Annotated in this window: 43 protein-coding genes and 1 tRNA gene (1 of these 44 running past the window's edge); 21 read left to right on the top strand and 23 right to left on the bottom strand. The window is 60.4% G+C overall.

Annotated elements, in window-relative coordinates; genetic code table 11:
• Positions 1-2,947: the 3' portion of an error-prone DNA polymerase gene (locus ACR0K9_RS17395; RefSeq protein WP_480825094.1), read on the top strand. 401 nt of this gene lie to the left of the window's left edge; the window shows 2,947 of its 3,348 coding nt (coding positions 402-3,348); its start codon lies beyond the left edge, outside the window; the stop codon is at positions 2,945-2,947.
• A gap of 5 nt (positions 2,948-2,952) precedes the next feature.
• Here ACR0K9_RS17395 and ACR0K9_RS17390 read toward each other — a convergent pair whose 3' ends face one another.
• The 3 genes from ACR0K9_RS17390 to ACR0K9_RS17380 are packed head-to-tail and all read right to left on the bottom strand — an operon-like array spanning position 2,953 to position 5,315.
• Complete coding sequence (locus tag ACR0K9_RS17390; protein ID WP_480470619.1) at positions 2,953-3,330, bottom strand: carboxymuconolactone decarboxylase family protein; 378 nt, start codon at positions 3,328-3,330, stop codon at positions 2,953-2,955.
• A 12-nt stretch (positions 3,331-3,342) separates the two neighbouring features.
• Positions 3,343-4,431, bottom strand: a complete 1,089-nt coding sequence (locus ACR0K9_RS17385; protein WP_480825092.1) for an aromatic ring-hydroxylating oxygenase subunit alpha — start codon at positions 4,429-4,431, stop codon at positions 3,343-3,345.
• Positions 4,428-5,315, bottom strand: a complete 888-nt coding sequence (locus tag ACR0K9_RS17380) for a MurR/RpiR family transcriptional regulator (protein ID WP_480825090.1) — start codon at positions 5,313-5,315, stop codon at positions 4,428-4,430. The genes ACR0K9_RS17385 and ACR0K9_RS17380 overlap by 4 nt, the downstream gene beginning before the upstream one ends.
• A gap of 65 nt (positions 5,316-5,380) precedes the next feature.
• Between ACR0K9_RS17380 and ACR0K9_RS17375 the strand changes: the two genes are divergently transcribed.
• The 7 genes from ACR0K9_RS17375 to ACR0K9_RS17345 all read left to right on the top strand — a co-directional run bounded on the left by ACR0K9_RS17375 (position 5,381) and on the right by ACR0K9_RS17345 (position 14,197).
• Positions 5,381-7,834 carry an FAD-dependent oxidoreductase gene (locus ACR0K9_RS17375; RefSeq protein ID WP_480825088.1) on the top strand — a complete coding sequence of 818 codons (2,454 nt, stop codon included), beginning with the start codon at positions 5,381-5,383 and terminating at the stop codon, positions 7,832-7,834.
• Positions 7,831-8,913 (top strand): alcohol dehydrogenase family protein, encoded by a 1,083-nt coding sequence (locus ACR0K9_RS17370; RefSeq protein ID WP_480825086.1) that lies wholly within the window; start codon positions 7,831-7,833, stop codon positions 8,911-8,913. Before ACR0K9_RS17375 ends, ACR0K9_RS17370 begins: the two co-directional genes overlap by 4 nt.
• On the top strand, positions 8,910-9,488 hold the full coding sequence (locus tag ACR0K9_RS17365) for a dimethylsulfonioproprionate lyase family protein (RefSeq protein ID WP_480825084.1): 579 nt from the start codon (positions 8,910-8,912) through the stop codon (positions 9,486-9,488). The genes ACR0K9_RS17370 and ACR0K9_RS17365 overlap by 4 nt, the downstream gene beginning before the upstream one ends.
• Positions 9,485-10,591: a mandelate racemase/muconate lactonizing enzyme family protein gene (locus tag ACR0K9_RS17360; RefSeq protein ID WP_480825082.1), complete on the top strand. Its 1,107-nt coding sequence runs from the start codon at positions 9,485-9,487 to the stop codon at positions 10,589-10,591. The genes ACR0K9_RS17365 and ACR0K9_RS17360 overlap by 4 nt, the downstream gene beginning before the upstream one ends.
• A complete protein-coding gene (locus tag ACR0K9_RS17355) occupies positions 10,588-11,703 on the top strand; it encodes a mandelate racemase/muconate lactonizing enzyme family protein (protein WP_480825080.1) in 1,116 nt (371 codons plus the stop codon). The genes ACR0K9_RS17360 and ACR0K9_RS17355 overlap by 4 nt, the downstream gene beginning before the upstream one ends.
• A gap of 109 nt (positions 11,704-11,812) precedes the next feature.
• Complete coding sequence (locus tag ACR0K9_RS17350) at positions 11,813-12,916, top strand: mandelate racemase/muconate lactonizing enzyme family protein (RefSeq protein WP_480825078.1); 1,104 nt, start codon at positions 11,813-11,815, stop codon at positions 12,914-12,916.
• 3 nt (positions 12,917-12,919) lie between these two features.
• Entirely contained in the window at positions 12,920-14,197 is a 1,278-nt protein-coding gene (locus tag ACR0K9_RS17345; RefSeq protein ID WP_480825076.1) for an aspartate aminotransferase family protein, read from the top strand.
• Here the strand turns inward: ACR0K9_RS17345 and ACR0K9_RS17340 are convergent.
• The 5 genes from ACR0K9_RS17340 to ACR0K9_RS17320 all read right to left on the bottom strand — a co-directional run bounded on the left by ACR0K9_RS17340 (position 14,194) and on the right by ACR0K9_RS17320 (position 20,443).
• Positions 14,194-15,276, bottom strand: coding sequence for an ABC transporter ATP-binding protein (locus ACR0K9_RS17340; protein ID WP_480825074.1), 1,083 nt, complete (start codon positions 15,274-15,276; stop codon positions 14,194-14,196). The genes ACR0K9_RS17345 and ACR0K9_RS17340 overlap by 4 nt on opposite strands.
• A 3-nt stretch (positions 15,277-15,279) precedes the next feature.
• Positions 15,280-16,935: an alpha-glucosidase gene (locus ACR0K9_RS17335; RefSeq protein WP_480825072.1), complete on the bottom strand. Its 1,656-nt coding sequence runs from the start codon at positions 16,933-16,935 to the stop codon at positions 15,280-15,282.
• A 9-nt stretch (positions 16,936-16,944) separates the two neighbouring features.
• Complete coding sequence (locus ACR0K9_RS17330; RefSeq protein ID WP_480825070.1) at positions 16,945-18,093, bottom strand: carbohydrate ABC transporter permease; 1,149 nt, start codon at positions 18,091-18,093, stop codon at positions 16,945-16,947.
• A 9-nt stretch (positions 18,094-18,102) separates the two neighbouring features.
• Positions 18,103-19,110 (bottom strand): carbohydrate ABC transporter permease, encoded by a 1,008-nt coding sequence (locus tag ACR0K9_RS17325; RefSeq protein ID WP_480825068.1) that lies wholly within the window; start codon positions 19,108-19,110, stop codon positions 18,103-18,105.
• A 64-nt stretch (positions 19,111-19,174) separates the two neighbouring features.
• Complete coding sequence (locus ACR0K9_RS17320) at positions 19,175-20,443, bottom strand: ABC transporter substrate-binding protein (RefSeq protein ID WP_480825066.1); 1,269 nt, start codon at positions 20,441-20,443, stop codon at positions 19,175-19,177.
• A 216-nt stretch (positions 20,444-20,659) separates the two neighbouring features.
• On the opposite strand from ACR0K9_RS17320, the gene ACR0K9_RS17315 reads away from it, so the two are divergent.
• Together ACR0K9_RS17315 and ACR0K9_RS17310 are read left to right on the top strand one after the other, a co-directional pair.
• A complete protein-coding gene (locus tag ACR0K9_RS17315) occupies positions 20,660-21,691 on the top strand; it encodes a LacI family DNA-binding transcriptional regulator (RefSeq protein WP_480825064.1) in 1,032 nt (343 codons plus the stop codon).
• Position 21,692: 1 nt separating this feature from the next.
• A complete protein-coding gene (locus ACR0K9_RS17310; RefSeq protein ID WP_480825062.1) occupies positions 21,693-23,003 on the top strand; it encodes a GH1 family beta-glucosidase in 1,311 nt (436 codons plus the stop codon).
• Between the two features lie 35 nt (positions 23,004-23,038).
• On the opposite strand, the gene ACR0K9_RS17305 is transcribed toward ACR0K9_RS17310, so the two are convergent.
• The 5 genes from ACR0K9_RS17305 to ACR0K9_RS17285 form a co-directional block, all read right to left on the bottom strand.
• The gene (locus ACR0K9_RS17305; RefSeq protein ID WP_480825060.1) at positions 23,039-24,409 is read right to left on the bottom strand and encodes an HlyD family type I secretion periplasmic adaptor subunit; all 1,371 of its coding nucleotides are present in this window, start codon (positions 24,407-24,409) and stop codon (positions 23,039-23,041) included.
• The gene (locus ACR0K9_RS17300) at positions 24,406-26,154 is read right to left on the bottom strand and encodes a type I secretion system permease/ATPase (RefSeq protein WP_480825058.1); all 1,749 of its coding nucleotides are present in this window, start codon (positions 26,152-26,154) and stop codon (positions 24,406-24,408) included. Before ACR0K9_RS17300 ends, ACR0K9_RS17305 begins: the two co-directional genes overlap by 4 nt.
• A 64-nt stretch (positions 26,155-26,218) precedes the next feature.
• Positions 26,219-29,854: a CHRD domain-containing protein gene (locus ACR0K9_RS17295; protein ID WP_480825056.1), complete on the bottom strand. Its 3,636-nt coding sequence runs from the start codon at positions 29,852-29,854 to the stop codon at positions 26,219-26,221.
• 316 nt (positions 29,855-30,170) lie between these two features.
• Entirely contained in the window at positions 30,171-31,145 is a 975-nt protein-coding gene (locus ACR0K9_RS17290) for a LysR family transcriptional regulator (protein ID WP_480825054.1), read from the bottom strand.
• A gap of 166 nt (positions 31,146-31,311) precedes the next feature.
• Positions 31,312-32,109 carry a ZrgA family zinc uptake protein gene (locus ACR0K9_RS17285; RefSeq protein ID WP_480825052.1) on the bottom strand — a complete coding sequence of 266 codons (798 nt, stop codon included), beginning with the start codon at positions 32,107-32,109 and terminating at the stop codon, positions 31,312-31,314.
• Here ACR0K9_RS17285 and ACR0K9_RS17280 point away from each other — a divergent pair.
• The 9 genes from ACR0K9_RS17280 (at position 32,066) to speB (ending at position 42,533) form a co-directional block, all read left to right on the top strand.
• On the top strand, positions 32,066-33,334 hold the full coding sequence (locus ACR0K9_RS17280) for an imelysin family protein (protein ID WP_480825050.1): 1,269 nt from the start codon (positions 32,066-32,068) through the stop codon (positions 33,332-33,334). The two genes, ACR0K9_RS17285 and ACR0K9_RS17280, sit on opposite strands and share 44 nt — an antisense overlap.
• Entirely contained in the window at positions 33,325-33,591 is a 267-nt protein-coding gene (locus ACR0K9_RS17275) for a ferritin-like domain-containing protein (RefSeq protein WP_480825151.1), read from the top strand. The genes ACR0K9_RS17280 and ACR0K9_RS17275 overlap by 10 nt, the downstream gene beginning before the upstream one ends.
• On the top strand, positions 33,551-35,113 hold the full coding sequence (locus ACR0K9_RS17270) for a di-heme oxidoreductase family protein (RefSeq protein WP_480825048.1): 1,563 nt from the start codon (positions 33,551-33,553) through the stop codon (positions 35,111-35,113). The genes ACR0K9_RS17275 and ACR0K9_RS17270 overlap by 41 nt, the downstream gene beginning before the upstream one ends.
• A 1-nt stretch (position 35,114) precedes the next feature.
• Positions 35,115-36,125 (top strand): imelysin family protein, encoded by a 1,011-nt coding sequence (locus tag ACR0K9_RS17265; protein ID WP_480825046.1) that lies wholly within the window; start codon positions 35,115-35,117, stop codon positions 36,123-36,125.
• A gap of 3 nt (positions 36,126-36,128) precedes the next feature.
• Entirely contained in the window at positions 36,129-37,214 is a 1,086-nt protein-coding gene (locus ACR0K9_RS17260; protein WP_480825044.1) for a DUF1513 domain-containing protein, read from the top strand.
• Between the two features lie 101 nt (positions 37,215-37,315).
• On the top strand, positions 37,316-39,205 hold the full coding sequence (speA, locus tag ACR0K9_RS17255; RefSeq protein ID WP_480825042.1) for a biosynthetic arginine decarboxylase: 1,890 nt from the start codon (positions 37,316-37,318) through the stop codon (positions 39,203-39,205).
• Positions 39,206-39,227: 22 nt separating this feature from the next.
• Entirely contained in the window at positions 39,228-40,439 is a 1,212-nt protein-coding gene (locus ACR0K9_RS17250; RefSeq protein ID WP_480825040.1) for a saccharopine dehydrogenase family protein, read from the top strand.
• Between the two features lie 85 nt (positions 40,440-40,524).
• Positions 40,525-41,694 (top strand): carboxynorspermidine decarboxylase, encoded by a 1,170-nt coding sequence (nspC, locus tag ACR0K9_RS17245; RefSeq protein ID WP_480825038.1) that lies wholly within the window; start codon positions 40,525-40,527, stop codon positions 41,692-41,694.
• Complete coding sequence (speB, locus tag ACR0K9_RS17240; protein WP_480825036.1) at positions 41,691-42,533, top strand: agmatinase; 843 nt, start codon at positions 41,691-41,693, stop codon at positions 42,531-42,533. Before nspC ends, speB begins: the two co-directional genes overlap by 4 nt.
• A 2-nt stretch (positions 42,534-42,535) precedes the next feature.
• Here the strand turns inward: speB and lptF are convergent, their stop codons facing one another.
• The 8 genes from lptF to ACR0K9_RS17200 form a co-directional block, all read right to left on the bottom strand.
• Positions 42,536-43,672 (bottom strand): LPS export ABC transporter permease LptF, encoded by a 1,137-nt coding sequence (gene lptF, locus ACR0K9_RS17235; RefSeq protein WP_480825034.1) that lies wholly within the window; start codon positions 43,670-43,672, stop codon positions 42,536-42,538.
• A gap of 72 nt (positions 43,673-43,744) precedes the next feature.
• Positions 43,745-45,160, bottom strand: a complete 1,416-nt coding sequence (qhpG, locus tag ACR0K9_RS17230) for a flavin-dependent monooxygenase QhpG (protein ID WP_480825032.1) — start codon at positions 45,158-45,160, stop codon at positions 43,745-43,747.
• A gap of 3 nt (positions 45,161-45,163) precedes the next feature.
• A complete protein-coding gene (locus tag ACR0K9_RS17225; RefSeq protein ID WP_480825030.1) occupies positions 45,164-46,474 on the bottom strand; it encodes a radical SAM protein in 1,311 nt (436 codons plus the stop codon).
• On the bottom strand, positions 46,471-48,231 hold the full coding sequence (locus ACR0K9_RS17220) for a ferritin-like domain-containing protein (RefSeq protein ID WP_480825028.1): 1,761 nt from the start codon (positions 48,229-48,231) through the stop codon (positions 46,471-46,473). Before ACR0K9_RS17220 ends, ACR0K9_RS17225 begins: the two co-directional genes overlap by 4 nt.
• Positions 48,224-49,897, bottom strand: a complete 1,674-nt coding sequence (locus ACR0K9_RS17215; protein ID WP_480825026.1) for a hypothetical protein — start codon at positions 49,895-49,897, stop codon at positions 48,224-48,226. Before ACR0K9_RS17215 ends, ACR0K9_RS17220 begins: the two co-directional genes overlap by 8 nt.
• Before the next feature lie 39 nt (positions 49,898-49,936).
• Positions 49,937-51,502: an FAD-binding oxidoreductase gene (locus tag ACR0K9_RS17210; protein ID WP_480825024.1), complete on the bottom strand. Its 1,566-nt coding sequence runs from the start codon at positions 51,500-51,502 to the stop codon at positions 49,937-49,939.
• 121 nt (positions 51,503-51,623) lie between these two features.
• Positions 51,624-54,929, bottom strand: coding sequence for an adenylate/guanylate cyclase domain-containing protein (locus ACR0K9_RS17205; RefSeq protein WP_480825022.1), 3,306 nt, complete (start codon positions 54,927-54,929; stop codon positions 51,624-51,626).
• 546 nt (positions 54,930-55,475) lie between these two features.
• Positions 55,476-55,551, bottom strand: a tRNA-Trp gene (locus tag ACR0K9_RS17200).
• 144 nt (positions 55,552-55,695) lie between these two features.
• Between ACR0K9_RS17200 and ACR0K9_RS17195 the strand changes: the two genes are divergently transcribed.
• Complete coding sequence (locus ACR0K9_RS17195; RefSeq protein WP_480535541.1) at positions 55,696-56,400, top strand: lysophospholipid acyltransferase family protein; 705 nt, start codon at positions 55,696-55,698, stop codon at positions 56,398-56,400.
• A 12-nt stretch (positions 56,401-56,412) separates the two neighbouring features.
• On the opposite strand, the gene ACR0K9_RS17190 is transcribed toward ACR0K9_RS17195, so the two are convergent.
• Complete coding sequence (locus tag ACR0K9_RS17190) at positions 56,413-56,673, bottom strand: hypothetical protein (protein WP_480825020.1); 261 nt, start codon at positions 56,671-56,673, stop codon at positions 56,413-56,415.
• Between the two features lie 333 nt (positions 56,674-57,006).
• On the opposite strand from ACR0K9_RS17190, the gene ACR0K9_RS17185 reads away from it, so the two are divergent.
• Positions 57,007-57,348 carry a RidA family protein gene (locus ACR0K9_RS17185; RefSeq protein ID WP_480825018.1) on the top strand — a complete coding sequence of 114 codons (342 nt, stop codon included), beginning with the start codon at positions 57,007-57,009 and terminating at the stop codon, positions 57,346-57,348.
• Positions 57,349-57,447: 99 nt separating this feature from the next.
• Here the strand turns inward: ACR0K9_RS17185 and ACR0K9_RS17180 are convergent.
• Positions 57,448-57,671: EF-Tu C-terminal domain-related protein (locus tag ACR0K9_RS17180; protein ID WP_480825016.1), on the bottom strand; the 224-nt coding region annotated here is incomplete at its 5' end.

The raw sequence follows: 57,671 nt of genomic DNA, 5'->3' as shown, positions 1-57,671 counted from the left end.
CGCCTACCAGCGGCTGACCCGCCTGCTGACGCTGGGCAAGCGGCGGGCCGAGAAAGGGGAGTGCCATCTGGATCTGCAGGATATGCTGGCGGCCTGTCAGGGGATGATCCTGATCGCGCTGCCGCAGGCGGGGTTGAAGCAGGCCATCCCCGACATTCAGACCGTCCGGCGGCAGTTCCCCAATGCGGTCTTTCTGGGTGCCGCACCGCGCTATGACGGCAGTGACCGGGCCTATCTGGCGGCCTGCGCGCAGGCGTCACAGCAGACCTCGGCCCCTATGGCGGCGGTGGGGGATGTGCTGATGCACCGTGGCAGCCGCCGCCAACTGGCCGATGTGCTGACCTGCATGCGCGAGCACGTCACCATTGACCAGATCGGCACAAGCGCCCTGCCCAATGCCGAACGGCGGCTGAAAGGTTATGCAGATATGGCCCGGCTGTTTCAGGACCACCCCGGCGCGCTGCGCCGCACACTGGAAATCGCCGACCGCTGCAGCTTTGACCTGAGTGAGCTGTCCTACGAATACCCAGACGAGATCGCCAGCACCGAGACCCCGCAGGCGCGGCTGGAACGTCTGGCGCGCGAGGGGCTGAAACGGCGCTATCCGGGTGGCCCGCCCGAACGTGCGCTGCAATTGATGCAGAAAGAGCTGGCCTTGGTCGCGGATCTGGATTTCCCGGCCTATTTCCTGACCGTGCATGACATTGTGCAATTCGCGCGTTCACAGGGCATTCTGTGTCAGGGGCGCGGATCAGCCGCCAATTCGATCCTGTGTTACCTGCTGGGCATCACCGATGTCAGCCCCGACATGATCGCCATGGTGTTCGAACGTTTCGTCTCGAAACACCGGGGCGAGCCGCCAGATATCGACGTGGATTTCGAACATGAACGGCGCGAAGAGGTGATCCAGTGGATTTACGAGAAATACGGCCGCCACCGCGCCGGCCTCTGTGCCACGGTCATCCATTTCCGATCCCGCGCGGCGATCCGCGAGGTGGGCAAGGTGATGGGGCTGTCTCAGGACGTCACCGCGGGTCTGTCCGGCCAGATCTGGGGGATGAGCAATGGCGGCGTTGACGCGGAAAGGCTGCAGGAACTGGGCCTCGACCTCAAGGACCGGCGCCTGATGCAGACCGTCCGCCTGATCGGCGAGATCATCGGCTTCCCGCGCCACCTGTCGCAGCATGTGGGCGGGTTCGTCATCACCAAAGGGCGGCTGGATGAGCTGTGCCCAATCGAAAACGCCGCGATGGAAGACCGCACCGTGATCGGGTGGGACAAGGACGACATCGACGCGCTTGGCATTCTGAAGGTGGATATATTGGGGTTGGGGATGCTCAGCTGCATCCGCAAGGCGTTTGACCTGATGCAGCAGCACAACGGCGAAACCCTCAGCATCGCGACCGTCCCGCAAGAGGACACGGCAACCTACGACATGCTCTGCGCCGCTGATGCGGTGGGCGTGTTTCAGGTCGAAAGCCGGGCACAGATGAATTTCCTGCCCCGGATGAGGCCGCGCGAGTTCTATGATCTGGTGATCGAGGTCGCCATCGTCCGCCCCGGCCCTATTCAGGGCGATATGGTGCAGCCCTATATCCGGCGGCGCAACGGGCTGGAGAAATCCGAACCCTTCGGCCCTGCCTTGGAAGAGGTGACCCGGCGCACGCTGGGCGTGCCGCTGTTTCAGGAACAGGCCCTGCAAATCGCCGTGGTCGGGGCAGGGTTTTCGGCGGAAGAGGCCGATCACCTGCGCCGTTCGCTGGCTTCGTTCCGGCGGATGGGGACGATTGGCACCTATCGCGACAAGTTCATCGCGGGGATGCTGAACAATGGTTATTCGCCCGAGGTCGCCGACCGCTGCTTTGGCCAGATCGAAGGCTTTGCCGATTACGGCTTTCCCGAAAGCCATGCGGCGGCTTTTGCGATGCTGGCCTATGTCTCGGCCTGGATGAAATGCCACCACCCGGCGATCTTCTCCTGCGCGCTGTTGAATTCGCAGCCCATGGGGTTTTATGCCCCCGCCCAGATCGTGCGGGACGCGCGCGAGCATGGGGTCGAGATCCGCCCGGTCTGCGTCAACGCCTCGACCTGGGACAATCTGCTGGAACGCCGCGCAGACGGGGCGTTGGCCCTGCGGCTAGGTTTTCGCCAGATCAAGGGGTTCAAGCAGGAAGACGCGGATTGGATCGTGGCCGCGCGGGGCAATGGCTATCCGGACCCCGAAACGCTGTGGCTGCGGGCCGGATTGCGCCCGGATGTGCTGACCCGTCTGGCCGAGGCGGATGCGTTCTCCGGCATGGACCTGACCCGGCGCGACGCCCTGTGGCATGTCAAAGCCATCCGCAGCCGGACCGCCCTGCCGCTGTTCAATGACCCGATCGATGGCGAGAGCATCAACGAGCCACGCGTTGACCTGCCGGTCATGCATCTGGGCGAAGAAGTGGTCGAGGATTACGTCTCGACCCGCCTGACCCTGCGCGCGCACCCGATGGAGCTGTTACGCCCGTCCCTGCCCGGCCTTGTGCCCCATGCCACGCTGCAGGACATCCCGCTGGGCCGCTACAGCGTCTGCGGGCTGGTAATCACGCGCCAGCGGCCGGGAACCGCCTCGGGCGTGATCTTTCTGACGCTCGAGGATGAAACCGGCGTCAGCAACGTGGTTGTCTGGCCCAAGGTCTATGAACGCTTTCGCCGGATCGTGATGGGCGGGCGGCTGTTGCAGGTCCGCGGGTATCTGCAGCGCGAGGGGATCGTCGTGCATCTGATCGCGCAGGAGATCACCGACATGTCGCACAAACTGTCCGAGCTTGGGCATCCTCTGGACGAGGCCATCGGCATCACCCAACCGCAAGCGGATGACACCCCACGCCCCCGGCAGAACGGCCCGAGCGCCCGTCATCCCCGTGAACAGGCCAAACGGCTGTTCCCAAGCCGGGATTTTCACTAAGGCGCTTAGCCCTCGATCACCTTACGGGCCACGCGGAAGCATTCCAGCGCCTGTGGCACGCCGCAATAGATGCCGATAACATGGATGATGGCGCGGATTTCCTCGGTCGTGACACCGTTGTTGATCGCGCCCCGGCAATGGATTTCCCATTCATGCATTTTGCCCAGCGCGCCAATCATCGACAGGTTCATCATGGACCGCGTCTTGGCATCGATCACATCGTCACCCCAGCCGAACCCCCAGCACCAGGCGGTCATCGCCTCCTGAAACGGGCGGGTGAAATCGTCGGCCGCGGCCAGGTTCTTTTCGACATATTCCGCGCCCAGCGTCGCCTTGCGCTGTTCCAGACCTTTCAGAAACAGGTCTTCGTCAAATGTGCTCATCACTTGGTCCTTTTACTGAGGCTGCCCGTCAACCGCTTCGCGCATCCATTTCTGAAGGTGCATGACGGGATGCTCTGAATTCACCCCGCCCTTAGGGTCAATCACCAGAGGGCCCGGACGATATCCGCGCGAATGCAGACCGCGCTGCACGGATTCGACCAGCCGGATATCTTCTTCCACCGTGGTGGCCCGATCCTGCGCTGCCAGTTGCCGTATCTTAGGGTCATCCACGCCGCCCACCGAATACCAGCCCCGCCAGACCACCACGTGATCGGCATCCACGGCGCGCCAGTGATAGGTGTTCAGCACATTCCCCGGATAAACCTGAAACGAGAACATCGGCCAGAGGAACCAACTGGAATACTCATCGAAATGCCTAAAGCCCGACTGAATGTCGTAAGTCATGTTCTCAAGGCTCTGGCATTCCGTCGTATGACGCAGGCACATACCCTGAGGTTGGATGTCGTAGGTTTCCGGCCTGACCACACCGTTCGCAAAGGTCGGATGGTTGAGCGAGCAGTGGTAGCATTCCGAGTAGTTCTCGACCGAGACCTTCCAGTTGCACAGTTCCGGTATCTCGACCCATTCCAGCGGTTTCAGGTCACTCCAGTTTGGCACCCATTCTTCAAGCTCGGCGCGGGCATTCGGGAACCATTCGTCCATTGGTGCCGCGTCTGGGTCGAGGTTGACGAAGACAAAGCCCAGAAACTCTTCGCTGCGCACTTCGTTCAGGCAGACGGAGGATTTGTCGAACCCTTCAACCGCCTTGAGATTTGGCCCGGCCCGCAACTCTCCGGTCAGTTCGTAGGTCCAGGCGTGGTAGGGGCAGACGACGACACGCGTGGTGCCCGTACCCTCGACCAGTTGGTGCGCGCGGTGCTGGCAGACGTTGTAGAACACGCGGATCTTGTCATCACGACCCCGGATGGCGAACAGGTCCTGTCCGGCGACATCAAACGCGACATATGCGCCCGGCTCTGCCAGTTCAGAGGCGTGGCAGCCAAACTGCCATGTACGCGCCAGCAACCCTTCGGTTTCCAACCGAAATATGGCGGGGTCGGTATAGTACCGGGCTGCAAGGGATTGGATGGGGGCTGTCACGAGTCCTCCGCGTGGTAAAGGCCAAGCTGATGGCGGCGTTTGTGAAAGGTCTCGACCCGTTCGACGATCTCGTCGCTGGCAACGGCGATCACGAAGGACAGCAGCGTTTCCAGCAAGGCAACCGTACTGACCGAGGACGGGAAGAATTGCGGCGTATCTGCCGAGATGACAAAGCCATGGTCAGCGGTGCGCAGGATCGGACTGGCCGGGCTGTCAGACAGACCCACGACTGTCAGCCCCTGCTCGCGCGCGACCTGTACCGCCTCGACCACCTCATTGCGGTAAGGTTTGCAGGTCATGGCGATCAGCACATCGCGTTTGTCCGCCCAGGCCAGATCGTCGATCGGGTTTGACCCAGCGCGCGGGATGGCATGGAACTGCACCATCCCGGTCGATGCCAGATAGACAAAGTTTCGCGCGTTCGAGTTGTTCACCCCAACACCCAAAACGAACACATTGCGCGAATTCCAGATATCCTCGGCCGCGGCCTTCAACTGCTCGGAGGAGATATTGGCGAAGGTTTCTTCCAGATTGCGCAGGGCGTCCTGAACCATGTCGGCGTAAAGCCCGCCCATGTTGCCGGATTTGCGAATATCCTGCAGCCAGCGGGCACGGTCGGGGAAATCGGCCTGCCCACGCCGGATCGCCTCGCGGAAGGGCACACGGAAGTCCTCATACCCTTCAAACCCCACCTGCCGCGCCATGCGGACGATGGTGTTGGGTTTCACATTCGCGGCCTCGGCGATTTCGCGCACAGTCGAAACCCCCACGTCGCGCGGATTTTCCAGCACATAAGTTGCGGCTTTGCGCGCCTCGGGTGTCAGCTCGGACAGTTCATCCGCCAATCGTTCGAGAATCGCATTTGATACATTTGTCCCATTCATGATTGACGATGGTACTTTTGTTTGCTTACGGTGTCGAGACAAAATCGACTCAGAGGATTGATCCGATGGCATCTGATTTCCCGACCCACGCACGCGTGGTTATTGTGGGTGGCGGAGTGATGGGCGTGGGCCTTGCCTACCACCTTGGGCACGAGGGCTGGGGTGCAGATACCGTGCTGCTGGAAAAGGCCGAACTGACCAGCGGTAGCACCTGGCATGCGGCGGGGCAGATCACCCATTCGACCTCTAGCTTTGGCCTGGGCAAATGCGTCGATTACAATATTGGTCTGTATTCCGGTGCTTTAGAAGCCGAGACCGGGCAGGCCGTGACATGGCATGGCTGCGGCTCATTCCGGCTGGCCTATACTAAGGATGAGATGGACTGGCTGCGCCATACCCTGTCCGTGGGTCGCTCGCTGGGCTTCAATATCGAGCTTGTCGGCCCGGATCGCGTGGCCGAGTTGCATCCGTTCTATAATCTGGATGGTGTGTTGGGCGCGTTGCACACGCCTGATGATGGTCATGTGGACCCAACCAATGTGACCATGGCGATGGCTGCAGGCGCGCGTCAAAAAGGTGTCCGGATCATCCGGCAGTGTCAGGCGACAAACATCACGCAGTCCGAGACCGGCGAATGGGTGGTCGAGACGCCGAAAGGCACGATCACCTGCGAGCATGTGGTCAACGCGGGCGGCACCTATGCCCGGCAGATGGGCGAATGGTCGGGCCTGCAACTGCCGATGACGTCGATGACGCACCATTACTTCGTCACCGAACCAGTGCCGGAATTCGAGGCTCTGGACAAAGAACTGCCTGTGATCCGCGACGACAAAAAGGTGTCGGGCTATATCCGAATGGAGCAAAAGCGTGGCCTGATGGGGATTTACGAGAAAGAAAACCCCAATTCCGTCTGGCACGATCATTGCCCGTGGGATTACGAGAACTGGCTGTTCGATGCGGATTATGATCGGGTGATGCCGTGGCTTGAGGAAAGCCTGAACCGTATGCCGATCTTTGCGGAGCTGGGCATTCAGCGAGAGGTACATGGCGCTATCAGCCATCCGCCCGATGGCAACCCGCTGATCGGACCTGCGCCGGGCGCGCGGAATTACTGGTGCTGCTGCGGCACGCAGATCGGGATCGGCTGGGGGCCGGGCCTGACGCGCGAGCTGGCCCGCTGGATGGTGCACGGGGCCGCCGATATCTCGATGCGTGACTATGACCCGCGCCGGTTTGGCAGCTATGCCACGAAGGACTGGCAAGTCATCAAGGCCGAGGAAGACTATTGTCTGCGCCACGAAATCCCCTTCCCGCATTTCAACCGGCTGGCGGGTCGCCCGATCAAACCGTCGCCTCTGTATGAAGTACTGAAATCAAAGGGCGCGGTGCATGAAGAGGTCTATGGTTTTGAACGCCCGCGCTGGTTCGCACGCGATGGGGTGACGCAGCAGGATCACTATTCCTTCCGCCGGACTGCTGAGGACGACATGGTCGCGGCTGAGGTCAAAGCCGTGCGCGACCGGGTCGGCATCATGGATGTCACCGCCTTCACCAAGGTCGAGGTTTCGGGCCCGGGCGCCTATGCCCTGCTGGATCGGCTGACCGCGAACCGGATGCCGCAGAAAGATGGTTCGATCACTCTGACACATATGCTCAACCGCCGGGGCCGGATTGAACTGGAAACAACCATCGTCCGCATGGCGCAGGACCGTTACTATCTTGTTTGTGCAGCGTTTTTCGAACAACGCCTGCTGGATCATCTGGCGCAACAGCGCGACGGTGAAAATGTCACGATCACCGCGCTTTCGGCTGATTGGTCGGCGCTGTCCCTGAACGGACCAAGGTCGCGCGATGTACTGAGCGCTTGCACAGATGCTGACCTCAGCAATGCCGGTTTTCGCTGGCTGTCGGCGCAGCAGATTGGAATCGCAGGCCATGAGGTCTGGGCTTTCCGGATGTCCTATGCCGGTGAGCTTGGCTGGGAACTGCACATGCCCAACGCCGCCTGTCTGGACGTTTACAACGCGCTCTGGGCCACCGGTGAGCCACACGGCATCGCCGACTACGGCAGCTTCGCGATGAATGTCATGCGGATGGAGAAAGCTTTCAAAGGGGCCGGAGAACTGACCAACGAGGTTACGCTGGCCGAAGCTGATGTGCTGCGCTTTTCCCGCACCGACAAGGACTACTTAGGTAAGGAAAAGACCCTGAACACCGATTTGCCGTGGATCTGCGCCTATCTTGAGATCGAACCGGATGGCGAGGTCGACGGGCATGGTGGAGAGGCCGTGTTGCTGGACGGGCGCGTTGTCGGTTCGACCGCATCCGTGGCCTATGGGCATACGGTGGGTAAGATTCTGGCCTTTGCCTATATCAAACCCGAAGCCGCTGTTGCGGGCACCGAACTGCAGGTCATCATCCATGGCGCGCCCCGTGCCGCACGCGTCCTGTCCGAACCTGCTTACGATCCACAAAGCCTGCTGCCCCGCACAGATGCCGCGCTGGAGCCCGCCCAATGACCCCGCCCACAACAATGCAGGCGATGGTAACCATGGGGCATGGCGATCTGGATCAGATGGTCTGGCACGAAGACTGGCCCTGCCCTTCGCCCATCTCAGGCGAAGTGCTGATCCGGGTCGGAGCCTGCGGGTTGAACAACACGGACGTGAACACACGCTCGGGCTGGTATTCAAAAACCGTAAGCGATGCCACGACTGGCGGCGCTTACGATGAGGTCGGCGCCGAGGACCCGACATGGGGTGGTGCGCCTTTGGTTTTCCCACGCATTCAGGGCGCCGATGTGTGCGGCGAGATCGTCGCTGTGGGCGAAGGTGTAGACCCGCGTCGGATCGGCGAAAGGGTGATCACCGATTGCTGGCTGCGCGATCCGGCGGAACCCTTGAACAAGAACAAGACCGGCTATTTCGGCTCGGAACGGGATGGCGGATTTGCGCAATACACGACAATCCCCGCGCGAAACGCCATCGCGATCCAATCCCCTCTGTCGGATGCAGAGTTGGCGACATTCTCCTGCTCTTACTCAACCGCCGAAGGGATGCTGACCCGTGCAAATGTCTCGGAAAATGACACCGTTCTGGTGCCCGGCGCATCGGGGGGCGTCGGCGGCGCTCTGCTACAACTGGCCAAACGACGCGGTGCGCGGGTGATCGCCATGGCGTACGAGGCCAAGCACGCCGACGTCGCAATTCTCGGTCCCGACCGCATCCTGCCCCGCGCCCCGGACGACCTGCGCGCCGCGTTGGGCGACGAAAAAATCGCCGTCGTTGCCGATGTGGTGGGCGGGCCATATTGGTCCACGCTCATCGACATTCTGGAACGTGGCGGGCGCTATACCTGCGCGGGCGCTATTGCGGGTCCGATTGTCGAGTTTGACCTGCGCACTTTCTATTTGCGCGACCTGACCTTTACCGGTTCGACCGTGATCCCCCCGGAAGTGATGCAAAACCTCGTGCGCTATATTGAGGCAAGCGAGGTGAAACCTGCACTTGCCGCGACGTATCCCCTAAGCGAGTTGCACGCGGCGCAGTCTGCTTTCATCGCCAAGAAACACACCGGCAATATCGTGGTGATCCCATGACACTGGACGATGTATTGGACGCCGCCCGTCAACTGCATCAGGCACATCCTGATCTGGCCGGGTTCGCCGACTGGCCCACCGATCTGGTATCAACGGACACGTCACCTTCGCCGGTCCCGGCGGCCCGGCTGGTGCGCGATTTCGATCTTCCCGGATCCGACGCCACACATCGCTTGGTCAAAACCATCACGGCCACTGCTGAACTGGCGAACTGGAAACTGACCTATACCGAGGAAGAGGTCGGCGCGGATTTCCTCGCGCGTTATGGGTATTACGAGTTGTTCGGGCCTACCGGACATTTCCGCTCGACTCAATTGCGCGGGTATGTCGCCTACTGGGGCAAGGGTCTGAACTATGACTGGCATAGCCATCAGGCCGAGGAACTCTATGTGACCCTCGCAGGTGGCGCGCAATTCCGGATCGAAGGTAACGAGGCTTATGTCGGTCCCGGTCAGACCCGGCTGCACCAAAGCTGGCAAAGTCATGCGATGACAACGATCGATCAACCCATCCTGACCTTTGTACTATGGCGCGGCGCAGGTCTGAACGCCCTGCCGCAGATGGATTCTCCATGAAGATCAACCGCGTCCGCATCTACCAGATCGGGTTGCCCTATGTAGGCGGCGCTTATGCCTGGGGGGCGGGCAATGCGATCGAAACGGCCATCGCCTCGGTCGTGGTCATCGACACCGATGCGGGTCTGCAAGGCTGTGGCGAATTCACGCCCTGCGGCGAGAATTATATGGTCGCCCATTCCGAGGGCGTTCCCGCACTGGCCAGGCTGGTCGCACCCGGGTTGCTGGGCGAAGACCCGCGGCAGGTCGCACGGATCGAACAATTGATTGATCATCTTGTGCAGGGCCACGGCTATGCCAAGGCTCCGTTTGATGCGGCCTGCTGGGACATTTTGGGTCAAGCCTGCGATCAGCCGGTGTGGATGCTGTTGGGGGGTAAATTGACCGATGGCGCGCCGATGTACCGGGTCGCGCCACAGAAAGCGACGGGCCAGACCATCGCCGAAATGAACGCCTATCGGAATCAGGGGTTTCGCCAGTTCCAAATCAAGGTCGGTGGCGATTGGGCCACAGATATCGACCGGATACGGGCCACCGTGCCATTGCTGAACGCCGGAGAAAAGGCGATGGCCGACGCCAATCAGGGCTGGCGGGTCGACAATGCGATCCGGGTGGCCCGCGCGACCAGGGACCTGGATTTCATCCTCGAACAACCCTGCCGAACCTATGAGGAATGTCAGCAGGTGCGCCGCGTCGCGGAACAGCCGATGAAACTGGATGAATGCCTGACCGGTATGCACATGGCCCAACGGATCGTTGCGGATCGCGGGGCCGAAATCTGCTGCCTGAAAATCTCTAATCTTGGCGGGATCAGCAAGGCGCGGCGGGTGCGCGATTATCTGATCGAAAACCGCATCCCGGTGGTCAGCGAGGATACATGGGGCGGTGAGATTGCAACCGCCGTCGTGGCTCATTTCGCAGCGTCGACGCCGCCCGAGTACCTGCAAAACACCACGGACTTGATGAATTACAACACACGTTCGACAGGGATTGGCGGGGCCGTCGCGCGGAACGGTAAATTGTTTGCGCCAGATACTCCCGGCATGGGTGTCGTTCCTGACTTTGAAAGCCTCGGCGAACCGGTGGCAGAGTACAGCTTATGAAGATCACATCCATCACCGTGTATCAGATCGACCTGCCGCTGGCGCGTCCATATTGGCTGTCTGCGGGGCGGCTGAAATTCGAAACGCTGGATGCAACGCTGGTGAAACTCGAAACCGATGCCGGGTTGACCGGATGGGGCGAAGGCACGCCCTGGGGGCACACCTATGTCCCGGCCCACGGTCCCGGCATTCGGGCCGGGATCGAGACCATGGCGCCGTTTGTACTGGGCCTCGATCCGCGCCGGGTGCTGGATGTGGAACGGGTGATGGATCTGGCCCTGCCCGGACATCTCTATGCCAAAAGCCCGATTGACATGGCCTGCTGGGACATTGCCGGTCAGGCGGCTGGACTGCCGATTGCCGACCTGATGGGTGGCGGTTCCCGTACCCCGCGCCGTATCGCCTCATCTGTGGGGGCAAAAACGGTCGAAGACACCCGCGCCGAGATCGACCGTTATCGCCAACGCGGCTACATCGCCCATTCTGTCAAGATCGGTGGCGATGTGGCACGTGATATTGCTCGCATCCGAGACGTCGAAAGCCTGCGCACCCCCGATGACATCATTCTTTATGACGTCAATCGCGGCTGGACCCGGCAGCAGGCGCTGCGGGTGATGAGCGCGGTCGAAGACCTCAACGTGATGATCGAACAACCCTGCGAAACGCTGGACGATATCGCAGCGATTTCCGGCAAACACGCCTCGCCCGTCTCGGTAGACGAAAGCCTCGTCACCCTGCAGGACGCCACCCGCATTGCCCACGAAGGCATCGCCGAGATCTTCGGCATCAAACTCAACCGCGTCGGTGGACTGACCAAAGCCGCCCGAGTGCGGGACGTCGCATTAGCGCATGGGATCGACATGTTCATCATGGCCACAGGTGGCACGGTGCTGGCCGATGCCGAGGCCCTGCATCTGGCCGCAACATTACCGGATGCCAATTGCCTTGCGGTCTGGACCTGTCAGGACATGATCACCGTAGACATCGCTGGCGGGCGCGGCCCCCGCAACACAAACGGCCACCTGCACCTGCCGGAAACACCCGGCCTCGGCGTCCACCCCGACGAGGACACCCTCGGCCCACCAATCGCAACCTACAAGGCCCCGCGATGATCCGCCCCTTCATCTGGCCAAAAATATCCCGGAGAGTGAATTGGCCGCAGGCTAAGAGAGGGGCTGGCCCCTCTCACCACACCACACTCAAACCCAAAGGACGGGTTGCATGAAGATCACCAAGATATCCCTCTGGTCCATCGACCTGACCAGCCACGAGACCTATTACATGGCCGATGGCAAAACCTGCGCGACAGTCGAAACCCATGTGCTGTGCATTGAAACGGATACCGGCCTGAAAGGCTGGGGCGAGGTCTGCCCGATCCCGCACTACCTGCCGGCCTTTGCCAAAGGCGTGCCAAGCGCAGTGGCCGAGATGGGTCCCGAGGTTCTCGGTATGTCGCCATTTGGGGTGGATGCCCCGATGCGCAAACTGGATGGGTTCCTTCAGGGGCACGCCCATGCCAAGTCGATTGTCGATATCGCCCTGTGGGACCTGTTTGGCAAGGCGACGGGTCAGCCGGTTCATGCCCTTCTGGGCGGGCGGACGCGCAAGGACATGCCGCTTTATCACTCGATCACCTGTGTCGCGCCAGACGAGATGGTGCGGATCGCCCAAGCCGCCTATCAGACCGGCATCCGGCAGTTTCAGGTCAAGCTGGGGGTCGAAGGTGACTGGCAGGCCGACGCGGAGCGGCTGATCAAGGTACGCGAGGCGGTAGGCCCAGGCCCGCTGGTCTATGGCGATTGGAACTGTGGCGCATCCCGCCTGCAGGCCACCCGCACCGGACGTGCCGTCGCGCATCTGGATGTCATGCTGGAACAGCCCTGCAAGACGCTGGAGGATTGCGCCGCCGTCCGTCAGGCCACCGGCTTGCCAATGAAAATCGACGAAAACGCACATGATCTGGCCTCGTTGATGCGTGCGTCGGAACTGGGCTGTATGGATGCCGTGGCGCTGAAACTGTCCAAGTTCGGCGGCCTGTCGGCGATGCGCCGCGCCCGTGATCTGACAGTTCATCTGGGGGCCGAGATTTGCGCCGAATGCACCTGGGGTTCCGATATTGTGACCGCCGCCTCATTGCATTTTGCCGCCTCCACGCCGCATGGTTCGCTGATGAACACCTGCGATCTGTCCTCTTACGTCTCTCCACGCCTCTGCCCGGATGCACCGATACGTGCGGACGGTCGGATCGCGCCACCCGATGGTCCGGGGTTGGGCGTGACGCCTGACCTGGACCTCCTTGGAACTCCGATTTTGGAAATGGCCTGACACATGTTGAAGACGCACACTCAATCTGAATGGATCGCCCGCGCGCAAGAGGTTCTGCCTGCCGGGGGGTTTGGCAATTTCGATCCCGGCATCCTCATTGCTCGCGGTGAAGGCAGTCGGGTCTGGGACGAGGACGGCAAGGAATATGTCGACTATCTGATCGGCTCCGGCCCAATGCTGCTGGGCCACGGCCACCCCGAGGTGATGGACGCTGTGCTGGAGCAATTGCCTAAGGGCATGACCTTTTTTGCCAACAATAGCAAAGGCGTGGAACTGGCCGAAGCCATCGTGAACGCGGTGCCCTGCTGCGAACAGGTGCGCTTTGTCGCTTCGGGCGGCGAGGCGGATATGTACGCGATCCGTCTGGCGCGCGCCTATACCGGCAAGGACAAAATCCTGAAATTCGAGGGCGGCTATCACGGCATGAGCGCCGAGGCACAGATGAGCCTTGCGCCCGCCAAACGCGTCAATTTCCCCCAAGCCGTGCCCGACAGCGCCGGTATCCCGCAGGGCGTTGCCGATCAAATGCTGATCGCGCCATTCAACGACCTCGAAGCGGTGGCGGCACTGCTGGGTGAACATGACGACGTGGCCGCGATCATCGCGGAGCCGTTGCAGCGGATCGTCCCGCCCGCGCCCGGCTATCTGCAAGGGCTGCGCGATCTCTGCGACAAGCACAATGTCCTGCTGATCTTTGACGAGATCGTCACCGGGTTCCGGCTGGCCTATGGCGGTGCGCAGGAACGTTACGGCGTGACGCCGGATATCTGCACGCTGGGCAAGATCATCGGCGGCGGCTTTCCTCTGGCTGCATTGGGCGCCAGCGCCGAGATCATGCAGCATTTCGACAAGGACAAAGTCGGTGCCGACAATTGGCTGATGCAACTGGGCACGCTGTCCGGCAATCCCGTCGCCTCAGCCGCAGGTCTGAAAACGATGGAGATTCTGGCCCGCGACGGCGCTTATGACCGGCTGCGCGACACCGGGCGCAAGCTGCAGGCGATGCAGTCCGACGCTTTGACCAAAGCCGGAGTCCCGCATCGGATCTGCGGCGACGAAACGCTGTTCGATATCTATTTCACGGATCAGGCCTGCCGCGACTATCGCAGCGCCGCGCATGACGATCCCGGTCGAAATGCGCGCTACAATGCGGTTCTGCGTGACAGGGGCGTGTTCAAGGCACCCGGGAAGCTCTATCCCTCGCTCGCGGTGACGCAGGCGGATCTGGACCTGACCGAGGAAGCGGTGCACGCGGCTGTTGCGGCGATCACCTCGGGCTAACGACGCATCGACTGTCCATCGTGGAACAGATGCACCTTCTCGGGGGCGGCCGTGACCGAAACGCTTTGCCCGCGCAGATTGCGCTGCACCCCCGGCAGCTTGGCAATCACGGCCTCCCGACCTTCGGGGGCCGCGAAATAGAGCAATGTGACCTCGCCCAGGGCCTCAGTGAAATCCACCACACCTGAATAGATGGCGCTGCCCTCTGTCATCACCAGATCCTCGGGCCGCACACCGATATTGACCTTTTTGCCTTCATCCGCAGCCTCCGTCGGGATCGAGGAAACCGCGACACCGCCGTCATCCAGCGCAACAGTCGTGGATTCTCCGGTCGCGGTGATCGTGCCCGGCAGCAGGTTCATTGCGGGTGAGCCGATGAATTGCGCAACGAATTCATTGTCGGGCGTCTCGTAAAGCTCCAGCGGCGTTCCGACCTGCGCGATTCCCTTGTTGGCCAAAACCACGATACGACTGGCCAGTGTCATCGCTTCGACCTGATCATGGGTGACGTAGATCATCGTGCTGTCTGGCATCGCTTCTTTCAGACGGGCAATCTCGATCCGCGTCGCCACGCGCAGGGCGGCGTCAAGGTTCGAGAGCGGCTCGTCGAACAGGTACACTTTCGGGTCGCGAACGATGGCCCGGCCAATGGCTACCCGCTGGCGCTGCCCGCCGGACAGTGCCTTGGGCAGACGATCCAGCAGCGGTTCAAGCTGCAGAATCTGCGCGGCACGCTCTACGGCGGCATCAACCTCGGCGCCGGGCATCTTGGCGATCTTGAGCGCGAAGGCCATGTTTTCGCGCACCGTCATATGCGGATAAAGCGCATAGGACTGGAATACCATCGCGATGCCCCGCTGCGCTGGTGGAACATCGTTCACCACCTGCCCTTCGATCTCGAGCGTGCCACCGGTGATCTTTTCAAGGCCGGCGATCATCCGCAACAATGTGGATTTGCCGCAGCCCGACGGGCCGACAAAGACGATCAGTTCGCCCTGCTCGATATCAAGATCGATATGTTTCAGGACATCAATCGTGCCATAGGATTTGGCCACATCCGTGAGCTTGAGTTCCGACATGGTTTACCTCTTTTCCCGAGCCAACAGACAGAATTGCGCGGCGTTCAGCGTAACCGTGCCTGCGCCTTGAACGCTGCCCACCTCTTCCCCAATCAGATGCCAATCACCTTTGGGCAAGGGCACTTCGGCAGGTTCCGGCCCCAGATTGAAGGCACAGAATACCTGCTCGGTCTCATCCTCGCGAATGAAAGTCAGAGCCGATCCGATCTGTGACATTCCGATCTGCGCACCTGACATCAGCGCCGAATGCGCGTGACGCAGCGCGATTGCGTGGCGGTAATAGTGCAGCATCGACTGCGGGTCCTGCTCCATCCGGTCGACGGCGCGTTCGGCTTGGGCAGAGCTGACCGGCAGCCAGGGGCGGCTTGTGCTGAACCCGGATTGTTCGTCCTGCGCCGCCCAGACCATGGGGGTCCGACACCCGTCCCGGCCCTTGAATTCCGGCCAGAATTCAATGCCATAAGGGTCCTGCAAATCCTCGAACGCGACATCGGCCTCGGGCAGGCCCAACTCTTCGCCCTGATACAGACAGGCAGACCCGCGCAGGCACATCAACAGAACGGCGTGCTGACGGATGGCAGAGTCATTCAGTCCCCAACGCGAGGTGTGACGCTGCACGTCATGGTTCGAGAACGCCCAGCAAGGCCACGCATCACCGGCCCTGTCCGCCAGTTGGTCAAAGACCTGTTTTGTATATGTCGCCGTCAACGTCCGTTTTTCTAGGAAATCAAAGGCATAGCACATATGCATCCGCTTATCGCCGCTGGTGTATGCGCCCATGATCTCGAGCCCGCGCTGCGCATCGCCGACCTCACCCAGACAGGCGCGGCCTTCGTATTCATCGGTCAGCGCGCGCAGACGTTCGAGGAAGGCGATATTTTCGGGCTGGCTTTTGGAATAGAGGTGATCCTGATGGTTATAGGGGTTCACCATCGGCGCGATGGTGGCGTTGCGCTGATCCAACGGAAGGCCCGGATTGTCGCGCAATTGTGCGTCGTGGAAATAGAAGTTGATCGTGTCCAGACGGAACCCGTCGACCCCCATGTCCAGCCAGAAGCGGGCCACATCCAGCACCGCATCCTGAACGTCCGGGTTATGGAAGTTCAAATCCGGCTGCGAGGTCAGAAAGTTGTGCAGGTAATACTGCAACCGCCGCGCATCCCACTGCCAGGCCGAACCGCCAAAGATCGCCAGCCAGTTATTCGGCGACGTGCCGTCCGGTTTCGGATCGGCCCAGACATACCAGTCGGATTTCGGATTATCCCGGCTGGTGCGGCTTTCCTTGAACCACGCATGCTGGTCCGAGGTATGAGACAGCACGAGGTCGATCATAACCCTCAGCCCAAGGCCGTGCGCCTGATCCAGCAGCTCTTTGAAATCGGCCATGGTGCCGAACATCGGATCGACATCGCGGTAATCGCTGACATCATACCCGAAATCCTTCATCGGAGACTTGAAGAACGGCGAAACCCAGACTGCATCAACGCCAAGCGAGGCGATGTATTCCAGCCGCCGGGTAATCCCCTTCAGGTCTCCGATCCCATCGCCGTTGCTGTCCTGAAAGCTGCGCGGATAGACCTGATAGATCACGCCGCCCCGCCACCAATCCGGCGTCGCTTTGGTTGCTTTGGAAAGTGTCGCGTTGTTCTGCACGTTCATCACACGCCCTTATTTGACAGACCCGGCCAGCAAACCGCGGACCAGATATTTTTGCATTGCAAAGAAGACCACCAGCGGGACCGCAATCGATACGAACGCCGCCGTGGCCAGAATTTCCCAGTTGCCGCCGCGCGTGCCCAACAACTCGACGATGCGGTTGGTCATCACCGTGGTCTGGCCGGTCGCATCGATCAGGAACACCTTGGCGACCAGCAGATCGTTCCATGTCCACAGGAACTGGAAGATTGCGAACGAGGCCAAGGCCGGAAAGCTGAGCGGCAGGATTAGTTTGGTGAAAATCTGGAACTCTGTCGCTCCATCGACCCGCGCATTCTCGATCAGGTCGCGGGGCAGCCCGGCCATGTAGTTGCGCAGCAGATAGATCGCCAGCGGCATCCCAAATCCGGTATGCGCAAGCCACACGCCCAGATATCCCTTGGGGATGCCGATGCTCAGGTGAAGTTTCAGCAGCGGGATCAGCGCCAGTTGCAACGGCACAACCAACAGGCCAACCACCGCTGCGATTAACAGGGCACGACCCGGGAAATCCATCCAGGCCAGCGCATAGGCCGCAAAGGCGGCGACAAGGATCGGGATGATCGTTGCCGGGATCGTCACCGTGAGTGTGTTGAAAAAAGCCTTGCCCATGCTGTCGGTGCTGTCTTCGGCCAGCAGCACCTTATGATAGTTCTGCAATGTGAATTCAGGCGGCAACTCGGCGGTCACAAAGACGCGCACGCCGCGACTGCCCGAAAATTCCTCGGTGTTCTCCATCCGGTAATTGCCATCGGCATCAACCGTGATCGTCCCACCCTTGCGCAACTCGGCCACCTCACCCGGCTTGAACGCGTCGATGGCACGAGAACTGACGCCCCAATTCGAGATTTTGGCCGTCACGTCGGCATCAAACAGATTGCCCTCAATCACATAGAGCCCGTTTTCAAGCACCTGCGTCTCGGGCGGGGCGCTGCGCAGGGTCAGGTTCTGCTCGGACGGAAACAGCGAGCGCCACCAGCCGCTGGTCGCAATCTGATCCGCCGTTCGGAAGGACGAGATCAGCAGACCCAGCGTCGGAAACACCCACAGCACCACCAGAAGCACGACCGAGGCATGGACCACCCATCTGAGGGCCGGTTTGGTTCCTGCAATATCGTTCATGCCAGCCCCCTACTTCATCTCTTGGCGCGCATTGCGCACGTTCCAGATCAGGATCGGTGTCACCAGCAACATGATCACCATGGCCGAGGCCGACCCGACACCCCAGTCATTGGCGCGGAACAGCTTGTCGAACATGTAGTTGGCCAGCACCTGCGTTTCCCATTGCCCGTTGGTCATGGCAAAGACGATGTCGAAGACTTTGAGAACGGTGATCGTGATCGTCGTCCACACCACGAGGATTGTGGTCTTGATCTGCGGCACCTTGATCTTGAAGAAAATCTGGAACGGGTTGGCGCCGTCCAGAATGGCGGCCTCGATGGTTTCCTCGGGGATACCGCGCAAGGCAGCAGAGAGGATGACCATGGCAAACCCGGTCTGAATCCAGACCAGCACGATCATCAGGAAAAAGCTGTTCCAGAACGGGATCGTCAGCCAGGTCTGCGGCTCGGTGCCGCCGAAGAAAATATAAAGCGCGTTCAGAATGCCGATCTGGTCCTGCTCGGCAGGCCTTGTGTCATAGACCAGTTTCCAGATCACCGAGGCCCCGACAAACGAGATCGCCATCGGCATGAAGATCAGCGCCTTGGCCACGTTGCCCCAACGGATACGGTCGGTCAGTTGCGCCACCAGCAGCCCGAACGCGGTCGACATCGCCGGAACCACGATCAGCCAGAGCATGTTGTTGCGCATGGCCTCCCAGAATTTCGGCTCGGCCGCCATCTGGCGATAATTCTCAAGACCGACCCATTCGTAGCCGCCCCCGGGAATGCGATCGGTCAGCGACAGGCGCAGCGTTTCAAACACCGGATAAGCTAGATACAGGCCCAGCGCGAGCATCGCGGGAAACAGGAACAGCCAGGGCCGGATCATGTTGGCGCGGTTGATATTGCGCCCCGCATTCGGGCCGCGCGCCGGGAACAGAACCTTGTCCAGAAACTGGTTCGACAGATAGAAATAGCCCACACAGCCCGACACGCCGATGGCGATGGTCAGCAGGCCTTGAAGTGCCGGATGCATGACGCTCTCCGTTGTGAAGGGGAATGGACGGCCCGGCGTACGGGCCGTCCGGTCTCAGACGCGCTTAGTCCAGCGCATCCCAGGAGGATTGGATTTCGTCGGCCACGTCCTGAGCGGACTTGCCGCCGGTGTAATCAACCATGCCGGTCCAGAAGGTCCCGGCCCCTACGCCACCCGGCATCAGGTCGGACCCGTCAAACCGGAAGGTGGTCGCGCCCAGAAGGATGTCGTTCATCTTCTTCAGCGTCGGGTCCGAGAACAATGAGGTATCGACGCCTTTGTGGGGTGTCAGGAAACCGGTCAGCTGCATCCAGATTTCGTGCGCCTCGGGGGTTTGCAGGTATGCAATCAAATCATGCGCGGCAGGGCTGTCGTTGGTAATCGCCCACAGCGTGCCGGCCCCCAGTACCGGGCTGCCCAGATCCTTGCCTTCATAAGCTGGGAAGTAGAAGAAATCGGCGTCCTCACCCACAATAGTGCCTTCGGGGAAGAAGGCGGGGATGAATGATGCCTGACGGTGCAGGTAACATTGCGGCGGTGAACTGAACATGCCCTTGGGGCTGTCGCGGAAATCAGTGGTCGCTACCGCACCTGCGCCACCTGCAACATAGTCGTCATTGCGCGCGAAGGCTCCGAACTCTTCGATGGCTTCGACCACCTTGGGATCATTGAACTTCATCTCGTTCGCGACCCAGGCGTCGTAATCTTCGGGCGATTGGGTGCGCAGCATCATATCTTCGACCCAATCCGTCGCGGGCCAGCCGGTCGCGCCGCCGGAGCCCAGACCGATACACCAGGGCGTCTCTCCGTCCGCGACGATCTGATCGGTCAGCGCTTTGAGCTCCTCCATCGTGGTCGGCACTTCATAGCCCGCATCCTCGAAATTCTCGGGCACGTACCAGACCAGCGACTTCACATCGACCTTGTAGAAGAAGCCATACAGATGGTCCTGACCGTCTGCGCCCGGATAGGTTCCCAGATCGACCCAGGACTGACCGGCGGCATAGTTGTCACGAATCCAATCGCCGGTGCCGTCGCTCAACGGGGTCAGAAAACCCGACTTAGCCATGTCCGCCGCAAGGCCCGGCTGTGGGAAGACCGCCACATTCGGCGCTGAACCGGCCTCGGCATCGATTCTGATCTGCTGTTCGAAACTGTCCGATCCGACATAGGCATATTCATGCCCGGTCGCGGCGGCAAAGCCATCCAGTACCGCCTCGACGTTTTCCTGGTCCGGCCCCAGCCATGGCCCAAACACGGTGACCTTGTCGGCCTGTGCCGCGCCCGCCATCAGGGCGAACGTGGCCGCGCCTGCGTAAAGCGAGTGTTTCATCAATTCTCCTCCCAAATCTCCCAGCGCCACTTTGGACTCATTTTTCAAAGCGCTTTGAATGACGATGTTTATGCGCTAACATTCAAATTGAGTCAACATCCTGCAACCCGAACCCCAATAATATAATATTCTTTCGGATATTCTCAAAACAACTTGACGGAGGCAGAAAATCGAAACATTAAAAAACTGTCCAAATTTGAAGGCGCTTTGAAAAGCATGAACCTTAAGAAACTCTCGGAAATACTTGGTCTTTCTCAAACAACCGTCAGCCGGGCGCTGAACGGGTATCCGGAGGTGAACGAGAGCACGCGCATCCGGGTTCAGGCCGCCGCAGATGAGCATGGATATCGCCCCAACAGCCGCGCCAAGGGGCTGGCGACGGGACGCTCCATGGTGATCGGTCATGTGATTCCCACCTCATCGCGGCACGAGATGGTGAATCCGATCTTCGGGGATTTTGTTGCCGGTGCAGCCCGAAAATACGCCGAGAACAATTATGACATGATGTTCACCCACGCGACCGACACTTCGATCGAGGCGTCCTATCGCAGCCTGTTCAACCGCGGCGCCGTGGACGGCGTCGTGCTGCAGGGTCCCAAGGTGCATGAGCCACGGATTTCCGTGCTGTCCCGGATGGGGGTGCCGTTCATCGTGCATGGCCGTTCGACCGGGGCCGACATGCCGTATGATTGGATCGACGTGAACAACCAACGCTCTTTCGAGCGTGCAACGCGGTTTCTGATCGATCTGGGCCATCACCGGATCGCGCTGATCAATGGTCTTGAGGAGATGGACTTTGCCCAGCGCCGTCGAAACGGCTATTTGGCAGCGCTTGCCGGGGCCGGGGTCACCCCCGATCCGGCCTTGCTGCGCAGCGCCGAAATGACCGAGATTTACGGCCACCAAACCGCCTGTGAAATGCTGCAACTTGCCGACCCGCCCACCGCCATTCTGGCCTCTTCCATCATCTCGGCAGTCGGTGTCCGGCGCGCATTGGAAGACAACGGGTTGAAGATGGGCCGCGATATCTCGGTCATCGCGCATGACGACGAACTGTCCTACATGCGCAACGGGCAGGACGTGCCGATTTTCACCGCAACACGCTCATCCGTCAGACATGCCGGAGAGCTGGCTGCTGAAATGCTGATCGAACGGATCAACGCACCCAATGATCCACCAAAAACACGCTTGTTAGAGGCTGAGCTGGTTGTCGGCAACTCGACCGGGCCGGCACCGCGAAGGTCTTGATATGAAACATAAACGCTCAGATTTCCCGCAAGATTTCATGTTTGGCGTAGCAACGTCGTCCTATCAGATCGAGGGGCACGCACAGGGGGGAGCCGGGGCGACCCACTGGGACAGTTTTGCCGCCACGCCAGGCAATGTGGCAAACGCGGAGAACGGGGATCTGGCCTGCGATCACTACAACCGGTTCGAGCAGGATTTCGACCTGATCCGGGAGGCCGGATTTGATTGCTACCGGTTTTCCACCAGTTGGGCGCGGGTTCTGCCCGAAGGGCGCGGTCCGGTGAACCAAGAGGGGCTGGATTTTTACGACCGCCTCGCCGATGCGCTGTTGGAACGCGGCATCAAGCCCTGCGCCACGCTCTATCACTGGGAACTGCCCTCGCCGCTGGCCGATCTGGGCGGCTGGCGCAATCGCGATATCGCGGGTTGGTTCGCCGATTTCACGCAGGTCCTCATGGGGCGCATTGGCGACCGGATGCACAGTGTCGCGCCCATAAACGAGCCGTGGTGCGTCAGCTGGCTCAGCCATTTCGAGGGGCACCATGCCCCCGGTCTGCGCGATATCCGCGCCACCGCTCGTGCAATGCATCACGTGTTGTTGGCGCATGGCCATGCGATCCAGACCATGCGCGGCCTCGGCATGTCCAATCTGGGCGCCGTGTTCAATCTGGAATGGGCCGATCCCGCCGACAACAGCACCGGGGCACAGGCCGCCGCGACGCTTTATGACGGGATCTACAACCGCTTCTTTCTGGGCGGCGTTTTCAACAAAGCCTACCCCAAGGAAGTTCTGGAAGGCCTCGAACGCCATCTGCCCGAAGGCTGGCAGGACGATTTCGAAACAATTGGCACGCCCGTCGATTGGTGCGGCCTGAACTATTACACCCGCAAGCTGATCGCGCCCGCCGACAGCCCATGGCCTTCGTTGCAAGAGGTGCCCGGCCCGCTGCCCAAAACGCAGATGGGGTGGGAGATCGACCCTGCCGCCCTCTCGCGCTTTCTGATCCGAACCGCAAAGGACCATACCGGCGACCTGCCGATCTATGTCACCGAAAACGGCATGGCGAGTGCAGAGCGGCAACAGGATCAGGACCGGATCAACTATCTTGACCTGCATCTGGCCGAGGTTCGAAAGACGCAGGACCACGGGGTTCCGGTCAAAGGATATTTCGTCTGGTCGCTGCTCGACAATTACGAATGGTCATTTGGGTATGACAAGCGTTTCGGGCTGGTTGATGTGGATTTCGAAACGCTGGAGCGAAAACCCAAAGACTCGTACTACGCCCTGCAAAAGGCGTTAGTACGCGGTTAAGAAGGCCGCCGGCAGGGTTGTCGGCGGCTTTGGGATTATTCGATGAAGGTTCGCGCCAGACGTTCCCGCAGCGGTTGCGCCAGATAGCTGAGCGCGGTGCGTTCGCCGGTGTTCACAAACAGGTCCGCAGGCATCCCCGGAACAAGTTCCAGCGACGCCACCTGTTCGGGCTGCGCCGCATCCAGCTTGATCTGCGCCAGATAATAGGGCTGCCCGGTGCGATCATCCTCGAGACTGTCAGCCGAGATATCGGTGATCCTGCCGGTCGCCTCGGGCACTTCGCCCTGATCAAAGGCCGACAGGCGCACGCGGGTTGACTGACCGACAAACAGCTTCTCAATATCGGCGGTGTTCACCCGCGCCTCGACGATCAGGGGCTGATCGGCCGGGACGATGTCCAGAATGGGCTCGCCGGGGCGGACAACGCCGCCCGAGGTAAAGACCGTCAGGCCCACCACCCGCCCGCTGACCGGAGCCGTGACCGCAACGCGCTTGCGGCGCTCTGTGGCCCCTACATATTGAGGTACAAGCGTGGCCAACTGCGCTTCGACCTGTGCCAATTCGGTCGAGACCGCCTCGGCGCGCTGGGTTTGTTGGCCGATGCTGGTCAGTTGCAGCTCGCTGATCTGGTTGCGCGCCTGCGCCTCTTGCGTGGTGAGCGAGGCTTCGACTCCGATCAAGCGTTCAACCTCAACCCGGCGGCTGTTGACGCGGTTGGCCGCGACCAACCCTTTGTCCTGCAAGGTCTCCAGATTGCCAAGTTCTTCGCGGGTGATGTCCATTTGGCGGTCATTGGCCTGACGCTGAGCCTGCAGCCCCACGATCTGATCGCGCAGATTGGCGATCTGCTGATCCAGCAGATTCCGCTCGGCAGTGCGGGTGCGGATTTCGGCATCGAACAGCAGTTTCTGGGTCAGGAAGGCGTCATCCCAGTCGCGGCTGTCCATAGCGACGCGCATCATATCGGCGACGTCTGCACGCTCAAACCGGCCCGCAGCACGGATTTGCGCGATCAGACGGGCGCGGCGCACGCTCAGTTCACCCAACTGGCTTTTGATCACGTCCAGATTGACGTCCAGATCGGTGCTGTCGAGCTCAACCAGCATCTGCCCTGCTTGGACCACATCGCCATCGGTGACCAGAATCCGACGCACGATGCCGCCGTCCAGATGTTCAACCGTCTTGCGATTGCCTTCGACCACAAAAGAGGCCGGGGCGACCACCGCACCGTCGAGTTTCGAGGCAGCGGCCCAATAAACCGAGCCCCCGACAAAACCGGCCACGATCAGCAGGCCGAGGATCACGAAGCCCCTGATACCCGCACCGGGAAGCCTTTGCTCGGCGCGGTTATAGTCTTCCAGCCGCAAAAGGCCTTGCTCGGGTGCGTAGTAAATTGCGGGAGTCATTGGGTTGCTCCTTGCTGAATGGCTGGCTGCGCCTGACGCGCGACGATCTGAGGGTGATCCTGCGACGGCAGGCCGGTTTGCTGGCGTGGGCGCAGAATATCGTCCTTGTCGCCAAAGCCGGTCTGCGATCCCTTGCTCAGCGTCAGGACCTTGTTCACCGCCTGCAAGGTGCTGGGACGGTGGGTCATGACGAATGTGATGGCGCCCCGTGCGCTGGCGGCGCTGATGGCGTTGCGCAGGGCAAGCTCGCCTTGCGCGTCCAGATCCGAGTTTGGCTCATCCAGCACCAGAAGGAACGGATCGCCATACAGTGCGCGCGCCAGGGCAATGCGCTGACGCTGACCGCCGGACAGGTGGAACCCGTTGCCCAGTTGCGTGTCATAGCCATCGGGCAGATTGCCGATCAGGCCATGCACGTCGGCGGCCACGGCGGCCTCGAACACCTTGGCATCGTCGACCGAGGTCGAAAACCGCGCAATGTTTTCGCGGATCGTGCCGTCGAACAGCTGCACATCCTGCGGCATGTACCCGATCATCTGACCCAGTTCCTGCGGGTCCCACTTTGCCATCGGCGTCCCGTCCAGCCGGATCGCGCCGCGCTGAGGGGTCCAGATGCCCGCCAACATCCGCGCCAATGTGCTCTTGCCCGAGCCACTGTGGCCGATCACGGCCATCACGTCCCCCGCCGATAGGGCGAACTCGATACCCCCGATGGTGGCGTTGCGGGCCAATGGCGGCCCGGCCTGAGAAATCATAGCATTCACCGAGAGTTGCGGGCGCGGCAATGCCAGCCGTTTGGGCTTTGCGGGAAAGGCTTCGTCAAGGGTTCGCAGGTTCTTGTAGGAACCACGTGCCGCCAGAAGGCCGCGCCACTGGCCGATCAGCTGATCGATAGGGGCCAGGGCACGCGCCAGAACGATGGTCGCGGCGATCATCACACCCGCCGTGGCCTGTCCGGTGATGGCCAGCGCCGCACCCAGCCCCAACATGCCCGACTGCAGCGCCATGCGGATTGTTTTGGACAAAACAGAAAAGCTGGCGATCCGGTCAGATACGCGGGTCTTCAACCCGTGCGCCTCGTGTTGCAGAGCTGTCCAGCGACGGGCGAGATCACCATTCATCCCCATCGCATGGACAAGCTCTGCATTTTGCTCACTTGTGGTGAACAAAGCGTCGGACCTGCCGCGCGCGCGGGATGCGTCCTGCATGACGCCAGCGGCGCGCGCGTTGTTGATCAGGGCCAGAATTGTAAGGATCAGCGCCCCGGCAAGGCCCAGCGCGCCCAGGTAGGGGTGCAACATGTAAAGCACCGCCAGATAGATCGGAATCCACGGTGCATCGAAAAACGCGATCAACGTGGCCCCCGAGATGAAATCGCGCAGTCCGGCGATATCCGCGGCCGGGTTGTCTGCGGCCGTGGAATTGCCCTGCAGACGGCGGCGGATCGAGGCCTGCAGCAGCGGCGCACCGATCTTCAGTTCGAACCGGGCCCCCAGCCGGTTCAGGATGCGCATCCGCATCAGATCCAACAGGCCAGTGACGATGAATACACCGCCCAGCAGCAGGGTCAGGGCGATCAGGGTATCCATGTTCTGGCTGGTCAGCACACGGTCATAGACCTGCAGCATGTAAAGCGGACCGGCGAGCATGAGAAGATTGAGGACAAGGCTGAAAAAGCCGATGGCGATAAAGCCGCCCCGCAGCGAGGCCCAGGCTGTTTTGATGGAAGATTTTTTCTGAAACATGACGGTGATCTCTTTTCAGGATGGAAGGGTGGCGACTTGCGGCGCCACCCCATTGGGTCAGTGATCAGACAACAAAGTCGTCGTCAGTCAGATCCGAGGCATTGATGCCGACCAGACGCACCGAGTTGTCGGACGAGAAGGACAGCAGCGCGTCGTTTCCGTCTTGTTCGATGGTCAGGTTGTCGCGGAAATCCGGTCCGAAATCGGTAAAATCCAGTCGGTCGATGCCGGTCTCGTATTCCTCGACCACGTCGTTGCCGAACTCACCTTCGAAGATCAGGATGTCTTCTCCGGCGCCACCAATCAGGATATCATTGCCGCCCTCACCATTCAGGATGTCATCCCCGGCCTGACCGCGCAGAACGTTGTCGCCCGAGTTACCCGACAGGATGTCGTTACCGCCATTCGGGCTGTTCACATTGTTCGAGCCGCTGATGTTTTCGAACCCGTACACCTGATCCAGCGTGGCCCCGTCCGGCGCGTTGATACTGGCGACACCGTTGCCGTCTTCGTCGAGGTCCAGAACAACGCCCGGCCCCGCCGAGAACAGCGCGGTGTCGTTGCCCGCGCCACCGATGATGATATCCGCCCCGCCGAACGAGTGGATGACATCGTTGCCGCCAGCGCCGTCGAGCACGTTGAACTCGTTGTTGCCGAGGATCAGGTCATCGCCTTCGGAACCGACCACGTTTTCGAAGTCATCGACCTCGGCCAGGATTTCGCCGAACTGGATGATGGCACCGTCCTGCGGACCTACGTCGCCGCCTACCAGAGGGCTGGGTACCGGACCACTGAGGTCCAGATCGATCGCCACACCGTCAAAACCCGACAGGTCAATCGTGTCGCTATCACCCGAACCGACAACCCGCTCGATCGAGCTGAGGATGTCCGTCTCGATCTGGTTGTCGATGACGTCTTCACCGATGACACCGGTTCCGCCCGTGGCGTCCACATCCAGCGTCGCGCCTGCATCGACCAGCGTGTCCTGAACAACCGGGCCGTTCTGACCAGCCGGTGCATTATGTAGGTGGATGGCTGAAACAACACCCGGGATCGGGGTTTGCAGATCGGCTTCGTTCAGGCCGGTGACGCTCAGGTCGCTGGAATAGGTGACCTCGCCGGTATGCAGGTTCTGGACCACGACCGCCGTGGCGAAGCCGGTAGCATTGCTGTCCGACAGCGGCCCGGGCTCTTGCGCCGCATCCAGCGGACCGCTGAGCGTCAGGGTGCGGATACCGTCCACGGTTTCGTCGCTTTGAACCAGCAACTGGCCACGGATCTCTCCAGCCGGGAAGTCGGTCGTGTGGATGTTGTAATACAGGTTGTTTGCAGCAGCCTGCTCCACAAAGGCAGCGCCATCCGCAATGGCCGACCCGAACTGGCCGGGTGCGGTCACGGTCTGGTTGACGACACTGACGTTGAAGCCGGTGTCACGCACGGCGGTTCCGTTGCCATTGGCATCGAGGCTGACTTTGACCGACACATCCAGATCCGAGAAATCTGCGGTGTCAAAACCTTCGCCACCTTCGATGAAGTCGTTTCCAAGGCCACCGACGATCACGTTGTCACCCTGACCGGCGATCAGAACGTCATCCCCCGCGCCGCCGTCGACGACACCGTTGATCCGACCGAAGTCCACAACGATGTCGTCTCCGGCACTCAGCAACACATTACCATTTACCACACCTTCGTCATCGTTGACGAATGTCACTGAGCCCGCCTCGGTCGCGTCAATCGCATTGACCCGACCCGAGATTTCACCTTCGTTGACGATGGCACCCAGAAGGTTCAAACCACCGTCGATACGGATACCCGCCGCTGCGTCACTGTCCTGGGAGCCCGCGATCAGCCCGTCATTCTGCACTAGACCGGCAAAGCTGGCGTCTTCGACATTGCTGAACAGGCGCAGACCGTCGCCGACCTGGTTGCCTTCGATGGCATCACCGCGCCCCTGGAAGGTGCCTTCATTGAAGATCGCAGCCGAGACCACGTCGCCATCCACGTCACCGGTTTGCAGCGACACGGCCGAGCCGTTGTTGCCAAGGCCCGCATCTACCAGACCGGTATTGGAGAAGGTATAATTGTCGGCGGTACCGTCGGCGTAGACGGTGCCATTGCGCTGGTTGCCGGTGCCCAGAATGTCGCCTTCGTTGCGCACATCCAGACCGAACCCGTCAATGTTCAGCGCGCGACTGTCCGAGAACACTGTGCCGGTGTTCAGGAACTGACCACCTGAGTGATCACCGGTTCCGAAATACACACCGTTCTGAATACCCGCGATCAGGCCTGCGTTGCTCAGCGTGCCTTTGAAGTTCACGCCATTGACGACGCGCAGACCGGCAACGGTGCCGTTGGCCCCTTCCGACAGGATCGTGCCGGTGTTGGTGATAGTGGCGTCGGTCGTGCCGGAATTGCCGACATTGCCGATCCGCACGCCGTCGCCTGCCAAACCAACATTGGCGGCGGCATTGCCTCGGCCGATGATGATGCCGTCATTGTCCAGCTCAAACGTGTTGGCGCCATCCTCGGCCCCGCCAATCTCGACCCCAAAGCCCGAGCCCTGATTGTGCTCGCCCGCGTCGATCACACCATTGGCCAGATTGCGGACCGAGAAATCATCCGCCGTGCCATCGGCATAAACCGTACCATTGCGCTGCTCGTCGGTGCCCAGAATGACGCCACCGTTGATCAGATCCACGCCGGTTCCGTCGATATTCACCGCGCGGCTGCCCGACTGGATGGTGCCGAAGTTCAGAACATCCAGATCATGTTCGGCATTGCCGATGTACAGGCCATTGCGCGCGCCTTCGATCACACCGGTCGAGGTGTTCACGATGCGGCCTTCCGAATTGGCGCCATCGGCGATGCGGATACCGCCTGCGGTGCCCTGATTGCTGTCGGACGAAATCAGACCGCTGTTGTTGATGTCGATCTCGGCAATGGTGCCCTCGGCCCCGTTGTTGATACGGATACCATCACCTGCGCCCGGCGTGTTCGACGCTTCCTGACCACGACCCTGAATGGTCGCGCCAAAACCGTTGAAAATGGCGTTCGACACCCGGTCGCCCGCCTCATCACCCACCTGCAGCGAGATACCGGCACCGAAGTTGCCCGCGCCTGCGTCGATGGTACCGCCCGAGAAGTTGCTGATGCTGACATCCTCGGCGGTCGAGTTGGTATAGATCGTGCCGTTGCGCTGATTTCCGGTGCCGATAATGTCACCAAAGTTGCGAACGCTGACGCCTTCGCCCTGAATGTCCACTGCGCGACTGTCGGATGAGATCACTCCGCCACGGAAGTTGTCTAGACGGCCCGAGCTGCCAGCACCTGCAAACTGAACGCCATTAAATTCACCTGCAATCTCACCGAAGTTGCGGATATCGGCGCTGCCCGAGACCTGAATGCCGGTGGCCAGCGCGTCTGGGCCCGAATTGGCCTCGATGCTGCCGGTGCGGAAGTTGAATACCTGTGCATCCTCACCTTCGACCGATACGGCGGCTGCGGCGTTGTTGGTGGTGATCTGACCAAAGTTCAGAAGGCGGGCAAAATCATTGTCCAGCACAAAGGCCGGAGTGTTGTCGACGACAGTTGCCTGAAAGAATCCGTTGGACAGTGTCTGCCCGTCGCGGACAGTTTCCTGGGCCAGTGACGAGGTCGTCAACAATCTGGCGCGCAAGGATGCGAGAAAGTCGGAAAGCATTGGGGATCTCCCTGCATGAGTTCAAATCGGACGGACATCAAACCGGGGCCGTTTGTCCGCGTTCTCATCAGTTGCCGATCGCGCTGAGCCTTTTGAAATTCTTCCTTCGAATGGGGTGTATAACCTTCGCGAATAGTCACGTGATCCGCGAGATTGAAGGAATTTTATTCGTTGTTTTACTGATACTTGATGCGATAGGGCAGGTGCCGAAATCTTATTCGGTGACAGGTTTTCACGAATAGTTTGGCCCTTGTTACGCCCTGCAGCGGACATGCGCGGACATCGTCAGGCGATACCAGATCATAAGACCTGGGATTCAGCTGTCGGAAGCGACCGGTTTCTTGACCAGATTCGCGTTGCGCGATGCAACTGTGCCCTGCGGCGGGTCCTGATGGATATGCTTGCCCATCGCCTCGATGATCTCGGGGTCGGGATATTGTGGCCGGGTCAGCGCCCCCAGTTCCCGCATGTTGCCCTTGTCATCGAAGGGCAGAAAGGTCAGGCCGAACCCGTCGCGTTTGAACTGTTCGGCGGCGATGGCATTGACCATCGTGCAGGCCTCGCTTTGCGCCACATAGCGGCACACGGTTTCAAACCGGGCAGTGGTGACGTCAATGCCGGTCTCTTCCGCCACCGTTTCCGAGGGCTTTGGCAGATCCTGCTCAAGATCATAGCCAAAGGAAATCGGAAACCGGATCAACTGATCCGCCGGAACTTCATGCGCCCAGATACTGGATCTGCGGCTCAGCGGGTGGCCCTTGCGCATCCCCAGATACAGTGGTTCGAGCCAGAGCGAAGTGAAATCCAAAGGTCGGGTTGAGCCGCGATAGATGTGATCGAAGCTTTTGCGTGCGATAAAGGCCATGTCGACGGAACGATCCTCGACCATCCTGGCCAGGGCGACGGGATATTCTTCGACGATGATGATCTTGCGATCCCGGGCCACCTGCGCGAACAGCGCGCGGAAATAGCGCGACAGATACGCAGCCAGGGTCGGTGTCATGCCCAAACGAATGGGCGGCAGCTCGGTCGTCTGGTGGCGGCGCGCCAGGTCTCCGATACCATCCACGATCTCGACCACCTGCTGAGCGTGGGCAATCAGCTCCTGACCAAAACCGGTCAGATGAACGCCGTCTTTGCCGCGCTCGAAAATCGCAACCCCAAGTTCGGTCTCAAGCTTCCTGATCTGGTTCGACAATGCAGGCTGGCTGACCGCCACCGCCTGCGCGGCCCGCGTAAAATTCTGATGCTCGGCCACAGCAATAACGTATTGAAGATCGCGAAAGTTCATATCTTGTGGCTCAAATCAGTGTTTTGCCAGTGCGCGGACACGCCAACGCCGACCGGCTGGACGTCGCATCAAGCCTGCCCGCGTCACATCGGCGGGGCAACCTTCTTTCGCTCAGGTCTCAGATTTGTGAGGCGCTGTGTATCGCCCGGCAAATGCGGCGCGGCGCTTAAGGCAACGTCATCAGAGGCGCATCCCGCTGCACTTGAATATCCTGCGTTCCACCGGGCGAAGAAAGCTGAACCGTCAATTGCTGCGCGTCCGTGAACCGTTCGAAATAGGCAAACCGAATTGTTGTCAGCACCGCAATATCTTCACATTGCAGCAGGTAGTCGGCGTGAAACTCGTGATGGTCTGCACCGTCCCCGGACGGTTCTTCCTGCCCGAACGCATCCCCGACCAGCGCCACATTGGCCGAAGCGGTCATACACCCGGCCTCGGGCGGGATCTCGAATATTGTCAGCGGTTTTGACAGATCAGAGATCGCGTCGGCAACGCGCGACCGGTCCTCATCATTGTAGGTGGGATGTTCGAAGCCTACGATATCTGTTCCGGGCACTTTCAGGGCCAGCGTGATCTCATTTCCCAAAACCGACATCTCTAACCGCCCGACCTGATGGGTGTGCGTACTGGATGAACTGGCTTCCTGCGCCATCAAGCCGGCAGGAAGAAGAAAAAGAGAAACGGCCACACTCTTCATAACAATCACCACCAAAAACACCGCGTATTTTAGCCAATTTGTAGCGTCACGCAATAATGACACGGCCTTTCCGCCCTCCCCATTTATGGCGGGGTTCAATTGGGAGGTATTTCCGACAATAAAACTCAGGTTGACATTGTTGACTAATTCTATCAAGTAATTCCCCGTCCGTTCTGCCTTGGCGCAGGACCCGCAAACAGATATTTCAGAAAGATCAAACCCCATGACCAGATTGTACGCCGCGACCAGCGCCTTGACCTTGTCCATCGCAGGTGCAGCCGCAGCCGAGGCGCCCTTAAAATCCGATGTCCTGAGCACTTATGCCAACATCGCCGAAGCGAAATACGAAGACAGCCTGATCGCCGCAAAGTCGCTGCAATCTGCGGTGAACGCGCTGATCTCCGACCCGTCGGACGCAACCCTGAACGCCGCGCGCGCCGCCTGGATCGCAGCCCGCGTTCCCTATCAGCAGACCGAGGTCTATCGCTTTGGCAATGCCATCGTCGACGACTGGGAGGGTAAAGTGAACGCCTGGCCGCTGGACGAAGGACTGATCGATTATGTGGACGCCTCGTATGGTGGCCCCAGCGATGAAAACGAATTCGCCGTTCTGAACGTCATCGCCAACCCCAGCTTTGATCTGTCGGGCGAAACCATCGACGCTGCCGAAATCACCCCGGCGCTGCTGTCCGACACGCTGCACGAGGCGGACGGGATCGAGGCCAACGTGGCGACCGGATATCATGCCATCGAATTCCTGCTGTGGGGTCAGGACCTGAACGGCCACGACGCGGGCGCGGGCAACCGTCCCTACACCGACTATGTTCAGGGTGAAGACTGCACCAATGGCAATTGCGACCGCCGCGCCCAGTATCTGAGCGCCGCAACCGAACTGCTGATCAGCGATCTGGAATGGATGACCGCACAGTGGGCCGAAGGCGGTGAGGCCCGCACGGCCCTGACCGCAGACGAAACCGCCGGTGTCAGCGCCATTCTGACCGGCATGGGCTCATTGTCCTATGGCGAACAGGCGGGTGAGCGTATGCGCCTTGGCCTGATGCTGAACGACCCCGAGGAAGAGCATGACTGCTTCTCGGACAACACCCATAACAGCCACTACTATGATGGCCTTGGCATCCAGAACGTCTATCTGGGCAGCTATACCCGCATCGATGGCACTCCGGTTTCGGGCGCATCGCTGTCGGATCTGGTCACCGCAACAGACCCGGCGCTGGATATCGAGATGAAGGCGAAGCTGGCCAACACCATGCAGGCTCTGGGCCGTATCAAATCGACTGCCGAGGGCGGTTTTGCTTATGACCAGATGCTGGAGCGCGGCAACGAAGGCGGCGAAGCGCTGATCATGGGCGGCGTTAACGGGCTGGTCGATCAGACCAGGACCATCGAGCGCATCGTGTCCACGCTGGAGCTTGACCAGATCGAGTTCGAAGGCTCGGACAGCCTGGATGATCCCAATGCGGTATTCCAATAAGCCCTGAACCTGCCCCGGGGGCCAATACGCCCCGGCGCGATCTGGCCGCCGAAACTGAGGCCAGAGCCATTTACCAGGAAGCGCGCAAATACTGCCGGGAAGCCGGTGGCTATGAGTCGATGTCACTGTTCGAGAACTTGATGTCGGATGAAGAGAGCCATATCGATTTCCTTGAAACGCAGTTCGACCTCTATGAAAGGATCGGCGAAGCCAGCCATGCGCAACTCAACGCATACAAGATGGACGAAGGCGGGTAAGCTTGCCCTTATTTCGGTGGCCGCACTGGCGGCCGCCCCTGCACAGGCGGCTGAGTCCGCAGAAACCGAGCTGCGGGACCTCCACCTCAACACCCTTCCCAGAACTGATGAAGAGCGCGCCCGGATCGATGCGGCAACGACAGCGCCCGTGGATTTCAGCGCTCCTCAGGCGTTTGAGGCACTGTCGGCGGGGGCTGCCACGGTTCGCGTGCGCTCTAACGCGGATGCGTTCTCGCACCCTTCGGCCAATATCAGTTTCGAACAGGAACTGGATTTCAAAGTCGGTAACGGGCTGTTCAAGAAGATCTGGGTCTCTTCGCCTTCGTCGACATTGGCGTCAGATGGGCTGGGGCCTTTGTACAATGCCCGGTCCTGCCAGCGCTGCCATATCAAGGACGGGCGCGGGCATACGCCGAACGGGCCGGATGACAATGCGGTGTCGATGTTTCTGCGCGTCTCGATCCCCGGCGCGCCCGAAGATGCCCCGGCTGAAATCGCCGACTATATCGCCACCTTGCCCGAACCGACCTATGGCGGGCAGATGCAGGATTTCGCGCTGGCGGGACATCCGGCAGAATATCGGCTGGACATCACCTATGAGGAAATCCCGGTCGAACTGTCGGGGGGCGAGACTGCCTCGCTGCGCAAACCGACCTATGCGGCCGCCGATTTGGGCTATGGCCCGCTTCACCCCAAGGCGATGCTCAGCCCCCGTGTTGCACCGCAGATGATCGGGCTTGGGCTGCTGGAATCGATCCCGGTCGAGGATCTGCTGGCCAAGGCCGATCCCGAGGATGCGGATGGCGACGGCATCTCGGGCCGCCCCAATATCGTCTGGTCGACCGAGTTTGATGCCCCAATGATGGGCCGTTTTGGTCACAAGGCGGGGATGCCCACAATTATGGAGCAGTCCGCCGCCGCCTTTGCCGGAGATATCGGTATTTCAAGCCCGCTGTTTCCCGCGCCCCATGGCGACTGCACGGCGCGACAGAACAGTTGCATCAACGCCCCGCATGGCGACGATGATGCACGTGGCAGCGAAATTGACCAGGTCGGTATGGACCTCGTCGCCTTCTACAGCCGCAATCTGGGCGTGCCTGCGAGGCGCGACATCGATGACCCGCAAGTGCTGCGCGGCAAAGAGGTATTTTACACCACCGGCTGCGCCTCATGCCATACGCCTGCCTATGTCACCCATCGCATGGCCGACCGGCCCGAGCACAGTTTTCAATTGATCTGGCCCTATACCGACCTGCTGCTGCACGACATGGGCGAAGGACTGGCGGACAACCGGCCCGAGGCGCGCGCGACGGGTCGCGAATGGCGCACGCCGCCCCTGTGGGGGATTGGCCTGACCGAGCGGGTGTCCGGCCATACCCAGTTTCTGCACGACGGGCGGGCGCGGTCGCTGCTCGAAGCGGTCCTCTGGCACGGGGGTGAGGCGCAGGCAGCCCGCGATACCGTGGTGTCGATGCCCAAACCCGACCGCGAAGCCCTGATCCGTTTTCTGGAAAGCCTCTGACATGCGCACCCTATCGCTTGTGACCGCCCTGTTGCTTCCGCTGGCGGGTTACGCGCAGGACCGCGCGCCGATCCTGATGGACGCGGCCGAAAGCCACATCCTGCCACGCTTTGCCGGTCTGGCCGGGGCGACCGAGGCGTTGTCGAACGCGGCGCAGACCGATTGCGCACCCGCCTCTGCCGACCTGCGCGCTGCCTATAACGCAGCCTTCGACACCTGGATTTCTGCCAGTCACTTGCGTTTCGGCCCGACCGAAGTCGACGATCGCGCCTTTGCTCTGTCCTTCTGGCCCGACACCAAGGGTTTCACGCCCAAAGCCCTGTCCGGATTGATCGCCGCTGAAGACGAGGCCGTCCAAGACCCGAACGCCTTTGCCGAGACTTCGATCGCCGGGCGGGGGTTCTTTGCGTTGGAACGGATGCTTTATGATCCTGCGATGGCCGAACAGGGCAGCGCCGCGTATCGCTGTGTGTTGATCAGCGCCATCGCCGCCGATATTGACCGAAACGCCGATGCCATCAACGCCGATTGGCAAAGCTACGCACCGCAACTGACGGTACCGGGCGAAGACAGTCCCTATCGTACAGGCGACGAAGCGATGCAGGAACTGTTCAAAGCGCTGACCACGGGCCTGCAGTTTACCTCGGACACACGACTTGGCCGCCCGCTTGGCAGTTTCGACCGGCCGCGCCCGAAACGGGCCGAGGCGTGGCGGTCCGAGCGCTCTCTGCGCCATGTGGAACTGTCTTTGATCGCCCTGCGAGATCTGGCCGCAAGGCTGTCCTTCGATCATCCTGACATCGCCGCCGATCTGGACGCGGCATTCGCAAAAGCGATTGCGCAGGCAGAGCGGCTGGATGATCCGGCCCTTGCCGGGGTCGCAGAACCGCAAGGCCGCTTCCGCGTCGAAGCCTTGAAGCAGTCTATCGACGATATCCGCACCATCGCCGCAACCGAGCTTGGCCCGACCCTAAGTATCAGCGCCGGTTTCAACTCGCTGGACGGGGACTGAGGTATGACCAGTCGTCGCGGATTTCTTGCCGGTCTGGCCGCTGCCACCATCGCGCCGATTAAGGGATGGGCCGCCGCGGGTTCACCAGATTACCTTGCTGCGGCGCTGTTTCCCGATGGCTCTTACCGGTTGGCCGGGCTGGACGCCAAAGGGACGATCCTGTTCAGTCAGACGCTGCCGGATCGGGGCCATGCCGCCGCAGCCCACCCGCACAAGGCACAGGCGATTGCCTTTGCGCGCCGCCCCGGCACTTTCGCGCTGGTCATCGATTGCACCAGCGGCGAAAAGCTGCGTCAGTTGCAGGCCCCGGCGGGGCGCCATTTCTATGGCCACGGCGTGTTTTCGGCAGACGCCGCGTGCTTTTTCACCACCGAGAATGATTATGAAGCCGGGGAAGGCGTGATCGGCGTCTGGGACGGGAACAGCTACGAGCGGTTGGGCGAATTCCCCTCGGGCGGCGTCGGCCCGCATGACATGCGGCTGATGCCGGATGGCAAATCGCTGGTCATCGCCAATGGCGGCATCGAAACCCACCCGGATATGGGGCGCAGCAAGCTGAACCTGCCGGCGATGGAACCCCGGCTCAGCTATCTGGACCTGTCGGGTTCAGTTCTGGAACAGGTGATCCTGCAACCAGAACTCCACAAGAATTCAATTCGGCATCTGAGCGTGCGGGCTGACGGTCTGGTTGGCTTTGCCATGCAATGGCAAGGAGCAAAAACCGAGTATCCGCCCCTGCTGGGTCTGCATTGTCGGGGCGGTACAGCGCGATTGCTGTCTGGGCCAGAGGATCGGCAGAGCAGATTGCAGGGATACGCGGGAAGCATCGCCTTCGCGGCCAGCGGCGACACCATCGCGATCACCTGCCCTCGTGGCGATACGCTGCACTATTTCGACGTCGAAAGCGGTGCGTTTTCGGGCGCGGTGGCTCAGACCGACGTGTGTGGGCTGGGCGCTGGCCGGAACGGATTGGTCTTTACAACCGGTACCGGAGCGTTCGGTACGCTTGACCGGGGCACGGATAAAATCACTGTGCGCAACCGGTGCCAATGGGACAACCACTTGATCCCCATCCGTTCTTTCGCATGAAATTCGGCATTCGCTGTCACATAGTTTACACTTGGAAGAATCAAATTGCTGCCGTATTGGCGGGCGCGAAACTGGTACGCTCACGTTAAGGACCGACTTGATTGAAACACACGCCCGACGCACCGCATTCCATCTACGGGGTTGAGAAATGGGGCCGGGGCCTCATCGAGGTGACAGAGCAGGGCGAGATCGGTCTGCGCAATCCGATGGTGCCCGAGGCGGACGCAATCAGCCTGCCCGGCATTCTCAGCGATCTGGACGACCGCGGCATCAAGGCCCCGATGGTTCTGCGCGTGACATCCTATCTGGAACACGAAATCGCCCATCTGAACGAAAGCTTTGCCGAGGCAATTGCGCGTGTGGGGTACAAGGGCAGCTATCGCGGCGTCTTTCCGATCAAGGTGAACCAGCAGGCGCAGGTGGTCGACCGGATCGTCGAGTACGGCAAGACCTACAATTACGGGCTTGAGGCCGGGTCAAAACCGGAACTGGTCGTGGCCCTGGCGCATCGTCTGGCCCCCGAAGCGCTGATCGTCTGCAACGGCGTCAAGGATGCCGAGTTCATCCAACTGGCGATCCTCAGCCGCAAAATCGGGTTCAATACTGTCATCGTGCTGGAAAGCCCGAAAGAGGCCGACACGGTGATCGAGGTTTATAACGAACTGGGCATCGAACCGCTGATCGGCGTGCGGGTCAAACTGACCAATCAGATCAGCGGCAAATGGGAAGAAAGCTCGGGCGACCGGTCGGCCTTTGGCATGAACACCGACCAACTGGTCGCCACGGTGGACAAGCTGAAGGCAGCCGGTTTGCTGCATTGCCTGAAACTGCAACATTCACATCTGGGCTCACAGGTGCAGGACGTCAACGACGTGCGCCGTGCCGTGGGCGAGGCGTGCCGCTACTACACCGAACTGACGCGTGAGGGCGTGCCGCTGACCCATCTGGACCTCGGCGGCGGCATGGGCGTGGACTATACCGGCGAGAAAAAGGCCGCCGAGAATTCGATCAACTACACGGTTGAGGAATATTGCGCCAACGTGGTGGAAACCGTCGCCTACGCGATGGACGAAGCCGAAATCGCCCATCCCACGCTGGTCACCGAAAGCGGCCGCGCGGTGGTGGCGACATCCTCGATGCTGCTGTTCAATGTGCTGGAAAGCACACTCTATGACGCGCCCAACGGCCCCGAGGTTGAGGCGGACGATCACCATCTGGTCTCGGACCTTGCCGCCGTGCATGGTTATTTGTCCAGCGACCGGTTGCAGGAATGCTGGAACGACGCCACATTCTATCGCAACGAGCTGCGCGCGCTGTTCCGCCGAGGCTATGTCGACCTGCGGCAGATGGCCCGCGCCGAACGCATCTACCTGTCGCTGATGTCCCGCCTCAAGGCGCTGGCTGCCAGTGACGATCTGGAAACCGATCTGGACGACCAGCTTGAGAAGGTAGCCGATATCTACCACTGCAACTTTTCGCTGTTCCAGTCGCTTCCGGATGTCTGGGCTATCGACCAGTTGCACCCGATCGTGCCGCTGCAAAGGCTGAACGAAACCCCCGACCGCCGCGCGGTGCTTTCCGACATCACCTGCGACAGCGACGGCAAGATCGACCGGTTCATTCTGGCCGATGGCGTCTCGCCCAGCCTGCCGGTGCATTCCCTACCCGAGGACGACGAATACTTCATGGGCGTTTTCTTCGTCGGCGCTTATCAGGAAACGCTGGGCGATCTGCACAACCTGTTCGGCGATACCAACGTGGTCACCATCGACCTGCGCGCAGACGGAGGCTTCGACCTGCTGCACGAACAAGAGGGCGACACGATTTCCCAGGTCATGTCCTATGTTGAATTCGACCCGCAGGATTGCGTCGCCGCCTTCCGCAAAATGGTGGACGAGGCGATTTCAACCGGTACTCTGCAAGCCAAGGACCGAAAAACCCTGATGAGCGCCTATCGCGACTCGATCAACGGCTACACCTATTACGAATAACCCCTTGAGAGGAGACTATCCCATGGGCAAAACACTGGTTGTCGGCGCGGGCGGCGTGTCCCACGCAGCCGTGCACAAAATGGCGATGAATTCGGACATCTTTACCGAGATCACGCTGGCCAGCCGCACGAAATCGAAATGCGACGCCATCGCAGCGGCCGTTAAGGACCGGGTCGGTGTGGACATCGCGACTGCCGAGTTGGACGCCTACAAGGTTGAAGACACAGTCAAACTGATCAAAGAAACGGGTGCAGAGATCCTCGTGAACCTGGCCCTGCCGTATCAGGATCTGGTTTTAATGGACGCGTGTCTTGAGGCCGGCATCCACTACCTCGACACCGCGAACTATGAGCCCGAGGACGAAGCCAAGTTCGAATACCATTGGCAATGGGCCTATCAAGAACGGTTCAAAGAGGCTGGTTTGACTGCCATCCTCGGCTCGGGCTTCGATCCGGGTGTGACCAGCGCCTTCGCCAAATGGCTGAAGAAGCACAAGTTGGATACGATCCGTCAGATCGATGTGCTGGACGCGAATGGCGGCAGCAACGATCAAGAATTCGCCACCAACTTCAACCCGGAAATCAACCTGCGCGAAGTGCTGGCCGAGGTGCGCCATTGGGAAAACGGCGCATGGCAGCACAGCCCGGCGATGACCCACAAGGTCGAATTCGACTTCCCCGCCATCGGCCCCAAGAACATGTACCTGATGTATCACGAGGAACTGGAATCGCTCTCGACCCACTTCCCCGAGATCGAGCGTGCCCGCTTCTGGATGACCTTCGGCGATGCCTACATTACCCACGCCAAAGTGCTTGAAAACGTGGGCATGACCCGCATCGATCCGGTGATGCATGACGGTAAGGAAATCATCCCGATCCAGTTCCTGAAAACCCTGCTGCCCGATCCCGGCGATCTGGGCGCGGAGACCAAGGGCAAAGCCTGCATCGGTGACATCGCCACAGGTCAGGCCAAGGACGGCTCGGGCGAGAAAACCTATTACATCTACAACATCTGCGACCACGAGGAATGCTACGCCGAGGTCGGCTCCCAGGCCGTCAGCTACACCACCGGCGTCCCCGCCATGATCGGCGCGGCGCAAGTCCTGAAAGGCAACTGGCGCGATCCCGGCGTCTGGAACATGGAACAGCTCGACCCGGATGATTTCATGGACATGCTGAACGAACACGGCCTTCCTTGGCAGGTCCACGAACTCGACGGCCCGGTCGAATTCTGATCCGCCGTAGCTTCATCTGGCTAATAATATCCCGGGGGTCCGGGGGCAGCGCCTCTGGCCTCTCCAAAACTCGGAGACGCCGGATATGTCCGACATGATGACCACACAGGCCGGAGATGCCGGAGCCTTCCGCAATTTCGACCTGACCCGCGTTCCCACGCCCTGTTTCGTGGTCGACGAAAAAGCGGTCGAACGCAACCTGACCATCCTATCCGATATCGGCGCCCGCTCAGGCGCGCATGTGCTCGGCGCGCTTAAGGCGTTTTCGATGTTCTCGCTGGCCCCTTTGGTTCGCCAGCACCTCGGCGGCACTTGTGCCAGTGGTATCTACGAGGCACGTCTGGGCCGCGAAGAATATGGTGGCGAAGTTGCAACCTTCTGCGCCGGATACAAAGACGCGGATATCGACGACATCCTGTCCCTATCCGACCACATCATTTTCAACTCTCCGACGCAAAAGGACCGGTTCTTCGCAAAGGCCCAAGCCGCAAACGTTCAGGTCGGCCTGCGCATCAACCCCGAACATTCCGAAGGCGAGATCCCGAAATACGACCCCTGCGCGCCATGTTCGCGGCTGGGAACGCCGGTCAGTCAATTGACCGCAGAAGCTCTGCACGGGGTCGACGGCCTGCACATGCATACGCTCTGCGAACAGGGATTCGATCCTCTGCAACGCACTTGGGCTGCGGTCGAGCCGAAACTCAAACCCTTCCTCGACCAGCTCAAATGGCTGAACTTCGGCGGTGGTCACCACATCACCCGCGACGATTACGACCGCGACGGGCTGGTGGCGTTCCTCAAGGACATCCGCGATGCGTACGACATCGACGTCTATCTCGAACCCGGCGAAGCGGTGGCTTTGGACGCGGGCATTCTGGTTGGTGAAATCCTCGACCTGCCGACCAATGGCATGCCCCTCGCGATCACCGACATCTCGGCCACTTGCCACATGCCCGACGTGATCGAGGCCCCCTATCGCCCCGCCCTGATGGACGAGGCCGAGGTCGGCCACACCTACCGGCTGGGTGGTCCTTCCTGTCTGGCGGGCGATGTGATCGGCGATTACACGTGGGACCAGCCATTGCAGATCGGTCAGCGCTTTGCCTTTCTCGATCAGGCGCATTACTCGATGGTCAAGACCAACACGTTCAACGGTGTGCCCCTGCCCACCATCGCGCTGTGGAACAGCGAAACGGGCGAACTGAAGATTATCAAGCAGTTCGGCTATGACGACTTCAAAGAAAGACTCTCATGAGCATTTTCCTCGACAGTGAACTGACCGCATCCGAGCGCACTGAAGACGCGCGCTTCCGGGTGATCCCGGTGCCGCTGGAACGCACCGTCTCATACGGCTCTGGCACCGCCAAAGGCCCCGACGCGATCATCGAGGCCAGCAACGAACTGGAACGCATCACTGGCCACGCCGAACCCTGTGTCGAGGGGATTTTCACCGAAGCGCCGCTGGATTGCGACGCCGCCCTGCCCGAGATCATGGAACGCCTTGCGCAACGCACCGAGGCCGCCGTGCGCGCGGGCAAGGTGCCGGTCACGCTGGGGGGTGAGCATTCGCTCAGCTACGGCGCAGTGATGGGGGTGGCGCGCGCGCTGAACCAACCCGTCGGCATCGTGCAGATTGACGCCCATGCCGACCTGCGCAACGCCTATCAGGGCGAGAAACACTCTCATGCCTCGGTCATGCATCTGCTCGCCGAAGAAGGTATCCGGCTGGCCCAATTCGGTGTGCGTGCATTCTCGACGGAAGAGGCACAGAGCCGTCTACGCAACCATGTCTTCCACGTCGATGCCGAGGAACTGGTGACCAGTCATATCCACGCCGTCGACCTGCCCGAGGATTTCCCCGAACTGGTCTATGTCAGTTTCGATGTCGACGGTCTGGATCCGGCGCAGATGCCCGCGACCGGCACGCCTGTCCCCGGGGGCCTGAGCTATTATCAGGCGCTGCGGCTGGTCGAACACGCGCTAAGGGGTCGCAAATGCGTGGGGTTCGACGTGGTCGAGCTGGCCCCCAATGGCAATGCCGCGTGGGATTTCACCGCCGCCCAGATCGTCTATCGCCTGATGGCGTCCTGTTAGGGTCAGGCCGCAGTCAACCCGGCCTCAGCCCTGGCGCGCCGTCTGAACAAGGGGCGTCCGGCAACCGACAGGAAAAGTCCGGATAAAACGACGCCAATCAGCGCGGGGAGATAGAGCAGGAACCAGAACCTGGGGTTTTCAATCACCAACGGTGCCACAAACCCGCGCACACCTTCCAGCAGCACCAGAATGGTAAACGCGCCAAATATCTGTGGCCAGAGTCCAAAGCGCGAGAAGCTACCCAGCATCAGCGCCGAATACCCCACGAGCGAAATCGCAACGCAGATCGCCACCCACGAGAACCGCTGATGCAGTTCCTCGACCAGTTGCCCGATTGAGTGTCCATCGGTTTCGGCGACGATCGCCATATTCTGGATGAGTTCGATCGTCGGAACAGCCTCGAGGCTGCGACTGCCCATGTCCGATGTGATGGTCAGTTCTGAAATATCGTATGATGCATCTTCGAACAATGTCGATGACAGCGTGTTGCCCGCCCTGTCATATCTAAGGGCCACGCCGTCAAGCATCACCAGATGGATGCCCGTGCTTTGGGTGACCAGATAAGCGGTGGCGCTGGAATAACTGACAGGATTGGCCTTCACCCGCCGGTCCGAGACAAAGACCTCGTGCATGGTTCCGTCCAGATCGATGCTGCCGATATAGACTGTCACACCCTTTGCGGGGTGCAGAAACTCACCCTCGTTCAGCAATTGTGCGGTCACGTCGCCTGCAACTTCGGCCTGTCGCTGTTCCAGTTGCTCGACCGAGGCGGGTCGCAGGAACACGCTGATCACGGCCATCATCAGCCCCGCGCACAGCCCAAACATCAAAACCGCCCGCGCCAGCCGCCACGGGCTGGAGCCGGTAGCCAGCATCACCGTCATCTCGCTTTCGCGGCTCAGCCGGTTGGTGGCGTAGACAGCGGCGGCAAACACCGCCATCGGCATCACCGTCCGGATCAGCGTCGGCAGGGTCAGGGCGGTGAATTCCAGAAACACCAGCGCCGACTGACCGCCGCTGATCACCCGGTCAAACAGGCTGACCGAGCGTGTGATCCAGAAAACCCCAACAAGCACCAGGGTAAAAAAGCCGAACAGCACCAGCAATTGCCGCAGGAAATACCCATCAAAACGCGACATGCGACCTCTTGTTTCTTGGCGGTTGGCGTTGCGGCGGACCTTATGCCATTCAGAGGACCGAGGAAACCGTGATTAAGCAAGGTCGCGGATCGGCGCCAAAATCCGGTGGTACCACAACCAGCGTAGCACGCGGGACGCGCGGGGCGGGTCCAATACATCCGACCAGAATGCAACGATTTCGGCTGCGGTTGACCGGGGCGACAATCGTTCCAGCAATGGCGCCACCCAGACGCCTTCGAGGTTTGCAACCGGACGGGTCAGGTTGGGATGGGTCAGCACGAGGCCGGGCGCGATAGCGGTGGCCGTCTGCACTCCGGCGGTCACCAACCCGGCCTCCGGCGACAGCATCAGGGGTTGATGCGCGGGCAAATCATCAAGGTTCGGGTCCAAAAGCGAAGGCTTCAACCAATCCACCGGTTGCGCGCGCTCGGCCCAGAAGGGGGCTGGATCAATGGCTTGTTGCCGCGCATAGAAATCAGCAGACAGGGCCGCATGGGTCTGAATACGTTCGATCTGCCGATCGGCGTAGAAGGACAATGCCAGATCGCTATGTTCTGGGGTTTCCAACAGAGTGTTCACCACTGCCGCAGCTTGCACCGCCTGCCCCATCGCCAGTTGCACCCCCTGTGACGACAGCGCGTCGACCGAGAAACTGGCCTCGCCAACCCGCAGAAGATCCGATGTCGGAGGCGTCGTTTCGGCGCGGCTGGTTGTATCGGTACGCCGCACCGGCCCGATCCGGCGCTGTTCCAGACAGGGCGACAACAGAGTCGATTGCGCCAGCAGATTCAGATACAGATCGCGCCGACCCGCAGGCGACAGCCCGGTACAGGCGGCGGGGTCTACAAAAACCATGGCGTTGACCACTCCGCCGGGCAAAAGCGCGCCCCAGTACCAATGCGACGCCCCGGCCTCGACCCGGGCCTGCGGGCCGAAACCCGGTGGCACCTGCCAATAGGCATAAAGCGCAAGCAAAGGTTGGGAGGCGGGGCGGAACCGGCGGCCCAGCCCGGCCTGCCGTCCGGCAGCGTCCAGAAGAACTTGCGCCTTGACCTGAAAGGCATCCGTGTCGGTGCGGACTGGGATATTCCACCCTGCCCCTTGGCGCGTCGGGCGATAAGCGCGGGCGGGCTGGACGATCTGAACCCCTGCTGTACGCGCTGCGTGCAACAGGATTGCGTCGAAATGGGCACGATCCACCAAAAGTCCGGGGGTGTCGCCCTCGACGCCGCGACGTTCAAACGCTCCAGCCCAATGCAATAGCGACCCGGCTGCGCGCAAAAACCCGGCCTGCGCAACAGGTGCGTCGACCCCCAGCAGGTTCAGGATCGGCCAATTCGAGGGAGGCAGAGACTCGCCCACATGCTGGCGCGGGAAGGTGTGGCGCTCGATCAGGCAGACGCGGCGACCCAGTTGCGCCAGCCTCAGCGCGGCGGCGCTGCCGGCCGGACCGCCGCCGATAACACAGATTTCAGTCTCTATCGTCATCGGTCAGGCAGAGGCTGCCTGCGCGGTTGCGCCGAAATAATCCGGGCGCGCTTCGGACAGGCGGACATAAGCCTGCAAGCAATAGTGCAACCAACCGCGGATGTAGTCGCAGGCGGGGCGTCCGCGGTGGATGACTTCGTGATGACACCCGCCGCCGCACAGATAGCGTGCCCAGCAGGTGTTGCAGGGGGATTGGGTGTGGACGTGCCGATCTGCTAACCAGTCTTCGCGCCGCAGATCAGGGCCATCATAGACGTTGCCCATGGCCCCGGCCTCGTCTTCGACAAAGCGATGGCAGGCGAACAGGCCGCCATCAGCGGATACGCCAAAATACCCGCCGCCCGCTCCGCAAGCATAGGGGCGGTGGGTGCCGCGATGAATCTCCTGCATTGCCGCCGCCATGTTCGAGAACGGATAACGTCGCCCTTGGATCACTGCGCCCTCGAACACCTCGCCGCAGCGGATCATCTGCGTCAGCATCTCGTCCAGATCGTTCCGATCCAGCTCATGCCGCCCGTTGGGCGATGCCAGCATCGGCGAAAACCCGATGGAATGGAAACCCATCCTGACAAACCGATCCAGCGTCTCAGGCAGGTTCATGTTCTGGGGCGTGACCGTCACTCGGGCTCCGACCTGCATACGGTGTTGTGCGGCCAACAGGGGTTCGACCCGTTTCAGGATCGTATCGAAACTGCCGCGCCCACCGCGATTGGGGCGCAGCTTGTCGTGAACCTCACCCACACCATCCAGACTGATCGTGACGGCAAAGCCATGCGCCTCAAAAAAAGCGGCGTCCTCGGGGCGCAGCAGCGTCCCGTTGGTGGTGATTGAAAAGCCAACGCTTAATCCATTTGCCTGCGCCTGTTCCACGGCATAATCCGTAGCACGCTGCACCAGATCGCGGTTGATCAGGGGTTCCCCGCCCAGAAAGGCGAGGTTGATCCGCACGCCCGGTTCAGCCTCGGCCACCAGCCGGTCGACCGAGGCTTTGGCGACCTCCCACTCCATATTCCGCGCCGGGCCGCCGAACTCTCCTCCCGCCGCATAACAATAAGTGCAGGCCAGATTGCATTTCTGCGCCACTGCCAATGACAGCGACCGCACCGGCATGTCTTGCGGCGGAGCGTCGTTGATAAATGGCGTACCATCCAGCCCCATTGACCTGAGGAACGCGCTTTGGCCAGGCGCATCCATCGCCGCAAACCGGCCGGCCGTTCCCGCCGGCACATCGAACACGCACGAGCCATCGACGGCCAGCATGTGATCCCCATGCCCGCTGTCAAAGAAATGTACCTGCGCGGCGGGTGGGATCACGCCTTGCCCTCCGTCCAGAACGGAATGCCGATCCCTTTGGCGGCCAGTGCTTCGCCCTCGACCCGGAACAGCTTCATGTCGTCGCGCACCTGCTGGATATAGGTCTGGGAGTCTTCGAGCTTGCCTTCAGCTTCAAGCGTATACGCTTTGGCCAGACCATCCTTTACCCTGGCATACAGATCCAACGCCGCTTTGGCCTGCGCCTCGGTCCCGACTTCGATCTGGCGCAGATAGGCCGGTGTGCCCTCGCCCGTGTCGTACTTGGCCAGAACGTCCTTCATCTGGCTGAAGCGCAGGAAATGCTCGTCCCCGTCGGTGTCGATCCGCACCGCCAACGCATAGAGGCGGCGTTCGGGGAACAAATCCTCCTGCTCCAAAGTCGCCACGCATTGCGCATAGGCACGGTCGATAAAGCCGCCGGGGCGCTCGATCTCGATGAAATCCGCAAGCGCCTCGGCTGTCAAAGGCCGCAGAGCACGGGGTTGCGTCTTACCCTTGCCCGCTGGCAGGGTTTCAGACGGGGTCAGCACAGGCTCATAGCCCTCCGGCTCAAGCTCCCACAACAGTTGGTTCGCCCAGCGCATATGGGTCATCTCGCCAATCGCGACCTCCAGCACCGAACGCCGAGCAAAGATCAGGTCGTCCTTCAGCGTCGGCCATTTCTGGGTGTCCGCCGTTTCGGGATCCGCCAACGAGAAATAGGCATAGAGATATTGCAGGCTCAGCGTCATCTCCATCGCCGCCAGACGGGTCTTGAGATCCTCGATCATCTCCTCGGGCGTGTCATAGGGGTCGACGCCCTGCATTTCAGGATCGACCTTATAGACCTCGCCGGTTTCGCGGCCTTCGACCACGATGGGCAGCTCGCTCCACATCTGGTTCACCTGATAATGGTCGATCTGATAAGGGCGGTTCTGTTCCACCGTGTTCAGTGCCGCCACGTTGCCCGATGGCGACTTGTCCGAACGCAACCAGTCCAGATAGGTTTCGGCCTCAATCGGGTTTTTCGACTGGCCCGAGGGCAGCTGATCGTCATGCGCCACCTCTGCCATCACCACGTCGGGGTGGTTCGAGGGCCAGTAATGACAGCCGCAATCGCGGAAATCATGGGACCACGGGTTGCACAGGCTCTGCGTCAGTTCACCGGGATCATATGCGGCGCTGAACACGCCCGCCTCGGTCCGGTACTGGCGGCGAAAACCGTGCAGGATGACCTGTTCGGCATCCACTTCGCCTTCGTGATTGCGGCGCTCCAATGCTATGCTGACCGGTTTGTCGTCACCATGTTCCAGACTGCGGATAAACCGCCAGATCATCAGTCCGTCATAAGGTTTATTATCTTCATCCCTGAATGTAATACGCTTGCCGCTTTGTTCGACCCAGGACAGGAACCAGCGCCCCTGACTGAGATTTGCGCCCACTTCACCACTGTAAGCTTCCAACAGAGTCTGCACCCAGTCTTCGGGGCTGTTATCGGGCAGCATCGGGTCGTAGAAGTAATCGACAAACACCAGATGGAAGCCCTGCGAATTCTTCGGCGCTTCGGGCACGGGGTTCAGCGGCACCCGCGCTGCGTTGAACACCAGACCGGGAAAGAACCGGCGGTCGAGGTTGCGCACATCCATTTCCAGACCGGGAAAGCAATTGCCTACTGATCCGTCCAGCCGCGTGTTGTCGGGGTTGCCCGGCACTTTATAGGCCGCACGCGCGGTCAGGTTGCGGGGTTTGACGCGGATTTGGCCGGGTTGATCAGACATTCTGAGCCTCCGATTCCTGTGCAACCAGATAGTCGATGAACGAGATCACCAGATGATATTGCCTGCGTGACAGAGACAGCGGGTAATAGTTGGAATCGCGCATATAGGGCGGCATCCGAGCATCGTGCATCGAGTCGCGGATGATCCGGGGATCGCGGAAGTCCGGGTTCGGGGCCTGATCCGGGTTCGGGTCGGTCTCAAGCTCGGTCAGGATGCCGTAAGGCGGGCGTAGCAGCGTTTTCACGAAATCCGGGCGGCGGCGCAGGAAGTCCAGCAGGTTCGCCTCGTCAATCAACTGTTCATGTACGAATTTCGTGGCCACCGTGTAAGGCAACCGGTCATTGGGCACCGAGTTCGAAAACACCGAGATCGGCTGCGGACGGATCAGTTCGTCGATTTTGTCCGGTGGCCTTGCGTCCTCTTCCGTCATGGATTTGGCATCGGTCGACGGCAGGCCCGGCGTCACGGGTATCCCGGTCTTGGCCTGTAGCTTGGCGTTGTCTTTCAGACCCTGCGCGCGGATATCGTCGAGGTTGATCAGACTGTTGGTCTCGAACGCGCGGCGGAAAATGTCGACCACCTCGGTCTTGGCCTGCGTATAATTGTCTTCAGTCACCGAGATCAGCGACAGATCGCGGTCGGCCAAATCATCTTCAAGGCTGTAGAAGGGCCGCGCATCAGGTGCGAAATCGGGCGGGCCGGTCATGATCGTGGCCCTCGCGGTCAAACGCTCGCCGCGCACGGCCAGCGTCGCCTCGATCACGCCGTCGCTGGTATCATCTGCCACACCCCAGGATTGGTCATTACCAACGCGCGCGCCATCATAGCTGTCATGCGGCTCGGGGTCGTCCGAGGTGCCGGACATCATGATCCATTTCGACCAAGGCGTGTCGGGGTTCAGGATACGGTTCTGCTCGGGCACGATCTCATGAATACGGCCATATTCCGATTTCGGCGGGTCGTTCTGGTATCCCGGCACCGCCAGCGTTGCCGGGCCGTAGGCGGCATCGGGCGGGCCATAAACCTCGCCCTTGGGCGGCATGAACCGCAGGCGCAGGATGCTGCGGTCGATGAACTCTCCTTCCACCGGCTCGTCGTGCCCCTGCACCGGATGCATCGCACGAATCGAGCCCAGCGGGATCGGGTTGTGCTCATAGACCATCGGCTGTTGTTCGGACGTGTACGGGCTGAACGCCAGCAGTGGTTTTGGGGTGAAATCCTGCCCCGCAATCTCGACCCGCGCGCGAAATCCGCAGGCCGCATCCCCGGTCCGACGCTCTGCCTTTGTATTCCCGACGGTGACCGAATAGCGCACATTCTGCAGCGACAGGCCCTGATCGTCGAGCAGGTCCAGCGTCACCGGCGTCTCATATTCCTCGCCCGTCTCGGCATCATGCATCCGCGCCCACAGCTCAAAGAACGGAGCAACCGGACGCAGCGCGCCGCCTTCGTCACGAAAGCGGATCGCGTCGGGATCGGGAAGGTAGGCAGTGACGCTGCCGTCTTCGACTTCGCGCAAGGTTATGTTTGACCGGATGACTGTCTTGTTGTTGCCGTGAGCATCCATGTCTTGCTGCCACTCATAGCTTTCCAGCGGCGTTTCACCCGGCCCCAGACGGGCAACCGCCATGGGCGGCAGAAAGAAAATCTCCTGTATCGTATCCATGCTGGGCCCTCCCCCGTTTGGCCGTGACTGCCCCCGCTTTCAGGGGTTCGAGTAGTCTTCGTATGTGATGGTCCGGTCGTCAAAGATCGACTCGGACGTATCGCGAATGATCTCCGGCGGTGCATCGTCGGGCACCGGAGAGATGCTCTGCTGGTAGTGGAAAAAATTCTTCGGATCGAATTTCTTCTTCACGAACAGCAGCGAGTTGAAATATTCGCCCCAATATTGCCAGCGATAGTTCTTTTGCGCCCGGCGCGGATAGTTCTGATAGACCCGGTCGATAAAATAACCTTCCTCGGTCATCAGCTTCATGAACCCGTCGAGCCACGGCACCACGATCTCTTTTTCTTCTTCCGACAGCCAGAACACGTCGACATAGAAGTTCAGCGACACGTCACGGTGGATAAAAGCGTTGCCCTCTTTGCCCAGGGGCATTCTGTTGATCGCACCGCCGTAAGGTTCAATCGCCACCGCGCCATAGGCATTGGGTGTGCTGTCGAGGTAATCCACTACGCGCTGCCATTCAGCCGCGCTGAGTTGGCGTTTTATATATCCGGCCTGTTTGTCCTCGCGCGCCTGATCCGGGACGACGGGGATGTCGTATTTGTCGTCGTAGAGCCACGAATTGATTCCCTGATAGGTGCCGTAATTCTGATCGTCAGGGCCCATCTGTCCGCCGATATCTTCGCTGAGCAAAGGTTGGATAAATGCGTTTCCCTCTTTGGCCGTCCCATCATAGAGCGCAGACAGAAGCAGCACCTTTTTGTCGCCCTGATAGGCGAGGAAAATATAGGCACCGAACCGGTCGTCATCGCAGGTGCTCATGTAATTGGCCTGCAGGAATTCCAACGCCTTGGCGGCTTTGTCCAACGGCCATGTGATGTGGCAGCCCCAGACCTTGTAGAGCGGGTGCAGTTGATAGCGGATTTCCAGCAGGATGCCGAAATTGTTGCCGGTCCCACCCCGGATGGCCCAGAACAGATCGGGGTTGGTGTCTTTGTCCGCAATCACTAAACTGCCGTCCCACAACATTACGGTGACGCCAAGAACATTGTCGCAGGCCATTCCGAACCGGCGCGAGGTAAAGCCATAACCGCCGCCCATCATGAAACCCGCGACGCAGACATCCTGACAGGCCCCGCCCGGCACATGTAGGTGATAGGAATTCAGCTCTGAGTTCAGCATCTTGAACGGCGTGCCCGGCCCGACATAGGCCATCGGAACATCCGGGTCGACGGTTACGTACCGCATCTTGCTGGTATCCAGCACCATCTGGTTGTTGACCGAATACCCTGCCGTACTGTGCCGCCCGGATCGCGCCACGACCCAGAGGTCATGTTTACGCGCAAAGGCCAAACTCACGCGCACGTCCTCAATGGTTTCGCAATAGACGATGATCTCAGGGTAGTCTTGAAACGCCGGGTTCCAGACTTGCCGGTCACGGTTGTATTCAATGTCGGTTGGCAGTGTGACCGTCCCAATCAGCTTCTTCACAAACGCGCGTATCTCCTCGCCCGAGATCGAGTGATATTGCTGCAGCGCCAGATCGGTGCGGCTTTGCGCCACGATATCCTTGGCCAGAAGAGTTTTGCTGATCTTTTTCATCGGGTCTCCTCACACGATAACACCGCGGACGCTGAACACGTGGCCCAGCGCCATTTCTTAAAATTTTAGGTATCAACCCAACTCCGCCCGCGCCCAAGCTGGCAGGATTAGGCCCTTCGGGTCAAGTGGTCGTTTCCATCAGCGCCTGCGCTTCTCTCAGGTCAGACAGGTTCGCGTCCTGTTGGAAATGCGACAAGGCTGTATCCAGCGCCTCGCTCATCGGTTTCCCGTTGCGCCGCTGCCAGTCCGCCAACGCGACCGCCGCGCGAAGCTCATAAAGCCGCGCGCCTTGCTTCCGGGCTGTCTCGATGGCCTTGATCAGCAATGGTTCGGGGTCGCCACCGGTCTTGGCGATCAATGCGGCCTGAACACGAAGTTGTTCGGCCTGCGCCCATTTCTCTTCGGTTTCAAGCAAGTCCTTGCTGGCCTGAGACAGCGTTTGCTGTGCAGCCTTGTGATCACCTGCGTCCATCTGCAATTCGGCAATCAGCGCAGGGAAGAACCCTTTGTAGTTACCAGCGCCGACAGACCACCAGTCATTCGCGGATTGCTTCAGGTTATCAATATGATGCACTTCACCTGTCGCTGTCGCCTCAGCCCAATTGCCCCAAAGGCGCGCGATGGTTGCCATGAAGGGCAATGAGTGCTGTTCGGCGATCTCAGACAAGGCCGTCACATCCCGTTGCAACGCCGGAATGTCGCGCGCCAGCAGGTGGACCTTGCACATGTAGACAAGAATCTGTGCCACACTATGCGCGTGCTTGAGGTCCCTCGCCCAGTCCAACGCCGTGCGCTGCACCTGTAACGCCTCCTGATGGCGGCCCATCAGGCAATAGCACGTCCCCAGAAACGCCGAGGTAATCGCCGCATGATCGGTGCCGTAGACATAGGCCAGCTGGCTATGCTGATCAAAATCATAGAGCGCCCAGGCCTGTTCCAGATGGGTTTGCGCTTTGGACAGGTTGCCCAGATGCAATTCAACCGCCCCCATGGCGCGATGGCCGACCATGCGGTGTTCGGTCTTGCCGCTTTCCGCCGCCAGATCAAGGATTTGCGCCGCCACATCCTGCGCCAGACGGTATTCGGCGCGCACCAGATGGAAGGCATAAAGACCGTTGAGCACCGGAAACAGCCTCTCGGTCTGCTCGGCGCGATGGCAAAGCTCGCGCAAGCGGCCATAGGCCTCACCCGTGGCATCGCCGGAAATACCGCTGGTCGAGCGCAGCACGCCGGCGCGCAGGATTTGGATGTCAATCTCCTGCACGTCGCGCTCGCGGCTTTTGGGCAGTGCAGCCAGTTGATCCAGCGCCGTGGACAGATGGGTCAGCGCTTCGGCCTGGGCCGAGCGTTCAATGGCGCGGCGCCCCGCACTTTGCCAATGCAGCACCGCCTCATCGGTCCGTTGGGCTAACGTGTAGTGTTGCGCCAGAACTTCCGGTTGGGTCTGCGCCAGCTGCGGTTGAACTTCGATCAGCGCACCCGCCGCGCGGTCGTGCAGCACCTGCCGCTCGGTCCGCAGCAGGCTGTCATAGGCCATGTCACGGATCAGCGCGTGCCGGAAGATGAACTCATCCTCGGTTGCATCCGGCGCCTGCAGGATAATCCCCGCCGATGACAGCTGGTCCAAACCCGCCTGCAGCACGGCGGGTGACAGGATCGACACCGAGGCCAGCAGCGCGATCGAAAACTGCCGCCCAAACACCGCCCCGGTCTGCGCCACCTCCTTGGCCATGCCAAGCCTGTCCAGACGCTCCATTAACGAATCCTTCAGCGTGCTGGGCACCGAGAGCGATGGGAGTGGTCCTCGCAAAGTGTAACCCTGATCCGTCAGCCGCAGCTGACCGGATTCCAGCAGGCCCCGCGTAACTTCTTGGACATAAAGCGGAATACCGTCTGTTTTGGCCGCAATCAGATCACAGACCTCGGGCGGCACCGCGTTGCCGCCCGCCACTTCGGTCACGATCTCGGCCACGTCCCGATTGGCCAGACGTTTGAGCGGCAGGTGCAACGTATTGTGATGATGTCCCCAACCCGGATCGAAACCGGGGCGCGCGGTCACCACGATCAGCACCAGCAAGCCGCTGATCCGCTCAATCACCCGATCGGTCAGTGACAAGGTGGTCGGGTCCACCCAATGTGCATCTTCAAACAGCAGCAAAACGGGCTTCTCACGCGCCAAAGCGGCAAGTTGTTCGGTCACCGCCTCAAGCGTGCGCTCAAGCTTGACCTGCGGTGGCAGATCCAATGGCCCCAGCGTGTCATCCGCATCGACGCTCAGCAGATCCGCGATCAAACGTTGATGCTCGGGCGGGTGATAGCGCAGAAGATGCGTGAGCTTCGCAAGCTTTTCCGCGTCGCTGTCCGTCGTCGCAAAGCCCGCCGCACGCTCAAGGTGCTGAATGATGGGATACAGCGCCGAGTTGGCGTGGAAGGGCGAACACTGGAAGTTCAGTTGCAGAACCTCCTGCTCGTGCACCTGTTGGCTGAGACCTTCGATCAGACGGGATTTGCCGATGCCCGCCTCTCCGGTGATCAGCACGGACTGGCCCGCGCCCTGACAGGCTTCGTGCCATTTGTCGCTGAGCTTGCGGAACTCGGTATGGCGGCCCACCAGACGGCTGGCCCCGGCATCGGGCATGATGTCGAACCGGCGCTCGATATGGGCCTGCCCGGTCACCGTCCAGGCCTGAATTTTCTCAGAGAACCCCTTCAACGCAAACGAGCCCTGGTCCTGCAACTCAAAAGCGTTGCCAATCAGGCGCCGGGTCGATGGGCTGATTATCAGGCTGTTGGGCTCGGCCAGCCCCTGCAGGCGTGCCGCCAGGTTTGGCGTGCGCCCCATGACCACGTCATGTTCTTTCAGGCCTTCACCATGGATCTCTCCGACAACCACAAGACCGGTCGACACCCCGATCCGCGCCTTCAGCTGTTCCTGACCTTCGATACGCCGCAGTTCATCCAGAATATCAAGCCCGGCATGGACCGATCGCGCCGCCGCGTCCTCAAGCGCATGGGGATAGCCGAAATAGATCATCGCACCGTCGCCCATGAAACTGGCCACGTGCCCGCCAAACCGCGCTACCGAGGTCGAGCATATCTCTTTGAAGCGGCGCAGTAATTCCCCAAGATCTTCGGGGTCCAGACGTTCGGACAATGCGGTGGAACCAACGAGGTCGACAAACATCACGGTCAGTTGCCGCCGCTCGGCCACGATCTTGCCGACGCCCTGCACCGGCGCGGGGGCGGCGTCGCGCGCGCGCCCGAGCGCAGCCATCAAGCGCCGCCTCGGCCCAAGCGGCAGACCAAGATCGATCAGATCATGTTCAGATAAATGCGCCAGATCCGCGCGTGTGACCTCATTCGACGCAAATACGGGCGCATATTTGGACAGCCCGAGCTCTTCCAGATATTCGTCGATCTCAGTCATTATCCCCCGATATCCCCGTATTACCCCGAGTCCCCCAACCCGGTCAGGCCTTCTGCCCATATCAAAAATCCAGCAACTCTAACACGTTAGCTAGAAACTTCAGATGGCGTGTCCCACGGCCTTGTTCAAGCTTTTTCTTTCTTGTCCGATACGTCAAGTGACTCGTTCGTTATCACGATACCCCCATCCCTGACCGAAGGCGGACGCATCGTCGCGTGCAGCGCAGGCCATACCCTTTGACCGGAGCGAATCCGCACAAGTCGCAGGCAACGAAACAGCATGCGCATATGAATTGTTAACCAGACGTGAACAGCGTGTACTTCGCGAATTCATCAACACTCTGCATATTGAACGAATGCCGCTTCTGCGACGGCATGAGACAAATCTGTTCAAATGGTGAGGCTTGAAAGCGTTATGTTAAACTTCGCTCTGACAATTTCGGTCATCTCTATGGGAATAGCATCCGGATTCCTTGCCAGCGCCTTGTTGCTGTAGAAAATGAACCCCAGCCCCAATGGCCGAAATGAAACTGTTCTGATGTTTGGATGGCAGGGGCAGCAGGGTTCGAACCCGCGACCTACGGTTTTGGAGACCGTCGCTCTACCAACTGAGCTATACCCCTAGGCTGGGCCCTCAGATATGCCAGTGAAGCAGAGGACTCAAGAGGCTTTTTTACTTTTGCGGTGACTTTGCCATTCGACAAAAACGTTGCGCCCGGCGTGCAGTTCTTTAAGACAAGGCTCGGCCAGTCAGGAGGGACGCAGCCTTGAGCATCCGCAAGAAAATCGCTGACAGCGAAGCTGTGCTGAATTGGGCTGCGCGACGGATTGCAAGCTATATCCGGCTGGTCCACCGCAACACGCGCTGGCAGCGCATCGGATATGAAGAGCTGGACCAACTGGCGGAACAGGGCGAACCGGTCATCGTGGTATTGTGGCACCAGCGTCTGGCGCAATCGCCCTATTTCTTTCCGCTGGACAAGGGCCGGATCTGCTCGATCACCTCAGCCGCGCGCGCTGGCAGCATGGTGGGGCGGGTGCAGAAACTGTTCGGCATGGACACGATCGCCATGTCCAGCCGCAAACGCCATGTCGCACTGTCGCGCGAAGTGCTGGGCAAGATGAAACAGGGCGTATCAATCGGTATCGCCGCCGACGGCCCGCGCGGCCCCGAGCGGGTATCGTCCACCGTTCCGCTGGTCTGGGCCCGCACCTCGGGCAAGCGGGTGTTCGGCATCACCTACTCTGCCCGTCATGGGCGCGAGGCCGGAACCTGGGACCGCCTGCTGATGCCGCGCCCGTGGCGCAACGAGGGCGTGTTCCTGTGCCGGGAATGGACCGACCCGGTGCCCCGCAAAGCCAGTGAAGAACAGATCGAAACGCTGCGCCTGAGCCTCGAGCAGCACATGAATGATATCACAGCCGAGGCTGACCGGATGGTGGGTCGGGAACCCTGGGCCAGAAACACCTGAGCGTTCTCTGCTTCAGATCATTTCCTTCTGTGCGCAACGGCGCACTGATATCCCATTGCCTTGACTGTTTGCCGATCCTGCTTTGTGTCTCGCGCCGACCCGTGTGGATACGTCGGCAAGCCTGATGTCGAACCGCTTGCGCTCACGACAGAAATCGCTGACATGGCAATCCACCTCTTGCCCGTCTTCGCCAAGAATCGCGTCACGCATATCATCCAGATCCTTGCTGTGAAGGATTTGGGTTCCATAGGTGATGAAGCCAAAACCAAACATGTTTCCCCCCCTTATTTCCGCGGCCCGCCAAACCTGCCTGCCGGGTCCGTTGTTTCAGCTCTCAAGTGGGGTTTCAGTCTTTGGAAGAGGTGGACGTAACGTTAAGAAATTACCATCCGATTCTTTTGGCGCAGCGATTTCGATTTTTGTGAGTTTGCTCGCAGCGTTTCAGGCTTCTTCTGGCCATGTAACTTAGTTTTTGAACGTCCTGTCAGGCCAAATTTAATCGCTCTTTTCATCTCCCCCGCCACTCGTTACGACGATTTCCGTTTGCCAAGTACAGTGTCTTGTGAACATGAACGCCCGTACCAAACCTAAGAAACGAGAATATCCATGATTGAACGCATTGATACCGGCGAGCGGTCCTCAAAAATCGTGAAACACAACGGCGTTGCCTACCTGACGGGACAGGTCGCCGAGGGTGAGACAATTCAGGAACAGGTTCAGACTTGCCTCGACAAGATCGACGCATTGCTCGAACTGGCCGGCTCGTCGCGTGAAAAAATGCTGCGCGTGACCATCTGGCTGGCTGACATGAAGGATTTCGCCGGGTTGAACGAGGTTTGGAACGCCTGGGTTCCCTCCGGTCACGCACCTGCGCGGGCGTGCGGTGAAGCCAAACTGGCGCGACCCGAACTGAAGGTGGAATTCATCGTGGACGCCGCCTACGACTGATTCTCGTCGGGCCCCTCATGGGGGTCTGGCGCATCATCCAGAAACGAAAAAGGGCACCCTGAAGGGTGCCCTTTCCGTTTGATCATTCGCTCACGCGAATTATTCAATGATTTTCGACACGACGCCGGCGCCGACGGTGCGGCCGCCTTCGCGGATGGCGAAGCGCAGGCCGTCTTCCATCGCGATTGGTGCGATCAGCTCGACGGTGAAGCCGACATTGTCGCCGGGCATGACCATCTCGGTGCCAGCCGCCAGGGTCACGGTGCCGGTCACGTCAGTGGTCCGGAAGTAGAACTGCGGACGGTAGTTCGCGAAGAACGGAG

It is taken from the genome of Ruegeria sp. L12, from assembly GCF_056531745.1.
The sequence above is the reverse complement of the archived record's forward strand: the minus strand, read 5'-3'. Positions and strand labels throughout refer to the sequence as shown.

Coding starts and splice junctions, on each gene's coding strand:
- ACR0K9_RS17390 (WP_480470619.1), bottom strand. CDS start 3,330: ATGAGCACATTTGACGAAGACCTGTTTCTGAAAGGTCTGGAACAGCGC.
- ACR0K9_RS17380 (WP_480825090.1), bottom strand. CDS start 5,315: ATGAATGGGACAAATGTATCAAATGCGATTCTCGAACGATTGGCGGAT.
- ACR0K9_RS17375 (WP_480825088.1), top strand. CDS start 5,381: ATGGCATCTGATTTCCCGACCCACGCACGCGTGGTTATTGTGGGTGGC.
- ACR0K9_RS17370 (WP_480825086.1), top strand. CDS start 7,831: ATGACCCCGCCCACAACAATGCAGGCGATGGTAACCATGGGGCATGGC.
- ACR0K9_RS17365 (WP_480825084.1), top strand. CDS start 8,910: ATGACACTGGACGATGTATTGGACGCCGCCCGTCAACTGCATCAGGCA.
- ACR0K9_RS17360 (WP_480825082.1), top strand. CDS start 9,485: ATGAAGATCAACCGCGTCCGCATCTACCAGATCGGGTTGCCCTATGTA.
- ACR0K9_RS17355 (WP_480825080.1), top strand. CDS start 10,588: ATGAAGATCACATCCATCACCGTGTATCAGATCGACCTGCCGCTGGCG.
- ACR0K9_RS17350 (WP_480825078.1), top strand. CDS start 11,813: ATGAAGATCACCAAGATATCCCTCTGGTCCATCGACCTGACCAGCCAC.
- ACR0K9_RS17345 (WP_480825076.1), top strand. CDS start 12,920: ATGTTGAAGACGCACACTCAATCTGAATGGATCGCCCGCGCGCAAGAG.
- ACR0K9_RS17340 (WP_480825074.1), bottom strand. CDS start 15,276: ATGTCGGAACTCAAGCTCACGGATGTGGCCAAATCCTATGGCACGATT.
- ACR0K9_RS17335 (WP_480825072.1), bottom strand. CDS start 16,935: ATGAACGTGCAGAACAACGCGACACTTTCCAAAGCAACCAAAGCGACG.
- ACR0K9_RS17330 (WP_480825070.1), bottom strand. CDS start 18,093: ATGAACGATATTGCAGGAACCAAACCGGCCCTCAGATGGGTGGTCCAT.
- ACR0K9_RS17325 (WP_480825068.1), bottom strand. CDS start 19,110: ATGCATCCGGCACTTCAAGGCCTGCTGACCATCGCCATCGGCGTGTCG.
- ACR0K9_RS17320 (WP_480825066.1), bottom strand. CDS start 20,443: ATGAAACACTCGCTTTACGCAGGCGCGGCCACGTTCGCCCTGATGGCG.
- ACR0K9_RS17315 (WP_480825064.1), top strand. CDS start 20,660: ATGAACCTTAAGAAACTCTCGGAAATACTTGGTCTTTCTCAAACAACC.
- ACR0K9_RS17310 (WP_480825062.1), top strand. CDS start 21,693: ATGAAACATAAACGCTCAGATTTCCCGCAAGATTTCATGTTTGGCGTA.
- ACR0K9_RS17305 (WP_480825060.1), bottom strand. CDS start 24,409: ATGACTCCCGCAATTTACTACGCACCCGAGCAAGGCCTTTTGCGGCTG.
- ACR0K9_RS17300 (WP_480825058.1), bottom strand. CDS start 26,154: ATGTTTCAGAAAAAATCTTCCATCAAAACAGCCTGGGCCTCGCTGCGG.
- ACR0K9_RS17295 (WP_480825056.1), bottom strand. CDS start 29,854: ATGCTTTCCGACTTTCTCGCATCCTTGCGCGCCAGATTGTTGACGACC.
- ACR0K9_RS17290 (WP_480825054.1), bottom strand. CDS start 31,145: ATGAACTTTCGCGATCTTCAATACGTTATTGCTGTGGCCGAGCATCAG.
- ACR0K9_RS17280 (WP_480825050.1), top strand. CDS start 32,066: ATGACCAGATTGTACGCCGCGACCAGCGCCTTGACCTTGTCCATCGCA.
- ACR0K9_RS17285 (WP_480825052.1), bottom strand. CDS start 32,109: ATGGACAAGGTCAAGGCGCTGGTCGCGGCGTACAATCTGGTCATGGGG.
- ACR0K9_RS17270 (WP_480825048.1), top strand. CDS start 33,551: ATGCGCAACTCAACGCATACAAGATGGACGAAGGCGGGTAAGCTTGCC.
- ACR0K9_RS17265 (WP_480825046.1), top strand. CDS start 35,115: ATGCGCACCCTATCGCTTGTGACCGCCCTGTTGCTTCCGCTGGCGGGT.
- ACR0K9_RS17260 (WP_480825044.1), top strand. CDS start 36,129: ATGACCAGTCGTCGCGGATTTCTTGCCGGTCTGGCCGCTGCCACCATC.
- ACR0K9_RS17250 (WP_480825040.1), top strand. CDS start 39,228: ATGGGCAAAACACTGGTTGTCGGCGCGGGCGGCGTGTCCCACGCAGCC.
- nspC (WP_480825038.1), top strand. CDS start 40,525: ATGTCCGACATGATGACCACACAGGCCGGAGATGCCGGAGCCTTCCGC.
- speB (WP_480825036.1), top strand. CDS start 41,691: ATGAGCATTTTCCTCGACAGTGAACTGACCGCATCCGAGCGCACTGAA.
- lptF (WP_480825034.1), bottom strand. CDS start 43,672: ATGTCGCGTTTTGATGGGTATTTCCTGCGGCAATTGCTGGTGCTGTTC.
- qhpG (WP_480825032.1), bottom strand. CDS start 45,160: ATGACGATAGAGACTGAAATCTGTGTTATCGGCGGCGGTCCGGCCGGC.
- ACR0K9_RS17220 (WP_480825028.1), bottom strand. CDS start 48,231: ATGTCTGATCAACCCGGCCAAATCCGCGTCAAACCCCGCAACCTGACC.
- ACR0K9_RS17215 (WP_480825026.1), bottom strand. CDS start 49,897: ATGGATACGATACAGGAGATTTTCTTTCTGCCGCCCATGGCGGTTGCC.
- ACR0K9_RS17210 (WP_480825024.1), bottom strand. CDS start 51,502: ATGAAAAAGATCAGCAAAACTCTTCTGGCCAAGGATATCGTGGCGCAA.
- ACR0K9_RS17205 (WP_480825022.1), bottom strand. CDS start 54,929: ATGACTGAGATCGACGAATATCTGGAAGAGCTCGGGCTGTCCAAATAT.
- ACR0K9_RS17190 (WP_480825020.1), bottom strand. CDS start 56,673: ATGTTTGGTTTTGGCTTCATCACCTATGGAACCCAAATCCTTCACAGC.
- ACR0K9_RS17185 (WP_480825018.1), top strand. CDS start 57,007: ATGATTGAACGCATTGATACCGGCGAGCGGTCCTCAAAAATCGTGAAA.